General features: G+C 69.1%; 48 protein-coding genes and 1 tRNA gene. 11 read left to right on the top strand and 38 right to left on the bottom strand.

Annotated elements, in window-relative coordinates:
• Window positions 1–93 precede the first annotated feature (93 nt).
• From GZ997_RS01100 to GZ997_RS01085, 4 genes are all read right to left on the bottom strand, one after another.
• A complete protein-coding gene (locus GZ997_RS01100; RefSeq protein WP_203233859.1) occupies window positions 94–2,115 on the bottom strand; it encodes a sucrose-specific PTS transporter subunit IIBC in 2,022 nt (673 codons plus the stop codon).
• 228 nt (window positions 2,116–2,343) lie between these two features.
• Window positions 2,344–3,870 (bottom strand): glycoside hydrolase family 32 protein, encoded by a 1,527-nt coding sequence (locus tag GZ997_RS01095; RefSeq protein ID WP_162678515.1) that lies wholly within the window; start codon window positions 3,868–3,870, stop codon window positions 2,344–2,346.
• A gap of 110 nt (window positions 3,871–3,980) precedes the next feature.
• The gene (locus GZ997_RS01090; protein WP_161924025.1) at window positions 3,981–4,217 is read right to left on the bottom strand and encodes a hypothetical protein; all 237 of its coding nucleotides are present in this window, start codon (window positions 4,215–4,217) and stop codon (window positions 3,981–3,983) included.
• Entirely contained in the window at window positions 4,214–5,440 is a 1,227-nt protein-coding gene (locus GZ997_RS01085) for an inorganic phosphate transporter (protein WP_161924024.1), read from the bottom strand. The genes GZ997_RS01090 and GZ997_RS01085 overlap by 4 nt, the downstream gene beginning before the upstream one ends.
• A gap of 318 nt (window positions 5,441–5,758) precedes the next feature.
• Here GZ997_RS01085 and GZ997_RS01080 point away from each other — a divergent pair, with 318 nt between their 5' ends.
• On the top strand, window positions 5,759–7,366 hold the full coding sequence (locus tag GZ997_RS01080) for an Hsp70 family protein (RefSeq protein ID WP_162678514.1): 1,608 nt from the start codon (window positions 5,759–5,761) through the stop codon (window positions 7,364–7,366).
• 150 nt (window positions 7,367–7,516) lie between these two features.
• Here GZ997_RS01080 and GZ997_RS01075 read toward each other — a convergent pair whose 3' ends face one another.
• From GZ997_RS01075 to gndA, 6 genes are all read right to left on the bottom strand, one after another.
• Window positions 7,517–8,476, bottom strand: a complete 960-nt coding sequence (locus GZ997_RS01075) for an aldo/keto reductase (protein WP_161924023.1) — start codon at window positions 8,474–8,476, stop codon at window positions 7,517–7,519.
• Window positions 8,477–8,499: 23 nt separating this feature from the next.
• Window positions 8,500–9,018, bottom strand: a complete 519-nt coding sequence (locus GZ997_RS01070) for a MerR family transcriptional regulator (RefSeq protein ID WP_161925322.1) — start codon at window positions 9,016–9,018, stop codon at window positions 8,500–8,502.
• 331 nt (window positions 9,019–9,349) lie between these two features.
• Window positions 9,350–9,817: a DUF151 domain-containing protein gene (locus GZ997_RS01065; RefSeq protein ID WP_203233858.1), complete on the bottom strand. Its 468-nt coding sequence runs from the start codon at window positions 9,815–9,817 to the stop codon at window positions 9,350–9,352.
• Window positions 9,818–9,920: 103 nt separating this feature from the next.
• The gene (locus GZ997_RS01060; RefSeq protein WP_162678512.1) at window positions 9,921–10,568 is read right to left on the bottom strand and encodes a MerR family transcriptional regulator; all 648 of its coding nucleotides are present in this window, start codon (window positions 10,566–10,568) and stop codon (window positions 9,921–9,923) included.
• Between the two features lie 92 nt (window positions 10,569–10,660).
• Window positions 10,661–11,116, bottom strand: a complete 456-nt coding sequence (locus GZ997_RS01055) for an FHA domain-containing protein (RefSeq protein WP_161924020.1) — start codon at window positions 11,114–11,116, stop codon at window positions 10,661–10,663.
• Window positions 11,117–11,284: 168 nt separating this feature from the next.
• On the bottom strand, window positions 11,285–12,769 hold the full coding sequence (gndA, locus tag GZ997_RS01050) for an NADP-dependent phosphogluconate dehydrogenase (protein ID WP_162678511.1): 1,485 nt from the start codon (window positions 12,767–12,769) through the stop codon (window positions 11,285–11,287).
• 328 nt (window positions 12,770–13,097) lie between these two features.
• Between gndA and zwf the strand changes: the two genes are divergently transcribed.
• The 6 genes from zwf (at window position 13,098) to GZ997_RS01020 (ending at window position 19,059) form a co-directional block, all read left to right on the top strand.
• A complete protein-coding gene (zwf, locus tag GZ997_RS01045) occupies window positions 13,098–14,618 on the top strand; it encodes a glucose-6-phosphate dehydrogenase (protein ID WP_306823065.1) in 1,521 nt (506 codons plus the stop codon).
• Complete coding sequence (locus tag GZ997_RS01040) at window positions 14,615–15,607, top strand: glucose-6-phosphate dehydrogenase assembly protein OpcA (RefSeq protein WP_162678509.1); 993 nt, start codon at window positions 14,615–14,617, stop codon at window positions 15,605–15,607. The genes zwf and GZ997_RS01040 overlap by 4 nt, the downstream gene beginning before the upstream one ends.
• Entirely contained in the window at window positions 15,607–16,392 is a 786-nt protein-coding gene (pgl, locus tag GZ997_RS01035) for a 6-phosphogluconolactonase (protein WP_162678508.1), read from the top strand. The genes GZ997_RS01040 and pgl overlap by 1 nt, the downstream gene beginning before the upstream one ends.
• Before the next feature lie 129 nt (window positions 16,393–16,521).
• The gene (locus GZ997_RS01030; RefSeq protein ID WP_162678507.1) at window positions 16,522–17,445 is read left to right on the top strand and encodes an aldo/keto reductase; all 924 of its coding nucleotides are present in this window, start codon (window positions 16,522–16,524) and stop codon (window positions 17,443–17,445) included.
• Window positions 17,446–17,469: 24 nt separating this feature from the next.
• Window positions 17,470–18,513, top strand: a complete 1,044-nt coding sequence (locus GZ997_RS01025) for an HNH endonuclease family protein (RefSeq protein WP_162678506.1) — start codon at window positions 17,470–17,472, stop codon at window positions 18,511–18,513.
• Between the two features lie 159 nt (window positions 18,514–18,672).
• A complete protein-coding gene (locus GZ997_RS01020) occupies window positions 18,673–19,059 on the top strand; it encodes a S4 domain-containing protein (protein WP_237564378.1) in 387 nt (128 codons plus the stop codon).
• A 134-nt stretch (window positions 19,060–19,193) separates the two neighbouring features.
• Here the strand turns inward: GZ997_RS01020 and GZ997_RS01015 are convergent, their stop codons facing one another.
• The 7 genes from GZ997_RS01015 to GZ997_RS00990 form a co-directional block, all read right to left on the bottom strand.
• Complete coding sequence (locus tag GZ997_RS01015; RefSeq protein WP_308807256.1) at window positions 19,194–20,063, bottom strand: Cof-type HAD-IIB family hydrolase; 870 nt, start codon at window positions 20,061–20,063, stop codon at window positions 19,194–19,196.
• A gap of 62 nt (window positions 20,064–20,125) precedes the next feature.
• The gene (gene bsh / locus GZ997_RS01010; RefSeq protein WP_162678505.1) at window positions 20,126–21,127 is read right to left on the bottom strand and encodes a choloylglycine hydrolase; all 1,002 of its coding nucleotides are present in this window, start codon (window positions 21,125–21,127) and stop codon (window positions 20,126–20,128) included.
• Window positions 21,128–21,584: 457 nt separating this feature from the next.
• Window positions 21,585–25,004 (bottom strand): DUF499 domain-containing protein, encoded by a 3,420-nt coding sequence (locus GZ997_RS01005; RefSeq protein ID WP_162678504.1) that lies wholly within the window; start codon window positions 25,002–25,004, stop codon window positions 21,585–21,587.
• A 1-nt stretch (window position 25,005) separates the two neighbouring features.
• Window positions 25,006–27,318: a DUF1156 domain-containing protein gene (locus GZ997_RS01000; protein ID WP_203233857.1), complete on the bottom strand. Its 2,313-nt coding sequence runs from the start codon at window positions 27,316–27,318 to the stop codon at window positions 25,006–25,008.
• Between the two features lie 52 nt (window positions 27,319–27,370).
• Entirely contained in the window at window positions 27,371–27,784 is a 414-nt protein-coding gene (locus GZ997_RS12360; protein WP_203233856.1) for a DUF1156 domain-containing protein, read from the bottom strand.
• Between the two features lie 54 nt (window positions 27,785–27,838).
• Window positions 27,839–31,462 carry a helicase-related protein gene (locus tag GZ997_RS00995; protein ID WP_162678503.1) on the bottom strand — a complete coding sequence of 1,208 codons (3,624 nt, stop codon included), beginning with the start codon at window positions 31,460–31,462 and terminating at the stop codon, window positions 27,839–27,841.
• 62 nt (window positions 31,463–31,524) lie between these two features.
• Window positions 31,525–32,175: a TetR/AcrR family transcriptional regulator gene (locus GZ997_RS00990; RefSeq protein WP_343212235.1), complete on the bottom strand. Its 651-nt coding sequence runs from the start codon at window positions 32,173–32,175 to the stop codon at window positions 31,525–31,527.
• Between the two features lie 108 nt (window positions 32,176–32,283).
• Between GZ997_RS00990 and GZ997_RS00985 the strand changes: the two genes are divergently transcribed.
• Genes GZ997_RS00985 through GZ997_RS00975 form a run of 3 tightly spaced genes read left to right on the top strand, consistent with a single transcriptional unit; the run spans window position 32,284 to window position 33,733 of the window.
• Complete coding sequence (locus GZ997_RS00985; protein ID WP_161924008.1) at window positions 32,284–32,790, top strand: HXXEE domain-containing protein; 507 nt, start codon at window positions 32,284–32,286, stop codon at window positions 32,788–32,790.
• Window positions 32,787–33,002, top strand: coding sequence for a hypothetical protein (locus tag GZ997_RS00980; RefSeq protein ID WP_161924007.1), 216 nt, complete (start codon window positions 32,787–32,789; stop codon window positions 33,000–33,002). The genes GZ997_RS00985 and GZ997_RS00980 overlap by 4 nt, the downstream gene beginning before the upstream one ends.
• Window positions 32,999–33,733, top strand: coding sequence for an SDR family NAD(P)-dependent oxidoreductase (locus tag GZ997_RS00975; protein WP_162678502.1), 735 nt, complete (start codon window positions 32,999–33,001; stop codon window positions 33,731–33,733). The genes GZ997_RS00980 and GZ997_RS00975 overlap by 4 nt, the downstream gene beginning before the upstream one ends.
• On the opposite strand, the gene GZ997_RS00970 is transcribed toward GZ997_RS00975, so the two are convergent.
• From GZ997_RS00970 to pgi, 7 genes are all read right to left on the bottom strand, one after another.
• Complete coding sequence (locus tag GZ997_RS00970; RefSeq protein ID WP_238994157.1) at window positions 33,730–34,461, bottom strand: alpha/beta hydrolase; 732 nt, start codon at window positions 34,459–34,461, stop codon at window positions 33,730–33,732. The two genes, GZ997_RS00975 and GZ997_RS00970, sit on opposite strands and share 4 nt — an antisense overlap.
• An 83-nt stretch (window positions 34,462–34,544) precedes the next feature.
• Window positions 34,545–35,198, bottom strand: coding sequence for a DUF998 domain-containing protein (locus GZ997_RS00965; protein ID WP_162678500.1), 654 nt, complete (start codon window positions 35,196–35,198; stop codon window positions 34,545–34,547).
• Window positions 35,195–38,374 (bottom strand): bifunctional lysylphosphatidylglycerol synthetase/lysine--tRNA ligase LysX, encoded by a 3,180-nt coding sequence (gene lysX / locus GZ997_RS00960; protein WP_162678499.1) that lies wholly within the window; start codon window positions 38,372–38,374, stop codon window positions 35,195–35,197. The genes GZ997_RS00965 and lysX overlap by 4 nt, the downstream gene beginning before the upstream one ends.
• Window positions 38,375–38,561: 187 nt before the next feature.
• On the bottom strand, window positions 38,562–38,735 hold the full coding sequence (locus GZ997_RS00955; RefSeq protein ID WP_162678498.1) for a hypothetical protein: 174 nt from the start codon (window positions 38,733–38,735) through the stop codon (window positions 38,562–38,564).
• A gap of 193 nt (window positions 38,736–38,928) precedes the next feature.
• Window positions 38,929–39,005, bottom strand: a tRNA-Pro gene (locus GZ997_RS00950).
• A gap of 162 nt (window positions 39,006–39,167) precedes the next feature.
• Entirely contained in the window at window positions 39,168–40,370 is a 1,203-nt protein-coding gene (moeB, locus tag GZ997_RS00945) for a molybdopterin-synthase adenylyltransferase MoeB (RefSeq protein WP_162678497.1), read from the bottom strand.
• Between the two features lie 27 nt (window positions 40,371–40,397).
• Entirely contained in the window at window positions 40,398–42,062 is a 1,665-nt protein-coding gene (gene pgi / locus GZ997_RS00940; RefSeq protein WP_162678496.1) for a glucose-6-phosphate isomerase, read from the bottom strand.
• A 34-nt stretch (window positions 42,063–42,096) separates the two neighbouring features.
• Here pgi and GZ997_RS00935 point away from each other — a divergent pair, with 34 nt between their 5' ends.
• Entirely contained in the window at window positions 42,097–42,693 is a 597-nt protein-coding gene (locus tag GZ997_RS00935) for a DNA-3-methyladenine glycosylase I (RefSeq protein WP_162678495.1), read from the top strand.
• Window positions 42,694–42,866: 173 nt separating this feature from the next.
• On the opposite strand, the gene der is transcribed toward GZ997_RS00935, so the two are convergent.
• The 14 genes from der to rapZ all read right to left on the bottom strand — a co-directional run bounded on the left by der (window position 42,867) and on the right by rapZ (window position 57,606).
• Window positions 42,867–45,026 carry a bifunctional cytidylate kinase/GTPase Der gene (gene der / locus GZ997_RS00930; protein WP_162678494.1) on the bottom strand — a complete coding sequence of 720 codons (2,160 nt, stop codon included), beginning with the start codon at window positions 45,024–45,026 and terminating at the stop codon, window positions 42,867–42,869.
• Between the two features lie 143 nt (window positions 45,027–45,169).
• Complete coding sequence (locus GZ997_RS00925) at window positions 45,170–46,333, bottom strand: prephenate dehydrogenase (RefSeq protein ID WP_162678493.1); 1,164 nt, start codon at window positions 46,331–46,333, stop codon at window positions 45,170–45,172.
• Window positions 46,330–47,286 carry a pseudouridine synthase gene (locus GZ997_RS00920; protein WP_162678553.1) on the bottom strand — a complete coding sequence of 319 codons (957 nt, stop codon included), beginning with the start codon at window positions 47,284–47,286 and terminating at the stop codon, window positions 46,330–46,332. Before GZ997_RS00920 ends, GZ997_RS00925 begins: the two co-directional genes overlap by 4 nt.
• 2 nt (window positions 47,287–47,288) lie before the next feature.
• Window positions 47,289–47,921: an SMC-Scp complex subunit ScpB gene (scpB, locus tag GZ997_RS00915; protein WP_161923996.1), complete on the bottom strand. Its 633-nt coding sequence runs from the start codon at window positions 47,919–47,921 to the stop codon at window positions 47,289–47,291.
• The gene (locus GZ997_RS00910) at window positions 47,918–48,793 is read right to left on the bottom strand and encodes a ScpA family protein (RefSeq protein WP_162678492.1); all 876 of its coding nucleotides are present in this window, start codon (window positions 48,791–48,793) and stop codon (window positions 47,918–47,920) included. Before GZ997_RS00910 ends, scpB begins: the two co-directional genes overlap by 4 nt.
• Complete coding sequence (locus GZ997_RS00905) at window positions 48,783–49,670, bottom strand: ParA family protein (RefSeq protein WP_161923995.1); 888 nt, start codon at window positions 49,668–49,670, stop codon at window positions 48,783–48,785. Before GZ997_RS00905 ends, GZ997_RS00910 begins: the two co-directional genes overlap by 11 nt.
• A 55-nt stretch (window positions 49,671–49,725) precedes the next feature.
• Window positions 49,726–50,646, bottom strand: coding sequence for a site-specific tyrosine recombinase XerD (xerD, locus tag GZ997_RS00900; protein WP_202616322.1), 921 nt, complete (start codon window positions 50,644–50,646; stop codon window positions 49,726–49,728).
• Between the two features lie 107 nt (window positions 50,647–50,753).
• Window positions 50,754–50,996, bottom strand: coding sequence for a preprotein translocase subunit SecG (gene secG, locus GZ997_RS00895; protein WP_161925319.1), 243 nt, complete (start codon window positions 50,994–50,996; stop codon window positions 50,754–50,756).
• A 175-nt stretch (window positions 50,997–51,171) separates the two neighbouring features.
• Window positions 51,172–51,951 (bottom strand): triose-phosphate isomerase, encoded by a 780-nt coding sequence (gene tpiA, locus GZ997_RS00890; RefSeq protein ID WP_161923994.1) that lies wholly within the window; start codon window positions 51,949–51,951, stop codon window positions 51,172–51,174.
• Window positions 51,952–52,004: 53 nt separating this feature from the next.
• Window positions 52,005–53,198, bottom strand: a complete 1,194-nt coding sequence (locus tag GZ997_RS00885) for a phosphoglycerate kinase (protein ID WP_161923993.1) — start codon at window positions 53,196–53,198, stop codon at window positions 52,005–52,007.
• 178 nt (window positions 53,199–53,376) lie between these two features.
• Complete coding sequence (gap, locus tag GZ997_RS00880) at window positions 53,377–54,384, bottom strand: type I glyceraldehyde-3-phosphate dehydrogenase (RefSeq protein ID WP_161923992.1); 1,008 nt, start codon at window positions 54,382–54,384, stop codon at window positions 53,377–53,379.
• Window positions 54,385–54,555: 171 nt separating this feature from the next.
• The gene (gene whiA, locus GZ997_RS00875) at window positions 54,556–55,536 is read right to left on the bottom strand and encodes a DNA-binding protein WhiA (protein WP_161923991.1); all 981 of its coding nucleotides are present in this window, start codon (window positions 55,534–55,536) and stop codon (window positions 54,556–54,558) included.
• A gap of 50 nt (window positions 55,537–55,586) precedes the next feature.
• On the bottom strand, window positions 55,587–56,636 hold the full coding sequence (yvcK, locus tag GZ997_RS00870; protein ID WP_238994153.1) for a uridine diphosphate-N-acetylglucosamine-binding protein YvcK: 1,050 nt from the start codon (window positions 56,634–56,636) through the stop codon (window positions 55,587–55,589).
• Window positions 56,637–56,643: 7 nt separating this feature from the next.
• Window positions 56,644–57,606, bottom strand: a complete 963-nt coding sequence (gene rapZ / locus GZ997_RS00865; RefSeq protein WP_162678551.1) for an RNase adapter RapZ — start codon at window positions 57,604–57,606, stop codon at window positions 56,644–56,646.
• Window positions 57,607–57,668: the final 62 nt, after the last annotated feature.

Raw genomic sequence — 57,668 nt, 5'->3', positions numbered from 1 at the left:
GGTGGCCGACCCGAATAACGGGTCGGCCACCAGCCGCTCTAAGCGTTGCCGTCTAGCCTCAGTGCGGCCGGACTGTCGCTATCAGTGGCGCTGTCAGGCGCCGGCTCCCGGTGCTGCCGGCTCGGCGGCGGGGGCGACGGCGTACAGGGAGTCGCCGCGGGCCACCGCACCGGTGTGCTCGTCGGTAACCCCACCGAAGGCGGTTGCGTTGGACACGACGATCGGGGTGACCGTCTGGTATCCGGCGGCGGTCACGCCCGCCCAGTCCACCTCTACGAGCGGCTGGCCGCGCAGCACCTTGTCACCGGCTGAAACCTTGGGCGTGAAGTGCTTGCCGTTGAGCTCCACCGTGTCCATACCGACGTGGATCAGCAGCTCCACGCCACTGGCCGAGCGCAGGCCGTAGGCGTGGCCGGTCGGGAAGGCGACCAGCACCTCACCGTCGACCGGGGAGACGACAGGACCGGAGGCCGGTACCACCGCCATGCCCGGGCCAAGCATCCCGGAGGCGAAGGTCTGGTCCTGCACCTCGGTTAGCGGCACCGCCCGCCCCTGAATGGGCGAGGTGATGGTGAAGTCGGTAGCCGCTTCGGCGGGCAGCTCCACCGTGGCTGAGTGAACCTTGGTGGCCTCGGCCTCGAGGGCGGCCTCATCCACCTCGTCGTCAGCGGCGAAGGAGGCCTGCCCCTTGGGGGTACGTCCGTAGGCGAAGGCGGCTGCGAAGGCGATGACGAAGGTGACCGCCTCCAGGGCCAGGTAGACCGGAATCTTCTCGGTGATGATCGAGACGAAGCCGACGAATCCGGCCGCGCCCAGAGCGGCACCGCGCACGTTGAACAGGGCCACACCGGCGCCGCCGATAGCAGCCGCACCCATGCCAATGAAGAACGGCCAGCGCAGGCGCAGGTTCACACCGAAGATCGCGGGCTCAGTGATGCCGAAGACGGCGGAGACACCACCGGCACCGGCAAGACCCTTCATCTTGGCGTCCTTGGTGAGCGCGAAGACCGCCAGGGCCACAGCGCCCTGCGCAACGTTGGCCATGGAGGCGATCGGGAAGATGAAGTCACCGACACCGCCGTTGACGGGCAGCAGCGGGATCTCAACGGCGGGGAAGGACTGGTGCAGACCGGTCACCACGATCGGCGAGTAGACCAGGCCGAAGAGGAATCCGCCGACCGGGCCGAGCGTGTTGTAGGTCCAGTCGAGGCCCTCGGTGATCCAGATGGACAGCTGCCGGGTGATCGGGCCAACCAGCACGAATGTGAGGAAGCCGGTGACCAGCATGGTGATCAGCGGGGTCAGCAGGAAGTCCGCAGTTCCGGACAACCGCTTGTGCAGCCACTTCTCAATGGTGGACAGGATCCAGGCGACGCACAGCACTGGGATGACCATGGCCTGGTAGCCGATCTTGTCGACCGTCAGGCCGAACAGGCTCCAGGTGGGGTTGGCGCCCGTGTACTCCCAGAAGGACTGGGCGGCCGCTTCATCCGCCATGTTGTAGGCGGACAGCAGCGAGGTGGAGACCATCGCCGCGCCCATGGCGGCACCCAGGTAGACGTTGCCGCCGAAGCGCTTGGTGGCTGAGTAGCCGACCAGCACCGGCAGGAAGGCGAAGGCCGCCGAGGAGATCATATTGATCAGCTCGGCGTAATCGGCCAGCCAGCCGTAGCGCCCCACCAGCGAATCACCCTTGAAGAAGAGGTCGTTCGCGGTGAGCACGTTGTTGATCGCCATCATCAGACCGCCGGCGATCAGGGCGGGAAGGATCGGGACGAAGATGTCCGCGATCATCTTGATGAAGCGAGAGACGATATTGCCGCTCTTGGCCGCCTCCTGCTTCGCCTCGTCCTTGGACACTTCCTTGACGCCGCCGGTCTTGACCATCTCGTCGAAGACGATGTCGACGTCTCCGGGGCCGACGATGATCTGGAACATGCCGCCGGCCACGAAGGTGCCCTTCAGATCGGGATCCTTGTCAAGCGCCTTCTGGTCCACCTTGTCCATGTCGTTCAGGACAAGGCGCAGGCGCGTCGCGCAGTGAGCGGCTGCGTTGATGTTATCGGCGCCACCGACATACGTCAGGACGTCTCTCGCCACACGGGCGTGATCCATTGCCACCCGGGCTTCCTTTCTGTGGGAACTGGATACTCTGCATTGAGCTCGACGGAGGACTCCGGTGCGTTGGGTACGGTCACCGATCCCAACGCGTCGACCTATGTCAAACGATAGTCAGACTACCGGCACGCCCCCTGAAGACGCAAGCAATTCCCGATTCTGAAGCCCGAAACAGCGTGCTTCAGGTGCGTGTGCCAGGCCTGCCGGAATCGCAGTCGTTTGGTGTCAGTCGTAGGCCACGGCGCAGCCCTCTTCCAGCAGCGTGCGCTGATCGCCGATCAGGGCGGCACCGCCTGCGGTCGGCTCTACGAAACTGCGCAGCGTGAAGGCGATCTCGCCATCGCCGACGAAGACCTCGGTCACGGAACGGTCGTGCAGCACCTCCAGGCACGGGCGCGTTCCCCGAGGCACGGTAACGGTGCGCACCTGCCCGTGCTGCGTGTAGCGCGAGTGGGAGCGGTCCACAACCAGGCGCGCATCGCCGTCCCGGGACTCCATCGTGATGGTGACGTAGCAGCGCTCGTCACCGATGCGCAGGCCCCACCGGTGAGTGGCATCGGCCTGGACGCGCAGCCGCCAGGAGCGGTGCCCGTCAAGTTCGGGAATGGAGGTTGTTCCCCCCAGCCGCTCCCCCGCGGCGCTCAGCACGGCGGCATCGTCCGGCAGCGGGACTGCCGGACGCTGTAGCAGGCGGCCGCCTCGCAGGGTCAGCACGCGCGGCACGGTCAGGGCGTGCACCCAGCCGCCGGTGCCGATTGAGGGCTGATCATCCTCTGAGGCATTGCCGGCCCAACCGGTCAGCAGAACCGGGCCGGGCTCACTGGGACGACGAGCGAAGACCTGGGGCGCATAGAACTCGAAACCGCGGTCCACCTCGGCGAAGGTCCCGTCGCACTCGCGCAGCTCGGTCCCCTCCAGGCGGCCAACCGTGTAGACGCAGGGGAAGATGTTCTCGTACCCCTCCGCATCCGGCTCAATGCCCTGCGGGCACCAGATCAGCACGTCGCGCACCTGACCGGTCAGCTCGTCGGTCAGCCGCACCAGCCCGGGGCACTCCCACATGTAGCCGAAGCGGTCGAAGGCGCCGTCGGCGTCCGGGAAGCTTAGCTCTCCCTCCAGCCTCCAGGAGCGCAGGTCCTCCGAGCGGTACAGCAGCGCCGCGCCGGTCAGGTCCTCGCGCTGCACGCCCAGGAGCATGCGGAAGCTGCCCGGGACGTCGGGATCACGCCAAACCTGGGGATCACGGTAATGGGCGGTATAGCCGTCTGGGTGGTCCGGCAGCAGCGGGTTGTCCGGCCACTTGTCGAAGCGCTGCAGGTCGGTGCTGGTCACCAGGCACTGACTGGCGGTGCGCTCGTCGGTCACCGGGTCCTTGAGGTTGCCGGTGTAGAAGAACTGGTAGCCGACACCTGCTGGCGCACCCGCCAGCTCCTCCCCCTCCAGTACGACGGCGCCGCCGGAGTATGCCCCGGAGAGGTCGTAGTAGGAGTCGGGGATGATCGCCGGGTCGTGGTGCTTCCAGTGCAGCAGATCCCTGGATGAGGCATGCCCCCAGTACACCAGCTTGCGGTGCGGGTGGAACGGGCTGAACTGGTAGAAGGCGTGGTAGGTGCCGGAGTCCACCAGCAGGCCGTTGGGGTCATTGAGCCTACCGACCGGGGGCGCCAGGTGCACCACGGGGTAGTCGGGGTCGGCAGTTGCGTGCGAGCGGTCGGTCGCCTCCAGGGCGGCCGCCCTCAGATCCTCGGTCATGTGGCGACCCTAACAGTATGCGCGCTGACCCGGACGACGAACCTACCGACCGAAGTGTCGTGCCCGCGGGGCCGACAGGGGTCGGCAGGAGCCGCTACCGGAAGCTGCGACTAGTGGAAGTACGGGATCAGCAGCCACAGGCCGAACACCGCGATACCCACCACGCAGGCGATGAAGAATCCCGCGGCGACCTCGGCGAGGTGCAGGCCTTTGACCTGTCCGCTCTGCCGCTTGAGCCGAACCGCCGCGAGCATGCGCACAGCCGCGGAGGTGACGGCGAGGATGAAGGCGGCGCCGGCCACGGTCACCAGGGTGACCAGCCCGAGCGAGGACCAGTCGATGCTCATACCAGCGCTCCCGTTCCCCGGTCTGCGGGGTTGGCTCCCACCAGCTCCCGCTTCACCTGGTCCAGGGTCTTGGGGGCACGCCCAAGCTCAGGGTCGGTCTGCTTGGCCACAACCACCTTGTCGGCGTCGTTGACGTTGGAGAAGTCCACCTTGTTGTGGTTTGCCTGCCGGATGATGAGCAGAGCGCTGAGCAGCAGCAGCGCAATCACGACGACGGTGCCCGCGACCCCGCCCCGGACCGCTATGAAAGAGGTGATTGCGCCAACCACGGCGGCGCACGGCAGGGTGATCAGCCAGGCGGTCCCCATCTTGCCGAAGGTGCTCCAGGAGACCTTGGCGCCGCGGCCGATCCCCGTGCCGAGGATCGAGCCGGTGCAGATATGCGTGGTGGACAGGGCGAAGCCCAGGTGCGAGGAGGCCAGGATCGCCACGGTGGAGGTGGTTTCGGCGGCGAATCCCTGCGGCGGGTCGATATGAACCAGGCCCTTGCCCATGGTGCGCATGATGCGCCAGCCCCCGGAGTAGGTTCCCAGGCCGATCGCCGCACCGGCAGCCAGTACCACCCACCAGTAGGGGGCGGTGCCCGGCTCCTGGTAGCCGGCGGCGATGAGTACCAGGGTGATTACCCCCATGGTCTTCTGCCCGTCCGAGGTTCCGTGGGCCAGCGCCACCATTGAGGCGGAGATCCGCTGACCGTAGCGGAAGAGCTTGTCACTGACCTTGTCCGTCGGTCCGGTGATGCGGTAGCTGATCCAGGTTGCGACTGCGGAGGCCAGTGCAGCCACGGTCGGGGCGATGAAGGCCGGCAGCATGATCTTCGAGACCACCGTGCCCCAGTGCACCCCCTGGAAGCCGGCGGCCACGACTACCGCTCCGATCAGCCCGCCGAACAGCGCGTGTGAGGATGAGGAGGGCAGGCCCAGCAGCCAGGTAGCGAGGTTCCACAGGATCGCGCCGGCCAGGCCGGCGAACACCATTGCCGGCGCCGCCTGGATCAGCGCGTCGTCGAACATGCCGTGGGAGATGGTCTTTGCCACCTCAGTGGACAACGTGGCTCCCACCACGTTGAGGATGGCGGCAACCAGCACCGCGCGCCTAGGTGTGAAGGCGCCCGTGGCGACGGAGGTCGCCATGGCGTTGGAGGAGTCGTGGAAGCCGTTAGTGAAGTCGAAGATCAGCGCCGTAACGATGACCACGACGACGATGAATAGGGTTGTACTCATGCCATTCCCGGTCGGGTGTGCGGGCCGGTGGTACTGCCTGAGCCCTCCGCAGCTGCCTGCGGGTTCGCTCCGTGCGGTGCACCGGTCCGGGCCGCGGTAACGCGTCCTGCCGTCATTCTTACCCGGGGCGGACCGTCCGCTACAGCGCAGGCGGCTGGAATTCACCAACTGTTCACTCGCCGTGTGGCCCCGCCGACGCCGCCCGCCCGATCCGCCGAGCCGCGCGAGCCGGGTCGCGGGCATGAAGCGGCACACACCTCGGCGGCGCCCCGCCGAACCAACGGGCGATAGGCGCCAGGGAGCGATAGGGTCACGCCCATGGCAGCCCGAAGTGGTAGCAGAAGTGGTAGCAACAGTACGCGGCAAGTCCGCAAGCGTCGGCGCGTTCCCTCCGCGCCCCTGGACCTCGGCATCGATCTCGGCACGACGCGCACCGTCGTCAGCCGTGCGGACCGCGGCAATTACCCCGTTATCGGCTTCACCGACACCGAGGGGGACATCCATGAGTTCTTCCCCTCGCTGACCGCGCTGACCGCCGATGGGCTGGTTCACGGATTTGAGGCCCGCGCCGCCGCCCGCCGCGGCGCGCCACTGCTGCGCAGCCTCAAGCGGCTGCTGTCATCCCCCACTGTTACGGCGCAGACGCCAGTACAGCTCGGAGACGCCACTTTCACGATCGCCGAGATCCTCACCGACTACCTGATCACCCTGCGCAACCACCTGCTTGCCGCCGATGCCCTGGAGGGCGCGGACCCGGCCGACGAGGACGCGCATATCGCGGTTGCCGTGCCGGCGCATGCCTACGGGGCCCAGCGGCTGATCACGCTCGATGCCTTCCGCGCAGCCGGATTCCACGTGACCGCGATGCTCAACGAGCCCAGCGCAGCCGGATTCGAGTACACCCATCGCAAGTCCGCCACCGTGTCCTCCCGCCGGACCCGCGTTCTGGTCTATGACCTGGGCGGCGGCACCTTCGATACCTCTCTGGTGGACGTGCGGGGCCACTCGCACGAGGTGCTCGCCTCGCGCGGCGTCGGCGACCTGGGCGGGGATGACCTGGACCTGCTGCTGGCACAGCTGTCCCTCCAGAGGGCCGGGCTGGCGGAGGAGGAGCTGACCACCAGGGAGCTGGACGACCTGCTCGACCAGTGCCGTGACGTCAAGGAGGCGATGGCACCCCAGACCCGGCGTCTGGTCATCATCCTGCGCGGCAAGGACGTGGTACTGCCTGCGGCCGACTTCTACTCGGCCGCAACCCCGCTGATCGAGCGCAGCTTGGACACCATGGCCCCGTTGATTGGCCGCCTGGACGACGGCGGGCCGGATCTGGCGGAGATCGCCGGCATCTACCTGGTTGGCGGCGCCTCCTCCTTCCCGCTGGTCCCCCGCCTGCTACGTGAGCGCTTCGGACGCAGAGTCCACCGCTCGCCCTACCCCGGCGCCTCGACCGCGATCGGCCTAGCCATTGCCGCGGACCGTACCGCCGCGGTCGCTCTGACCGACCGCTTGTCCCGCGGGTTCGGCGTGTTCCGGGAGGCCGACGGCGGCGCCCGCACCGTGTTCGACGCACTCCTCACCGAGGAATCGGTGCAGGAGCGTGCCGATGGTGCGCACGGGACGGTCATCACTCGCAGCTACCCCGCAGTCCACAACATCGGCCGCTTCCGGTACGTGGAGTGCGCCGGGGTGGATGATGCGGGAGAGCCACGCGGTCAGCTCGCGCCGTACGAGGATGTCCTGTTCCCCTTCGACCGCTCCCTGCGGGACGTGGAAGACCTCATGCACACGCCGGTGCACCGCCTAGGCAGTGGTCCGGTAATCGAGGAGCGCTACGACATTGACGGCGCCGGGCTCATTCGCGTGACGCTGACAGACCTGTCCGACGGCTACTCCCGCACCTACGTCCTGGGGCGCCGCACCGCTTAGGCGATGCTTCACGCGGGCGTCCGGCAGGATGCCAAAAGCGGATGCCTAAAGCGCGTTCGTTCTAGCGCCGGAGCCGCCTGTGTGGACAAGCGCCTGTCAGCAAGGCCGGGCCCGAGCGTGCCGCTTTAGGCGTGCCGCTGGCTCCGGAGCCTATGGCCGAGCCAGGTCCGAGGCAGCTGTCAGGGCTGCTGTCTCCCCCGGGGCGAGCTCGAGCGTCAGCGCATCCGCAATCGGGCCCAGTTGCGCAGCCGTGCGCGCGGACGCGAGCGGCGCCACGACGCCGGGCCGCTCGCGCAACCAGGCCAGGGCGACCGCAGCAGGTGCGACGCCGTGCCCTACCGCCACTTCCCGCAGTACGTCCAGCACGGCGAAGCACTCCGGCCTCAGGTAGTCCTTCACCCAGCCGCCGCGTACCGAGTCGGCCGCGCTGCCAGGGTGATACTTGCCGGTCAGGAATCCCGACGCCAAAGAGAAATAGGGCACCAGGCCCAGGTTGTAAGTCGCAGCCACCTCGCCGCGATTTCCAGGACCCTCAACGTCTTGGCGGTGCAGGAGGTTGTAGTGGGGCTGCAGGGCCACGGGGGCTGCGAAGTCGTTGGCAGCGGCGATGGCGCACCACTCCTCCACCCGATCCGGCGTGTAATTGGAAAGTCCCACATAGCGCGCCTTGCCGGCCGCACGCACTTCCTCGAATGCGGCGACAGTCTCCTCCAGCGGCGTGTCCGCGTCATCGAAGTGGGCGTAGTAAAGGTCTACGTAGTCGGTTTGCAGGCGCGTGAGGGACTCGTCGATAGCCGCGTGGATATTGCCGACCGCGAGCCCCTTGCGATCCGGCTTGGTGGATACCTTGGTAGCGATGATGACGTCATCGCGCCGGCGTCGTGCGTGGAGCCAGGATCCGATCACCGCCTCGGACTCACCGCCGGCATGGCCATCGGCCCAGTGTGAGTAGCCGTCGGCCGTGTCAATGAAATTACCGCCTGCGTCGAGGTAGGCGTCCATGATTCGATGGGAGGCCGACTCATCCGCAGTCCAGCCGAACACGTTACCGCCCAGGCCTATCGGGCTGACCGCCAGGGCTGAGCTGCCGAGCGTCCTAGTCGGGGTCATCGTCTGCCTCCTGCATGATCGTTCTACACGGCCTGCTGGCGCGCGGCCCTGCGCTTGGCCAGCTCGTCCTCCACTACCGGGCCGTCGGCGGCGTGCTCCACCGGCAGCTCGGCCAGCGAGCCCTCGATCTCATGCCACACGCGGCCCACGGCGATGCCGAAGACGCCCTGTCCGCCCTGAACCAGGTCGACGACCTCATCCGCGCTGGTGCACTCGTAGACGGAGGCGCCGTCGCTCATCAGCGTGATGGAGGTCAGGTCCTCAACACCGCGCTCGTGCAGCGCATTGATCGCCACCCGGATCTGCTGCAGCGACACCCCCGTATCCAGCAGCCGCTTGACGATCTTCAGCAGCAGAATGTCGCGAAAGGCATATAGGCGCTGTGATCCTGAGCCCTTGGCGGACCGGATGGAGGGCTCGACCAGCCCGGTGCGGGCCCAGTAGTCGAGCTGGCGGTAGGTGATTCCGGCGGCACGGCATGCCACCGGGCCGCGGTAACCGGTGTTCAGGTCCAGCTGCGGCAGCGGGTCACCGAAGAGCATCCCCTGCGTGTGCTGGGGTGCGGTTGCGCGGAGGCTCGCTTCGTTGGCGCTCACTTGCCGGCTCCTGTCAACATCGGGGCGCGCGCGGGGGACGCGCGCACGGGCCGGTCCTCCCGGCCATGGGCCCACGATAGAACCCCACGTCGGTTCACTCAATGACAGGCACGCCGCCTAAATGAGTTCGAGTTCAGCTTGAGGTTGAGGCGGGCCGCCCGGGCCTGCGACGCACAGGGCGAGATCATGCGGATTCCGGGTACTGGCCTCCGTCTACGCTGTGACTCTTTACACATCAATTTTCACACTAGTCACAGACGCACCGCGTGTCGCGAGATCAGAGGGGAGCCGTGTCTCCCGGAACCACATCATCCAGCGCCTGGCGCCACTGCCGCAGGCGACACTGGAGCGCCTCCTCCCCCAGGTCGATGCCGCGCAGGCGCAGTAGCGCTCCGGTGGCAAAGATCGGCACCGAGAGCGCGCGGGCCAGCACCAAGGCGTCACTGGGGGCGCATGCCACCGCCGTCGACGAGGAGGGGGTGTCCGCTTCCAGCACGGCAACGGCGCAGATCCCCCCATCGGCGTCTACGTCTAGCACCACCCGCAGGACGGCCGACCCGAAGGCGTCCACGCATGCGGACAAGAACGGGGCCCAGCTGGGGCCGCGCGACCACTCCGGAGCACTGAGCAGCAGGCCGTCGCGTGCGCCGACGGGGATGGCAAGCATGCCCGGTCCCCCGTTCTCCACGAGAACGGCGACCAGCCCGGTGTCTGGGACCGTCGAACGGACTCCCATCAGCGTCATGGCCCGCACGCCCTCTAATCTATGCGGCAGGCGCCGGTACTGTCCCGGAAACAGCGCTGCAAGTGCGTTTTGCGATCTGAGTCGCACACGCCTAACCAGGCACTCAGCGCAGTGTCGCGACGGCGTTGCGCAGCAGGCTGGCGTGCAGGTCCGCGACCACCCCGGCCAGCTCGGCGGCCGCGTCCTCCCCCGCCGTGGTCGACCGGTTGCGCTTGTGCTGGGTGGCCAGCTCGATGGCGTCGGCCTCACGCTCAGCGGCGCTACGCACGGCGCGCAGATTGCGCAACGGGATGCCCAGCCGACTGGCTTTCAGCGCGAGTGCGATGATGGTCAAAGCGCGCGAGTCGAAATGACCATGCGCATCCGGCGTGATCACTCCAATGGCTACGAGCTCCTCCACCTGCTCTAGCGAGGCGCCGGAGTGGTGAACCAGGTCGGCGGCGTCAAAAGCGCCACCAACAGCGTGCCCTCCCGAAGCGACCACCCTGGCCACCGGGGCCGGCGGGGGCGCCTGCTCGCTGCTGTCCAGTTCCGCCAGGCGCTCACGGATCACCGAAAGCGGCAGGTACTCGTCGCGCTGAGCAGTCAGGGTGTAGCGCAGCCGCTCCACGTCGGCGGTTGAATAGCGCCGGTAGCCGTTGCCTACCCGGTGCGGGTGGATGAGCCCCTCCGCCTCCAGGTAGCGGACCTTGGACACCGATAAGGCGGGGAACTCGCCGCGCAGATGCGCGACAACCTCACCGATCTTCATCACAGGTTCCCGGGACACTCCCCGAGGCCAGGGGTCGGGCTGCTGACCGCCCGCGGTGTTTTCCGCGGCTGCGCGGCGGGCGGCGGCGCCGGTCACTGTGCAGCCCGCTGGGGTGCGGGGTGATAAGTCATTCTGTACTTACCGATCTGGACCTCGTCACCCGCGCGCAGTGCGGCATGCTCCACCCGCTGCCTATTGACGTAGGTGCCGTTGAGAGAGCCCTGGTCACGCACTGCGAAGCCCCCGGAGGGCAGGGCGGTGAACACCGCGTGCTTGCGGGAGACGGTGACGTCGTCGAGGAAGATGTCGGCGCGAGGGTGCCGACCCACCGTCGTCTCGGCAGTCTCGGCCGAGTCGAGCAGGAAGCGGGCTCCCGTGGTCGGACCCTGCTGCACCAGCAGCAAAGCGGTACCGGGTGGCAGGGCCGCGATGGCGGCGCGATCCTGCGGTGAGACGGCCACGGCGGGCAGCTCGGGCTCCAGCGGGGCGCCGACGGCCCCGAAGGCCTGGGTCGAGGTGGGATCCGGTTCCATCGGCGTACTCGACATCTGTTCCCCTCCGGTCGGGCGGTGCCGTATGCACCGCTGTGGCTACACCATACCGTTGCACCATTGCCCGGTCGCAATGCGTGGCGCATGAACGCGCGGGCGCCTGCACCCGGCCCGTGGGCTCCGTAGGGGCGCAGGGGGTCCAGGATCCGCCCGCGCCCCTACGCGTCAGTTCCACTTCTGCTCGGCGCGGCCGGGTTCCGCCCACAGTACGTGGTAGACCCCCTCGGGATCATCAACCCTGTGGTACGTGTGAGAGCCGAAGAAGTCGCGCTGCCCCTGAATGAGCGCTGCGGGCAGGCGCTCGGACCGCAACTGGTCCACATATGCCAGTGAGGCCGCGAAGGCCGGTGCGGGTACCCCCGCCAGGGCGGCAGCGGAGACCACCTGACGCCAGGCCGGCAGGGCGCCGCGCAGCGCGTCCGCGAAGGTGGGCGCGGTCAGCAGACTGGGCAGTTGCGGCTCAGCCTCGTAGGCGCGGGTGATGTCATCCAGGAAGCGGGCGCGGATGATGCAGCCGCCCCGCCAGATGCGCGCCATGGCACCCAGGTCCACATTCCAATCGTGCTGGGCGGAGGCGGTGGCGATTTCGTCGAAGCCCTGGGCGTAGGCGGCGATCTTGGAGCCGTACAGGGCCTGCCGCACGGCGTCGACGAAGGCATCTCGCTCGGGCCCCGCGGCCAGACCCGGCGCGTTGGTTCCCGCATTCAGCCCGGCGGCCTGCACGACCGCCCGCTGCGCGGACGCTGAGGAGGCGGCCCGCGCGAAGGTTGCCTCGGCGATGGCGGGCACGGCCACACCCAGCTCCAGCGCCGTCTGGGTGGTCCACGCACCGGTGCCCTTCTGCCCGGCGGCGTCCACGATCACGTCGACGAAGGGCGCACCGGTGGCCGGGTCGACCCGGTCCAGGACCTCCGCCGTGATGTCGATCAGATAGGAGTCCAGCTCGGAACGCTTCCAGGCGCGGAACACCTCCGCGATCTCGGGCACGCTCATGCCGGCCACGCGGCGCAGCAGATCGTAGGCCTCGGCGATCAGCTGCATGTCCGCATACTCAATGCCGTTGTGGACCATCTTTACGAAGTGGCCGGCACCGCCGGGGCCCACGTGGGTGCAGCAGGGCACGCCGTCGACCTGGGCGGCGATGGACTCCAGCAGCGGGCCGAGCCGCTCGTAGGAGGCGGCAGTTCCACCAGGCATGATCGAGGGGCCTAGCAGAGCTCCTTCCTCCCCGCCGGACACGCCCATGCCCACGAAGTGAATGCCCTGTTCGCGCAGGGAGGCCTCGCGGCGCTCAGTGTCGCGGAAGAAGGTGTTGCCGGCGTCCACGATGATGTCTCCCGGCTCCAGCAGCTCGCGCAGCTGTTCGATGACGGCCTCGGTTCCGGCGCCGGCCTGCACCATGATGATGACCGCGCGCGGACGGCGCAGGGAGGCGACGAATGCGGCCGGGTCGGCCGCGGGCACGAAGTCCCCCTCGCCCCCGTGGGAGTCGATGAGGCGCTCGGTACGCGCCGCCGTGCGGTTGTACACGGCCACAGAGTGCCCGTGGCGGGCGAGGTTGCGCGCGAGGTTGGCACCCATCACCCCCAACCCGTACACACCGATGTCGGCGGATGCTGGCTGCGGGGCGAACTGGCTGGCTGAGGTCATCTATGGCCCTTCCCGCCCGGCACGAGGACGGGCTGGCTGTTGCTGCGGGTGGCGTCGGGACGGCGTGCGGCAGCGCACCGTTGATGGCGCCGACACTACCGCCACTGGCGGCCGCCTGCGGACACTGCGCGGGTCAACCGCCTAGAGTGGGACGGCGATGCCGCACCATCCACCTGGCCCGGGGCCCGCTCCGGCACCGGCACCGCCCCACGACGGACGACAGGAAGGTCCTCATACAACCGTGGATGCCTCCGACAACCCGACCCTCAACCCGCTCGGGGCGAGTTCGCCCCTGGCGGCCGGCGCGGCCGGACCGCAGGACAACCCGCTGCTGGATCCACGCGACCTGCGCCTACCGCGCATCGCCGACCCGTGCGTGCTGGTCATGTTCGGCATTACCGGCGATCTGGCCCGCCGCAAGCTACTGCCGGCCATCTACGACCTGGCCAACCGCGGCCTGCTGTCCCCCAGCTTCTCGCTGGTGGGACTGGGACGGCGCAGCTGGTCCGCCGACGACATGCGCGCCTACGTCGCCGACGCGGTCCGAGCCGGCGCCCGCACCCCCTGGCGGCAGGCGATCTGGGATCAGCTGGCGGCAGGCATGCGCTTCGTCGAGCTGGCCTCCTTCGATGACGCCGCAGCCTACGACCGTCTCACCCGCACCGTTGCCGACCTGGACGCGACCCGGGGCACCGGCGGCAACCGCGCCTTCTACCTCTCGGTTCCCCCGGCCTGGTTCTCCGCGGTCACCGAGCGCGTGGCCGCCTCCGGGCTGGTGGACGAGGTACCGGGCTCCTGGCGGCGAGTCATCATCGAGAAGCCCTTCGGTCACAACCGCGCCAGCGCACAGGAGCTGGACGCCGTCGTGTCCCGGATCGTGCGCCCCGACGACGTCTTCCGCGTCGACCACTACCTGGGCAAGGAGACGGTGCAGAACATCCTGGCACTGCGCTTCGCCAACACCATGTTCGAGCCGCTGTGGAACCAGCGGTACGTGGACCACGTACAGATCACCATGGCGGAGGACATCGGCATCGGTACCCGCGCCGGCTACTACGACACGATCGGCTCGGCACGCGACGTCATCCAGAACCACCTGCTGCAGCTGCTGGCCCTGACCGCCATGGAGGAGCCCATCAGCATGCGCGCACCCGCCATCCGCTCCGAGAAGGAGAAGGTGCTGGCCGCCGTGAGGCTGGAGCGGGCCGGCGTCCTCGACCTGGACGCAACCACGGCTCGCGGACGCTATGAAGCCGGCTTCCAGGGCGGCGTACCCGTGCGCGGGTACCTGGAGGAGGACGGCGTCACCGACGACTCCCGCACCGAGACCTTCGCCGCGGTGCGGCTGGAGATCGCCAACCGGCGCTGGGCGGGCGTGCCCTTCTACCTGCGCACCGGAAAGCGCCTGGCCCGCCGGGTGACGGAGGTGGCGGTGGTTTTCAAGCGGCCTCCCTTCCTGCCCTTCACCGACGCGGCCACGGCCGGGCTGGGCGCCAACACGATCGTGCTGCGCATCCAGCCCGACGAGGGCATCACCATGCGCATGGCCTCGAAGGTTCCCGGCACCCAGATGGAGCTGCGCGACGTAACCATGAACTTCGGCTACGGCGCCTCCTTCAACGAGGAGTCACCCGAGGCCTACGAGCGGCTCATTCTGGATGCGCTGCTCGGCGACGCCCCGCTGTTCCCGCAGCAGCGCGAGGTGGACCTGTCCTGGCGGATCCTGGACCCGGTGATCGAGCACTGGGCCGGGAATGGGGAGCCGGAGGGCTACCGTCCCGGCTCCTGGGGGCCGCCCTCGGCCCATGACCTGCTCGCCCGCGACGGCCGCGCTTGGAGGCGCTCATGATCATCAACCTCACCGAGACCACAACCGACGAGATCGTCTCCACGCTCCTGTCCGAGGGCGTAAGCAGCGGCTCACGCGTCCTGACACTGGTGATCGACACCGACCGCGACGGTCTGGAGGAGGCCCTGGTGGCCGCCCACGGGGCCAGCCTGGACCATCCCTGCCGCGTGGTCGCGGTCGTGTCCCCGCAGTCCGGTGGCCGTGACGACGCCGATGAGGCCCGGCGCCACAATGGGCGCGGTCCCGGCGGCGCGGTCGGCCATCTGGACGCCGAGATCCGGCTCGGGCACGACGCCGGCGCCGGCGAGACGCTGGTGCTGTATCCGGAGGGTGAGGCGGCACGCCACGCCGACACCCTGGTGGTGCCCTTCCTCCTGCCCGACGTCCCCGTGGTGACCTGGTGGCCGGATACGCCGCCTGTGCGCCCGGCCACGAGCCCGCTCGGGGCGCTGGCCACCACCCGCATTACCAATACCCCCTCCCAGCCGGACCCGTCTGCGGCGCTCGCAGCCCTGGCCCCGGAGTACACGCGCGGCGACATTGACCTGGCCTGGACACGTATCACCCTGTGGCGCGGCATGGTCGCCTCGACCCTGGACTCGGTGCTGTGCGCCGGGTCGGTCCGGGGAGTCGTCGTGGCCGGGGAGCCGCGCAACTCCTCGGTCTCCCTCATGATCCGCTGGCTGCGGCTGCGCCTGGGGGTCGAGGTGGAGCGGGTCGATGCCCCGGAGATCCCCGGCATCGCCACCATCACGGTACGCACGGACTCCGGCGAGCTGGTGATCACCCGCAAGGACTACGAGCGCGTGGTGATCACGCGCCCCGGTGCCCAGCGCCCACAGGTCGTGACCATGGCCCGCCGCGAGCCGGTGGCCACCATGAGCGAGGAGCTGCGCCGCCTGAGCCCCGACCTGGTATACGAGGAGGTCCTGGCGACCTTCGCGGAGGACCACGCCGCAATCACCACCACGCACGAAGGAAGCCGCTGATGACCACCATCGATGCCGCCGCCGTCAATGCGGCCGCGGACGCCCGCCCCCGCCCGTCCGTCGTCGTCCACGACTCCATGGCTAAGGCGGCTGCTGCCGCCGCCGCGCAGACCGCGCAGCTGCTTTCCGACGCCGTAGCCGAACGGGGCGTCGGCCACCTGGTCCTGACCGGCGGGTCGGGCGGTGAGGCGCTCGCCGCCGCGCTGCCCGCCGCGCTGGCAGCCGCCGGCCTCACACCCGCGCACGGCCTGGATCGCCTGCACCTGTGGGAGGGCGACGAGCGCTTCGTGCCGGCCGGCCACCCGGACCGCAACGACCTGCAGGTGACGGCGCTGGTGGCCGCCGGAATCCCGGAGGCGAATGTGCACCGGCTGCCTGGCCCCGAGCAGGTGGACTGCGTCGACGCAGCGGCAGAGGCGCTGGCCGAGGCACTGCGGGAGCACGGCCCTGCCGGCGGGCGCTTCGACGTCGTCCACGTGGGGCTGGGGCCGGATGCGCACGTGTGCTCACTGTTCCCGGGGCACCCAGACGCGCCCACCACCGGCACGGACGTGATCGCGGTGCATGACTCCCCCAAGCCGCCGCCCGAGCGCGTGTCCTTCACCTTCGACGTACTGCACCGGGCGCGCCAGGTAATGGTGGTCGCCGGAGGAGCAGGCAAAGTGGAGGCAGTCACCAAGGGCCTGGCCCGCCCCGACGTCGTCGCCGCCCCGGCCTCCTGCGCCCGCGGCGAGGGCACGGTCTGGCACCTGGATCGCGCGGCCGCCGCCGGTGTCCCCGCCTGATCCGCGGATCGTGCGCATGGACGCCCACCGGCAACCACAGGCCAGGTCCGCGGCGTATCCCAGCGTCCGGCTGGGGACAGGGATGGTCCTCCCCTGGTCACCGGCACAGTCGTCAAGTACCGTGTTTGTATGAGAATTCAACCAATTGGCTCGTCCGACCTGACCGCCTCCAATATCATCCTCGGCCTGATGCGCATCAAGGATCTCAGCGACGCCGAGATCCGCACCCTGGTGGGAACGGCCCGCGACGCCGGTATCACCATGTTCGACCACGCCAATATCTACGGCCGCGACCACGCCTGCGAGGAGCGCTTCGGCTCGGCCCTGAACTGGTCGGCCGCCGAGCGCGAGCAGGTGGTGCTGCAGACCAAGTGTGGTATCCGCTGGGGCTGGTTCGACTTCTCCACCGAGCACATCCTCCAGTCCGTTGACGCCTCCCTCAAGGCGCTGCACACCGACTACCTGGACGTGCTGCTGCTGCACCGTCCCGATGCGCTGGTCGAGCCCGAGGAGGTCGCCGCCGCCTTCGACTCGCTCGCCGCCTCCGGGAAGGTGCGGCACTTCGGCGTCTCCAACCACACGCGCGGCCAGCTGGAGCTGCTGCGCGCCACGGTGGACCAGCCGCTGCTCGTCAACCAGCTGCAGCTGTCCCTGACGCACGCGGACATGATTGCCGAGGGTGTGGCCCTGAACATGCGCCACGACCAGTCGGTGGTGCGCACCGACGGCATCCTCGACTACTGCCGCCTTACCAGCACCACCGTTCAGGCCTGGTCCCCCTTCCAGTCCGGTGACGGCTCCGGCCCGTTCCTGGGCAACCGGGAGCGCTACGCCGAGCTCAACGACGTCGTGGACCGCCTGGCTGCCGAGTACGGCGTGGCCCCGGAGGCGATTGCCACCGCCTGGATCACCCGCCACCCTGCCCGTATTCAGGTGGTGCTGGGCACCACCCGGCCGGACCGGGTCCAGGCCGCGGCCGCCGGCTCCGAGCTGGAGCTGACACGCGAGCAGTGGTACGAGGTCTTCCGCTCGGCCGGGTACATCGTTCCCTGAGCCGCCACCCGGGCGCGAACACGCATGTTGACGCCGTCCCGCCTGGCTGCTGGAGCACTGGCCGCCGCCCTCGCCCTGGCACCGTGCGGGGCTGCGTCGGCCGCGGATACGGCCGATGCGCCCGGCCCGGCCGGCACGGCCGAGGTGCTCTGGGACGAGCGGGATATGTTGGTGCTCTCCGCGGCCTCTGCACTGGCGGCCCTGGAGGAGCTGCCGGAGGACGCACCCGCCACTGTCTCCTGGGGTGAGGGCGGCTCGCGCACCGGCTGGTTCGGCCGCGCCTGGACCGACGTCGACGGGGACGGCTGCGACACCCGCAATGAGATCCTGGCCCGGGACCTGGACGACGTGGACTTCTCCCGCCAAGAAGGCGTCCAGGGCCGCGATGCCGGACGCGGACAGGGCGCCGCGGTCTGCCCGGATGCGACTGTCTGGTCCGGCACCCTGCGCGACCCCTACACCGGTTCCGTGATTGCCTTTCAGCGCGGCCAGGACACTTCCGATGCGGTGCAGATCGACCACGTGATCCCGCTGAACTACCTGTACGCGCACGGGGCCTGGCAGTGGGACGAGCGCAAGCGCCTGCTGGTTGCCAACGACCCGCTGAACCTGCTGGCGGTGGACGGTGCCGCAAATCAGGACAAGTCCAATTGCGGGCCGGCCACCTGCCCGGCCGGCTCCACCGAGACGGGCACCTGGAGCACCGCCACCGAGCCCGGCTGGTGGCCGCCGGATACCACGTATCGCTGCGAGTACGCCCAGCGCTTCGTAAGCGTGGCCGCCGTTTACGGGCTCGGCCTGCCCGACGCCGATGCCCAGGCGCTGCGCCAGACCCTCACGGACTGCGCGGCCGGCGGAGACGGCGTCGTCTCGGTGCCCGAGCGCGTTCGCGGTGTTGGTGCCCGGGTGGGGCAAACGGTGCTGTCCGACCGCGTCTACGCGCTGGTGTGCGCCGTCGGCGCACTGCTTATTGGGCTCGGGCTGGTGGCCCGCGGCCGGGCCGCCCTGCACGTCGTGGGTGACCGCCGTCCGCGCCGGCACCGCCCCCATTCTCACCGAGGTCGGTAGACGTTACGTGCCGAGGTCGGTATAAGTGGCACCGGGGTTCGCCACCTGAACTGATCATCTAGGATCAGTCACGTGGCGAATACGCAAGCGGGCCGAGCGGCAGGAAGCGAGGACCGGAGCGCTCCAGACGCCAACGCTCCGGCGTCGGCGCGCGTTGACGTGTGGCTGTGGAGCGTGCGGCAGGTCAAGTCCCGCTCCGCCGCGACCGCGGCATGCCGCGCCGGCCACGTACGCATCAACGGCGAGACCGCCAAGCCCTCCCAGCACGTGAAGGTGGGCGACGAGATCCGCTACCGGGTGCAGGGATTCGACCGGCTGTTGCGCGTGCAGCGCATCCTGGTCAAGCGGGTGGGCGCTCCGGTCGCCCGCACCGCCTACACCGACTTCTCTCCCCCGCGGCCCACACCCCTGGACGCCCCGGCTGCGATTGTGCGGGACCGCGGCGCCGGTCGGCCTACCAAGAAGGAGCGCCGCCAGCTGGAGGCGCTGCGCGCCACACGGAACTCCGCAGTCGACATTGAGCATCTGCTTGATCAGGACAGATGAAGGCCACCCGCCCACGCTCCGCCCGCGCCGCCCTGGGCGCAGCTGCCATGCGGGACTTGCGCGGCGAGGTGGTCGCCGCATTGGGTGACGCGCCGGCTGCGAGCGGCCCGACACCCGCAGTCCGGCAGCCGCCCTCAGCCCAGGCGCTCGAGCAGGGCGTCGACGGTGCGTAGCACGCCACCCTCCGTATTTGCCGGGGCGGTCCAGTGCGCGACGGCCTGAATACCGGGATGGGCGTTGGCCATGGCGAAGGACAGCTCGGCATGTTCGTACATGTCCAGGTCGTTGAGATAGTCGCCGAAGACCGCCGTCTGCGCCGGCGTGATGCCCAGGCGCGTCTGCAGGGCTGCCAGGGCCCGGCCCTTGGAGGCGGTAGGCGGCATGAGGTCGGTCCAGTGCACCCCGGAGACGACGGCCTGCACATCCGGCACGGCCGCCTTCAGTGCCTGCGAGCTGCCGGCCTCGACGTCGCCGAAGTCGTAGACGGCCACCTTCAGCGTCCGGTTAAGCGGCACCGCGAGTAGGTCGTCGACGACCTCCAGCTCCCGGTAGTAGCGGGAGACCTCCTCCACGAAGGGCGGGTCCTGCCGGTCGATGTAGGCGCATTCCACTCCTGCCATGACGGCGCCTACGTTGTAGCCGTCGATGCCCAGATCGCGGGTAGTGGAGATGGCGGCGACCGTGTCATTCACGGATATCGTCTCGCAGTGGATGACCTCGTCGTCCTGGACCACCAGGGTGCCGTTCTCGGCGATGATCGGCGAGTGCGCGATCGGCTCGCCCAGCACTGTGCGCAGATTGGCGAGCTGGCGCCCGGAGGCGGGGGTGAACAGGACTCCCTGTGCGCGCAGCCGTGCCACCGTATCGGCGAATCCCGCCGGTAGCAGGCCGTCGCCGTCGAGCAGGGTGCCGTCCATATCAGAGACGACCAGTCTCAAGTCGACGGGGGCGGGCGGCAGCGGGGACGGTCCGGCGGCGTAGCCGGGTGCGTTAGTTGGCTTCACGGTGCCGATTGTTACAGACCGACGGACTTTGTTGAACTTGCGAGGGCAGACGAACCGGGCGCCTAGGCATGCTCGGCGGGCTCACGCTCCAGACCGGGGTGCCACGGTGCGGGCACGGGCTCCAGCAGGCCGGCTGCCGCCGCGTCGGTGAAGTCGGCCAGGCTCACGCTCCGCAGCGCCGGGTCCTCGTAAGTCGAGTAGTAGTAGGTGCCTGTGCGCGCGGAGAAGCAGCCGGTGTACAGCGTGCGCTCGTAGGCGCCGTCGGCCATGAGCGCGGCCCCGTCCACCATGGAGACGTTACCCAGGGTGTGGAACATCCGGGAGACATTTTCCGCCTCATTGTCCTTGACCGGGTAATGTGCGTTCAGGAATGCCGCCTTGGCGAACCTCGACGGCGAGTAATAGTCACCGGGAATGCCGCGCATGCCGGCGCCGGACCCGAAGGGCACGAGCTCGGCGTCGCGCCAGTGGGCGGCGTTGGGCAGGGAACCGTCGGCTGTGATGAAGGTGCGCAGGTTTTCCAAGTGCCAGTCGAAAGCGGGCTGGTTGGCCAGGGTGTCGACCGGGTTGTGGTGAATGTGCATGCCGTCCTTCATGTATTCCACCACGATGCTGCGCGTGCCGTCCCCGATTATCCAGTGCAGCAGGGAGACGCCGAGGCCATCACCGACCGGCTTGGCCACGAGCGCGGTATTTGTCAGCGCCGCCTCCGCTTCGTCGACGCTGGTGAAGTTAGCGGCGATCCACAGCGGGAACTCGTAGGCGGCCACATTGGTCTTGCCGACAACCGGTCCGTCCTGGTAGCAGGCGTAGCCGGGGAAGTTCAGCCCGGCGACGGCCAGGCCGGCTTCGTTGCCGCAGTCGAAGTACAGCGGATAGCCCTCAAGGACGATGCCCATACCGATCACTGCGTGCGCGGCCGGAGCGCCATCACCGAACGCCGAGCGGATCATAAGGCCCCGCGGCACGACGACGATGCGCTCGCCGAAGGACGTGCTCCAGTCCAGATTGCGCCCGAAGTACATATTGCCTTCGCTGTCCGTGAACCTGATCGCCGTACACATAGCAGCCTCTTTCCGTGTGCGAGCGTTGACAAAGTATTGACTGAACGGCGTCGGCCGGGCGCCTGGAAAAAATATAGTACGCCGCTCTAGTAAATGTGCGAGATGTCGCCAACTCGATACGGCAGGCACCTTGTCTGGGAAAATAATGAAATTGGGCTGCGGTTTTCCGGGGTACAGTTACAGTTAAACAACTACGCCTTGCGCTGCTGTCAGATCGCTGCTTACCAGGTACGCCGGGAACACGCTTGAGCACGGAGCGTGGCCCACGAGCAGATTGATGCGGCGTTGAACGATTCGGCCTACACCGGCCTACGCTACTGTATTCACTGCGGTTCGACCTGAGTTCGGCCTCCAATTCAGCGATCCGTGCGCGAACCAGTCAGCCGGCCGCGATGACCGCCGCCGACTGACTGGTCAGGCTACCTAGGTTGCCGCCCGCGTCGTTCCCGTCGTCTTGTCACTCAGCCTCGAAACCCTGGGAGTCGAACTTCAGGGTGCGGGCGTTCTCGCTGATGGTGCGCACGTCGGACTCATGGAATCCACCGGGCTTGGTGGCCTCAATGTCGATGGTGATCTTCAGTTGCGCACCTGTTCCGGCGAGACGGTCGATCACCTCGCGGGTGACCGTGCCGATGTCACGGCCATACCGCTCCGGATCGACGGTGACGTATCCGAAGAACCGGGTTGGCCCCGTCTCCGTGTCCGGCTCACCGGTGCCGGACGAGCCGCCGGCCTTCCCGCCGCCTATGCGGTGGCGTGAGTCAGACGTGTCGCCGCGGTCGGCTCGACTCTGCCCTGATTCGGTAGAGGTCGGCTTCGAATCCGGCCTAGTTGTTGCCGACGACGCAACTGCGGCCCGGTCGGCGTCGAGCTGTAGCTGCGCCTTGGCCGCATCAACCAGCAGCGTGGAGTCGGTGACCTCAATGCGGGCATCGGCCTGGGGCGGGATGATCAGCCCCCGGTACCTTCCGTTCTCCGCGTCCTTGCCGGAGGCGACGGCAAAGCGCTCGTCCCCGACGAGGACGGCGTCGACACAGCGGCGGATGCAGTCGTCCAGCACGCTGCGGCGGACCAGCCGCGGCAGGTACGGGTAGCGGGTCAGGTAGCCCCACAGTTCCCCCACGCTCAGTTCGCCATCCCGCTCCCACACTTCCTTTAGTTCGCTGTGGAGCATGACTCCGAGGAAGGACGCACCGAGTTCGGTGACGAGCTGCTCCTCCCGGCGGAGCTTCAGGCCGACGCGCTCGGCCAGCGAGCCACTGCCGGAATCGGGAATCCTGGTGACCTCGACTTCGAAGGGGGCGGTGGCGACGGGCTGGTAGGGATAGAGCGCCCACTGGTAGGTTCCGCGCAGACGGTCCTCAACGGTCTGATTCAGCCGCGTCAGCTCCTCGCTGACCTGCTGGTTCTGCTGGGCCGAAAGGTTCAGTGACTCGGTGTTCGCCTGCACCTGCCTCCAGCCCAGGTAGCTGCGGGTGGCGGCCTCCAGGGAGGCGAGCTCAGCGGCGTCGGCCAGCAGGAACACCAGGGCGTTTCGGTGCGTGCGCTGGGCAGCGCCCCTGGCCTCGATGGCCTCATGCACCCAGCGGTGCGACGGCGAGTCGGGGCCGTCCTGCTTGCTGCGGGCGTGGCGTGGGTGAACGACGACGAGCCGGGTCTCCTCCAAGTCGGGGATCTCCGCGCTGGAGGCGGGTGCCAGGTGCACCCGGTCGAAGACGCCGCGGGCACGGTCCTGGCCGGCCAGGCGCCGGACGATCTCGTTCCACACTAGTTCCTCGTCCTCGCGCAGCCGCTCGGCGTAGTCGTTGGCGGTCTTGGTCAAGGACGGGCTGGTGTCGAACCAGTAGTGCCCCTGATCCTGGTAGAAGTAGGTGGAGCGCTGGGCCAGCGCCTCCACGGCGCTGCCGAAATTGCCCAGCACGTCTCCGGGCACGGCTGTGCCTAGCCATACGTACGGCTTGTCGATCCCCTTGTGGGCCGAGCCGGTCCGCGGTGCCGCCCCGAGGAACACGGTGCGGGCGACGCGCCGAGTGATGAAGCGCGAGCCCAGGCTCGTGCGCTCATTGTCGATCGCCTGGGCGGTGGAGGCCGGGCCGTCAATGTCCGAGTCGATCACCGGCTTCCAACGATCCTCCAGATACTGGGTGAGGTCGGTGTTGACGGTGGTCGCACTCAGGGGCACGTTGCCGGGCAGGATCAGTGGCGAGGCGTCCTGCGAGGCCCACAGTTCATGAACCACGGAGGAGACGAGTTTGAGCACGCCGCGGGTGCGCTGGAAGCGCTCCAGGGTGGACCAGTCCTCATACAGACGGTCCAGTAGTTCGGGGTGCAGCGGGTAAGAGGCGCGGATGCGCTTGTCGTAGTCGTCGTCTGGTCCGGACGCCTCCCGAGGAAACAGGGCGGGCGCACTGCGGTAGACGTTCACGAACGCACGGGCCGTGGTCCGGATGGCCTGGTGGCCCTCGGCGTCGGGCTCCTGGAACAGGCGGCGCCGCACGATCTCGAAGGACTCGTCCCGGCTGGAGGGGCGCCACTGGTCGGCCACCCGACGGATCACGTTCTGCAGCCGTTGCAGGGCGAGGTGCCCGTTCTCGCCACCGATCTCAATGTCGCTGCCGCGCCCGTCCGGGCCGGAGTCCGACGCCGGGATGGAGACCACCAGCATGGTGCCCGGTATGGAGCGCACCACCTCGGTCAGTGACTGGGCGAAGGTGAACTGGGTGTCGAAGGCGCCCGCCGGGAGCTCTTTGTCGGTGAGCAACTGGCGGGCGTAGGCCACCCACTCGTCGATGAGTATCAGCGCGGGCGTGTAGCGGCGCAGGAGTGTCGCCAGGGAGTCGCCGGGGTTGGTGCCGGTGCGGTCGGCGTCGGCGATGATGTCGTAGGCCTCGCGGCCACCGAGCTGCCAGGCGAGCTCGCCCCACAGGGTGCGCACCTGCGTGCCGTCGTCCTTTACCTGCGGGGAGCCCGCCTGCAGGTAGGTGCCCACCAGGGCGACGCGGTGAACCTTGAGCCCAGCCGGATCGGGGTTGCCCGCGTCCGCCAGCAGGTCCTGCAGGTCCTGTGGGAGCTTCTGGGCGCTGGTATCGCCGAACAGGTGGTAGAGGGCGAGCATGGAGTGGGTCTTGCCGCCGCCGAAGTTCGTCTGCAGGTTGATGACGGGGCTGGCGCCGGCGTCGCCGCCGAGCCGGCGCACCGCCCGGGTCAGCAGATCGCGCAGGCCCTCGGTGAGGTAGGTGCGGGAGAAGAACTCCACCGGGTCCGCGTACTCGCTGCCGACGGCCTGCCCGGTGGCCACCTGGTGCAGGTCGGCGGCGAACTCGGAGGCGGTGAACTTGCCGCTGGCTACGTCCGGGTGGGGGCGGATGACCTCGCGCCAGGGCCGCAGGCCGTTGCCGCTCACCGTGGTCTTGGTGACGCGCTTGACCTGCTGGCGGGTCTGGGCCTCGTACACGGTGCGCTGCAGGGTGGCGTGCATCTTGTGGACGTCGGCGGCGGAGTCGACGGCGTCCACGGCCCGCAGCAGCCGCTCGGTGGTGTCCAGTGCGCGCAGGGTGTCCTCGGAGCTGAACTTCTCGCCGTGCGCCCACTGGTTGCGGGTCTCGCGCAGTTCGGAGGCGAAGCTCTGCTGGGCGCGGGAGAGCGCATTCCTGAACTCGTAGCCGTGCTCGTTGATGGCGCGCAGCAGCACCATCGGGTCGTCCTTGGAGATGGTGCGGGCAGGCCGCCCGTGTTTGGCTGCGTCACGGGCCGCCCAGGCGGTGGGCCAGTCGGCGGTGCCGAAGACCTGGGCCATGACCGGATCGACCGTGTCGATGAGTCCCTCGGCGAGCAGTTCGAAGGCGCGGCCAACGTATTCCCGGTTGCTGAGTGCCATGTCAGTCCTCTCCGTTCATGTTGAAGCCGTCCTGTATAGCGGCGGGGGCGCTGGCGAGGCGGCGGGCCTTGCCGGTGATGTCTGCCCAGGCGGTTACCAGGCCGTTGAACAGGAGGGCGTCCTCGGTGTGATGCTGTTTCTCGGCCTCGTGGAAGAGGAGGAAGCCGAGTTCCTTGATGGAGTCCGGGCTGATGCGCCGCTGCGCCTGCGCGAGCAGCTGGGCGGTCCGTTCCACGCCTTCCTGGTTCATGACTGCGGCCAGGCGCACGGTGGCCTCCCAGATGCTGATGCGGTCGTCGGCCTCGGGGCTCCACTGCCCGTCCAGCTCTGAGGGCGTCAGCAGGCGGGCCTTGCCTCCGCGCGCCTGGAAGATGCCACCGCGTTCAAGGGCACCCAGGGAGGTATCGCAGCTGCGGGCCAGCTGGTCGGCCAGGCCTGCGCTGCCCTGCTCCCACCCGTACTGGCGGTACCAGCGGGTGGCGAAGCGCGTGTCCGGGTCGGTATCCGCCTCCTGCTCGCCGAGTACCTCGTCGAGGGTGGCGTTGATGAGGGTGAGGGCGTCGCCGACGGTCATATTCGTGCCGTCGGCCTCGCGCACGCGGGTGTAGCGGGAGAACACGGAGATGCCGGGGCCGATGGCGCCCTGGGCCAGGTCCACCGGGGCGACGGCGCCCTGCATGAGGGTGCGCAGGGCGCCCGGCAGTTCCGTCTTGAGCTGGGCCGTCAGGGCGCGGCGGGTGGTGGCCGGGGCGTCCGCGGGGCGGGGTCGGCAGGCCAGCACAATGGAGGAGGCCAGGGCATTGGTGCCCTGTGACAGCATCCGATTGTCCATCTCACTGCGCATGGGCCAGGTGGCGGTGATCTCCCAGCCCGCGTCGATGAGGCCCGCCAGCAGCGTGTGCCAGCCGGTGGAGGTGGTGCCACCCGCGGCGACGTCCTGCTGCTTGTAGGCGTAGTAGACGGTCATGGGTACGGCCGGGTTGGCGCCCTGGCGGATGCGGGCGAAGACCGCATTGAAGCCCTCGACGAAGAACTTGGCGGCGCCCTCCTTGCCGTCGTGCCGGTAGGGGTTGGCCACCAGCTCCTCGGCCTTGGGGGTGAGCATGGTACCGACCACCTCGGGGTGGATGTCGTGCAGGCAGCGGCGCAGCCAGACGTAGAAGAAGTCGGACAGGTCGGAGTAGCCGATATTGTCGTAATAGGGCGGATCGGTGGAGACGACCATGCCGTTGTAGGCGCGTCCCGTGGCGCTGATCTGCTTTGCCTCGCCGACGGCGGATGCTGGAGCGTGGATGAGGGCCTTCGCCACCCACGTGAGCTGGCCGAGAAAGTTACCTGAGGAACGTGAGAAGATGTTCGTCTCCGTGTAATCCCAAGTCATCGGAATCGCCTGACGGGTGAACAGGTGAGTTATCGTGTCACGAGTGGTGTGCCAGGTGCACAGCGCATTGCAGTAATCCGCCGTGCGACTGACGCCCAGCGCCAGGTAGGTGGCCACCGCATCGGCGTAGGCCTGCGCGCCGGTGCCGCCGTCCCTGAGTCGCTCCCCCGGAGGCATTCCTGCCGAAAGGGCGTCGGCGAGCACGCGCTCGCGCGCCTCCCCCACCAGGTCACTCAGTGTGGTCAGTGCCACCAACTGCCGGTTCGTGAACAGGTTAGAGAACTTGGTCAGTCCGTATGCCGGCGGTGAGAACCATCTTGGGTTCGTCGCAATATCGCCATCAGCATCAAGGACTGGCCTGGTCACATCAGATGCGGCTATCTGCTCATCGGACGGGGACAGGTACAGTCTCCCGCGTTCCCCTGCTGCTACCACCGCGATCAGGTGTGAACCGATTCTGCCCTCGCGGCCCTCTTGGCGAATGTAGTCGTAGTTGAAGGGTGTTCCGTCACCGACAGCCTTCGCACCCTTGCCGTGCTTGATGGTCCACGCCTGATCCCCCCGCGGCCCATTGGCGTTATGTATGACCTCGTAGTGGACTTGCCCGTCGCGGACGGTGGCCTTGATCCAGGCCTCGTGGCCCTTCTTCTTGCTCAGCCACCAGGAGTTGACCAGTGGTGTTTCGATGGGGTTGGCGGGGTTGGGGCTGCGTACCGTGCGCGCCCACTTCCAGGCGATCACGGTGTATTCCTTGCCGTCGGGTCCGGTCACCTTGGGGTAGAGGCGGCCGATGCGGCGCTGCGCCTCATCGCGCAGCCACTGCCCGTAGTGGCGGACGTCCTCGGCCAGGCCCTCGGCCCGCTGGTAGAAGTTCTGCTCGGCCCCGCCCGGGTGTGCCGGCTCCCGGCCGGAAAAGCGCGGTGGGATCTCCACCAGCGCCTTGTTTATAATTACGGAGAGCGGATTAAGATCGCTCGCATGCGCTTCAAGGCCGAGACGCTGAGCCTCTAAAGGAATAGACCCCCCCCGCGAATGGGTCGACCACGGCGGGAAGCTCACCATTGTTGCTCTTGCGAATCTCGGCCCGGGCCTGGCGCAGCAGCGTCTCATCGTTGCTGTTCTCCCACACCACCAGTCGGCGCATAAGCTCGTGCAGGCGGGTGCGCTCGGCGTCCTGCTCGGCTAGGGTGGGGAACTGCTCCGGGTGGGAGGCGGGATCGTCCACCAGCTGGGCGAAGAGTACTGCACGCGCCGTGGCCAGCGGCTTGCGTGACCAGTACAGGTGCAGGGTGGAGGGATGCCCGTGGCGGATCGACTTCTCACGCACCGAGGCCTCGTTTATGGCCTCCAGGGGCAGGGAGGTCTCGATGAGCTTCTTGGCGGGCTGAGGAACGGTCACTTCATGGCTTTCTTGCTAGATATCGTGGAATGGCGGGAACGAGGTGCACGCGCTTCAGCGGGGCGGACCTCCCCGGCTCCAGTGATCGTTCCAGCCCTCATTATAGGAATGGGTGGTGGCCGAGGGCTCCAGGTGGGAGAAGGCGCCCAAGACGTAACGTACCCGATCGTATGCCGGCCCCCGCGGATCTACCGCCACCAAAGCCAGGCGGTGACGATCTGCCTGCGTGCGGGCGAAGGCGACCTCGTTCACGGTGATGGTGAAGGTGTCGGCCCCCGCTACGCGCCCCTTGACCTCCAGGTAGTACACGGCGCCGGTGGGATCGGTGGTGCGGATGTCATAGCCGGGGTTGTTGTGCGGCATCTCCTCCGGTGTGCGTCCCAGAGCCCGCTCGGCGGCCAGCACGGCGTCCACGGCCCGACGCTCAACCTCCTGGGTGTGGCGCGCGAAGCGGGCCTGCGCCTCCGCAACCGCTTCCGCATGAGCCAGCAGGCCGGTCAGCACCCGGCTCGGAACCACCAGCGCCATACCTCGTATAACCGCCGGGGCGGGCACCAGCTGAGTGGCGTCGTCGAGTTCGCGCATGCGGCGCTCCAGGCGCGCCTCCAGGCTCTCGACACGCTCCAAGGCGGTCTGCGCCCGCAACCGTCCGAAATTGCCCTGACGTTCCTGGGCCTCCAACTGGTTGTACTGGTTGTCCCAGTAGTTGATCTCGACCAGGAGGCGCTGACGCACCTGGGCGCGGGTACGGTCGGTCTCCGCGCCTATCCGGGCCTTGATCTCCTCCAGGCGTGGCAAAAGGCCCTCCCGGTACGCCCAGGCGCGCACATCCCGCTCATGCGAGTGGCGCAGCCAGTCGGCGTCAAGCAGGTGGGCAATGGCCTCATGCTCCTCGGGGCGGGGCCGGTCGTAATCGAGGTAGGCGGGGGTTGGTGTAACCGTGAAGGTGCCGTCCTCCCCGAGTGCGGGGTAGTCGAAGTGGTGCGAGACGGTACGCCCGTCTACGCCGGTAATGCGCTGCTCCACCGTGTGCAGCAGCGCCGAGGCGTCTGCCTGCTTATCGCGCCGGTCGATGAATACCGTACCGCGTCGCAGACACGGCCCCAGGTCGGCGATGGTCGCCTCGATCACGGCGCTGAGCAGTGGATGCCCGGGAGCGAGCAGTGCAGCCGGAGGCAGGCCCTCGGGGTGCAGGCGCTCTAGCTCAAAAGTGACACGCTCATAGGCGCCCGGAAGCGGCACCAGCCGGTTGGCGCGACGGGCAAGACCCAGCAGGCGCGGCGGTACGCGGCCGATCTCGTACCGGCCGGACTCCCGGCGGCTCATGCGCCCGCCCAAGCGCTGGAAGGCGGGAATGAAGAATGCGGCGATGTAGCCGGGCTGGAGGCGGCGCTCACGCGCCCGCTCCATACGGCGGCGCACAGCCTCCAGGTCCAGGGCGGAGAACATATCCGGGTGCAGAGCGCGCTCCTGCAGTACCTCATCGAGCCCGGCGGATACACCGGTATCGATCACCCGGTCCAGTTCCGCCTTGACCTCCGGCCGGTCCCCATAGCGGATGGCCTCGATGAGCAACTCGCGCAGGGACCGCTCCTCGAAGGCGCCGGAGTCGCCTAGCACATTGAACAGGTTGCCGTTGTAGGCACGCGACATCTGGCCGATCTTCTCCAGCAGCCGGGTGAATACCTCGCCCTCGCGGGTGCCGAAGGCCACCATGTTCCACAGGTGGCAGACCTCCCGCTGACCGATGCGGTGGATCCGACCGAAGCGCTGCTCGATCCGGTTCGGGTTCCATGGCAGGTCGTAGTTGACCATGAGATGCGCGCGCTGCAGGTTGAGGCCCTCCCCCGCCGCATCGGTGGCCAGCAGCACCACGGCGTCGGGATTGTGCGTGAACTCCTCGCGGGCGGCCTTGCGGTCCTCCCGGCTGGTGCCGCCGTGGATGGTGACGACGGCGTCGGCCCGTCCGAGTTGAGCGGCGATCCGGCGCTCAAGGTAGCCGAGGGTGTCCCGGTGCTCGGTGAAGATGATCAGCTTGCGTGGCGGTCCAGCGCGGTTGGCGAGCAGCTGCTCGTCGAGAATGGTGCGCAGCTGCGCCCACTTGCGATCCTCGTCGGACTCGCGCACTCGCCTGGCCACCGCGATGAGGTCCTCCAGGATGGTGATCTCGGCGCGCAGCTCGCTGACCGTTTGGGCCGCCGTCGCCAGGTCTGCGACCTCGTCCACCTGCGCCTCGAAGCGGGCGCGCTCAAGCCAGGGAACCTCCTCGTCGAGTTCATCGAAGGACTCCAGATCGAAACCGACCGGCAAATCGAGGTCGAACGGTAGTTCCCGGTCTGCGGCCTCCCAGGCGGGCGGCGCGCCGTCGCCAGTAGCAGCGGAGAACCGCCCGCGCTGCACCTCCAACAGGCGGCGCTCCAGGCGGTCGCGGCGCCGCTCAAGGGAACGCACAATCGCCTCGGGGCTGGAGGCCAGGCGCCGCTGCAGTACCGTGAGCGCGAAGCCGACGTTGTTTCCTCGCCGCCCCTGGCCGGCCTGTATCAGCCGCTCGGCCCGTCCCATCTCGGTGCGTACGTATTCGGTCACCTGCTCGTACAGGTCCTGCTCGGCGGGGCTGAGCCGGTAGGTGACGGTGTATGCGTGCCGCTCCGGGAACAGTGGCCTGCCGTCGAAGGTGAGCAGGTCCTCCTTGACCATGCGGCGCATGAGTCCGTGGGTGTCGGTGCGGTGCACGCCGCTGCGGAACTGCCCCTCGAAGCGGTCACGGTCCAGCAGCGACATGAACAGCTGGAAGTCCTCCTCCTTGCCGGCGTGCGGGGTGGCCGTCATCAGCAGCAGGTTGTGCGCCCTTTCCGAGAGCACCCGTCCCAGGCGAAAGCGACGGGTCTCGGTCACGTCGCCCGACCAGTTGGAGTAGTGGGCGCTCATGCGGTGGGCCTCGTCTACCACCGCAACGTCCCAGCCCACCTCACCGATCTGCTCCATGAGGTCGTCGTCACGGGAGATCTGGTCCATGCGCACGATCAGGTAGGGGTGCTCGGCGAAGACGTTGCGCCCCTGGGCGTCATCACACATCTGGCGAGTGAAGACCTTGAATTGAAGATCGAATTTGCTGGAGAGTTCGTCGTGCCACTGCTCCACCAGTCCCCCGGGTGCGACGACGATCGCCCTCTCGCAGTCGGAACGCAGGATAAGTTCCTTCAGGTACAGGCCCGCCATGATGGTCTTGCCCGCTCCGGGATCATCGGCGAGCAGGAAGCGCAGGGGCACACGCGGCAGCATCTCCTCGTACACGGCCCGAATCTGGTGGGGCAGCGGGTCCACGTCGGAACCGTTGACGGCCGCCATCGGGTCATACAGGGCGGCGTACTTAATGCGCAGCGCCTCCGCGGCCAGGCGGAACTCATCCGGATCGGCATCGAAGGGCGGGGTGGTATCCGCATCACCAACTAGCTCGAATACGGCCACGTCGGCCTCGGTGACCATGCGGGCACCGCTACTACCCGCGTCGTCATGGTAGAACAGCTCGGACATCCCGGTGTCGATCGGGTCCACGGCCACCAGCCTCACCGTACGGCCGGGCAACAGCCCGCGCAGCCGCTGGCCGGGGCGCAAGTCAGCCAGGGTGACCGTCGGCCTGGTCGGCTCCTGCGCTGCATTCTTGACTGTCCGCTCCACGGCAGGTCCTTTCGTGTTCGACGGTGGCGGGCCAGCATACGTCCCGCCTCCGACACGTAGGCTCAAGCCGCATCGGGCCTGGGCAGCTCCCGCCCGGCGACCAGCTCCGCCACGCGGAAAACCTCCTCCAGGTCCGGGACTTCGCCGAGGTAGGTCAGCCGGTAGAGGAAGGTGCCGACCAGCATGTCCACGCTGGTAACCGGGTCCGGTCCGTTCCACAGCCCGGCATCCGCGGCGCGGGCGACGGCGTCGATCGCCCCGTCTCGCAGGGGTGCGATCACGCGCTCCCGGTAGGCGGCCGCTGCCCGGGGATGCCCGGCGAGTTCCACACCCAGGCCGGGCAGCGCCGTCGTCAGGGGCGGGCGCATGAGTAGTCGCCAGGTGTGGACGATGAGGCGCGAGAAGTCCTCCAGCGGGTCGTCCCCCGCCGGGAACTCGCGGGGTCCCAGGGCGGCATCGACGGCGTCGACGGCCAACTCGGGCAGGGATCGCCAGCGCCGGTAGATCGTGGATTTGGGGACACCGGCGCGTGTGGCCACCTGGTCGATGCGCAGGCCGTGCAGGCCCACCTCGGCCAACAGGGTGAAGGTCTCTTGCAGGATGCGTTCGTCCAGCGCGGTGTCACGTGGCCGTCCGCCGCGGCCCGCGTCTGTACGCCGGGCGGTGCCGGCCCGCAGGCCCGTCTCATCCGTGCCGTCTGGTCTGTCCGCCACGGCCTCCTCCTCATCCTGTCGCCGGATCACACGTGATTCTTCCATCGGGCATCCAATTCCGCTACCGTAGGTTGCGCAACTGTCAGTTGCGCAATGTTGGAAGGACTCATGGACAAGGTGAACCTGGCGACCTCAGCACTGTTCTTCTCCTGGCTCGCCCATGACCTGGAGGAGTACGCGACCATGCCCGGCCGCGCCCATCCCTTCATGCGCTCGCTGCCGTTCCTGCCCGAGGAGGTGCGCCTGCGCGGACTCTCCCGCGACCAGGTGCAGGTGGCACTGAGCCTGATGGGGGCACTGATGGCGGCCGCCTCCGTGGACGGCTTCCGCACCCGGGGACGTTCGGCCTTCTATCAGGCAATGCTCTACGGCTACGGCATGCACGCCTTCATGCACCTGGGCTCGGCGGCGCTCGCACGCGGTTACACACCGGGGTGCGCAACGGCGCTGCCCGTGGTGCTGCCGTTCTGGCGCTTCGCCAAGGCCGCGCTGCGGGCCGACGGCGTGGAGCCGAAGGCCGCCCGGTGGACGCTCCCCGCGTTCCCCGTCGTGGGCGTCGTGCTGCACGGCGCGGGCTATCTGGCCGCCCGGCGCTGGCGGAGGCTGGCGGCATGAGGCGGCCGAGCGCGGTGGACGCGGCCACGTTGGGACTGGCCGTCTGCTATCTGCTTAACGACGGCGAGGAACTGGCAACCTACCGCGCCTCCTCCGCCTGGCTGCTGCGACGGGCACCGCGCTGGGTCCCGCTTGCGGAGCAGGTGCGGCGCGACGGTAACGTTACCGTGAAGCCCCGAGTCGACCGAGGAGAACGGAGACAATCACAGTGACACGTGTACTGGTTACCGGAACGAGCACCGGACTGGGGCTGGGAGCCCTGAGCGACCTGCGCAAGCACGGGGCGCAGGTGGTGGCGCATGTACGCCGTTCCGAGCAGCTCGACGCCGTCGGCCGCGCCCTGGGAGAACAGGTTCCCGGCGTCGTCGGGGACCTGGCTGACCGGGCGCAGGTGCGGGAGGTGGCCGAGCAGGTGGCCGCCCTGGGTGGTGTGGACGCCGTCATCCACAACGCCGGCACCATGGACGAGCGCCTGGTGCTATCCGTAAATGTGGTGGCCCCGTATCTGATGACGGCGCTTGTGCCCGCGCGGCGGCACGTGTACCTCTCCTCCAGCATGCACCGCGGAGCGCGGCTCAATACCACACGACTTGCGGGCATGGACTGGACGGGTACGCGGCCGACGGCGTCGTACTCGGACTCCAAGCTGCTGGTGACGGCGCTGGCGGCCGCAGTGGGCCGCCTCCACCCGGGCACGTGGGCGAACGCCGTCGACCCGGGCTGGGTGCCCACCCGCATGGGTGGCGCTGGCGCCCCGGACGACCTGGACGCCGGGCACCACACCCAGGCCTGGCTCGCGCTGGGCGAGGACCCACGCACCCACACCAGCGCCTACTGGCACCACCTGCGCACCCAGCAGCCCGACCGGCGCGTGAATGACATCGAGTTCCAGGACCGGCTGCTGGCCGCACTAAACCAGGCCACCGGCACGCGCCTGGACTAGGACAGGCGCTCGATCTCCTCCACGATTACACGCGGCTCATCCAGCATCATCAGGTGTCGGGAGCCGGGCACGCGTCGTATGCGCGAAGCGCGGAATGCCGTGAGCAGGCTCGTCACCGCCGCCGCGCCGTTGAATGGCGGCGCCTCCAGGACGACTGCCGGCACCGGCGCGGGTATCGCCTGCCGTCTGCGCAGCGCCAGCAGTTGCGCCGCCTGCCCACGGAACGCCAGCCATTCCGCCGCCGCAGCCGCCAGTGCCCGCTCACTGCCCCACAGGGGTCGCCATCCGGCCGAGTCAATCGCCTCCGGCCTGGTCGTCTGCGACCTCATGCCCGCCCGCAGCATCCGTCCGGCGGCCACGCGCACCGCCGCGAGACGCAGGCAGCGTGTCGCAATCCGGTCCAGTGCGCCGGCCGCGGCCGACGCGCGGGCATGCGGCGGCGTCGCCGACGGGTCCACCAGCATTACCCCGGTCACCCGCCCGGGTCGTAGCCGGGCGATCGCCTCCGCCTGGAAGGCGGCCATGGAGTGCGCCACTACCACCACCTGCCCCGGCTCCGCGTCCAGCAGCTCCACCAAGAACCTGGCCTCCCCGGCCAGTGACGGCGGCCCCGCGTGCCGGGTGCCGTGGTGTCCGGGACGGTCCACGGTGATCACCCGACGACCGGGCAAACAGGCGACCACCTCGTCCCACCCGGCGGCGGACAGCCCACAACCGTTCAGGAGCATCACCCCCGGCCCGCGTCCGTCCCGCACCCGGACCGTATGACCGCTCGGAAAGCGCCCCGCGGTGATCCGCCCCGGGTCAGTCATTACTCACCTGCCGATTGTTCTTCCAGTTCGTCCTCGAGCCGCCACGCCAGCAGCGCCATCCAAGCCGAGCACGCCAGCACCTGGACGGCCTGTACGGGGCCCTGAGTTCCGGGGGCGAGCCTGGGCGCCACCGCGGTGAACAGCAGCAGCGCGGCGATCACGACGCCGAAGGCCACCACCGCCCAGAACCGCGCCGTGCGGCCGTTGCGCTCGGCCATGCCCAGCGCAACCAGGGCGATCAGGGTGACCAGCGTGACCGATACGAGTACGGATGCGGCCTCGTGCAGGTGCCTGGCCAGGCTGGGTGTGGCTGCGCACACCGCGTCCCGGCTCTCCGCGCACGGCAGGTTGAACAGGCTGTCCAGCACCGTCCCGGCCGCAACCAGCCCCAGGGCCACCGACGCGTGCTGGGCGCGAACGCCGAGCCATCGGCTCCAGCCGCGCCGTCCGAGCACGGCGATGACGGCGAATACGGTTGCGGCCGTCAGGTCCCCCAGGCGGAAGAACCACTGGTAGGGCTGGTCCTGCGCGGCCAGCTCGGACAGATAACCGAACAGTGCGCGCGGGTCGCCGTTCAGCCGCCACGCCAGCCAACTGTTGTAAGTGACGACGGCGAGCAGCGCGAGGACAACCCGTGCCCGGCGGGCGGTCATTGCTCCGGCCTCACCAGCGGGAAGGCGATCGTCTCGCGGATGGACGCGCCGGTGAGCATCATGACCAGCCGGTCCAGGCCCACGCCCAACCCACCCGAAGGCGGCATGCCCTGCTCCAGCGCCGCCAAGAACGCCTCGTCCAGCTCCATGGCCTCGGGGTCGCCTCCGGCCGCCGCCAGGGACTGGGCGGTCAGGCGTTGACGCTGAATCACGGGATCGACCAGCTCGGAGTAGGCGGTCCCCACCTCGGCACCGAACACAATCAGGTCCCACCGCTCGGCCAGCCGGGCATCCTGGCGGTGGGGCCGGGTCAGTGGCGAGGTCTCCGCCGGGAAGTCGGTGAAGAAGGTCGGGGCGACGGTAGTGGACTCCGCCAGGTGCTCGTACAGCTCCTGCATCAGGGTTCCCCACCCCCAACGCGGGTCGTAGGGCATGGCGATCCTGTCAGCGGCGGCGCGCAGCGCCTCCATGGGGGTCTCCGGCCCCACCTCCTCCCCCAGCCCCTCGCTGACGGCTTCGCACACGCTGACCGTCCGCCACGGGGCCGCCAGGTCGATCTCCTGCTCGGTGCCGCCGACCCGGCCGCGAATCACGGTGGTCCCGAGAGCGCCCTGGGCGGCGGAGATGATGAGGTCGCGTGCCACGTCCTTCATGACCTCGTAGTCGGCGTGGGCCTGGTAGGCCTCCAGCATGGTGAACTCGGGGTTGTGCGTGGCATCGGCGCCCTCGTTGCGGAAGTTGCGGCCGATCTCGAAGACTCGCTCCATGCCGCCGACCATGAGGCGCTTGAGGTACAGCTCCGGGGCGATGCGCAAGTACAGGTCCAGGTCGTAGGCGTTGATGTGCGTCTTGAACGGGCGCGCGTTCGCGCCGCCGTGCACGGGCTGGAGTATGGGCGTCTCCACCTCCAGGTAGTCACGTCCCAGCAGTTCCCGGCGGACCGCCTGGATGGCGTGGGAGCGTGCCGCGACCATCCTGCGCTCCCCGGGGTCGACGATCAGCGCCAGGTGACGCTGACGCACGCGGGTCTCGGGGTCGCGGATGCCCCGCCGCTTGTCCGGCAGGGGCCGCAGCGCCTTGGAGGTCATGCTCCAGGTGGACACCAGCAGGCTGCGCGTACCGGTGCGCGAAGTGCCCACCGTGCCGGAGGCGACCACCTGGTCGCCCGCTCGCACCAGCCGTCGGAAGCGTGTCATATCGTCGACGCCGGTTGTGGAGCGTTCCAGAAGAATCTGCAGGTCGCCGCTGCGGTCACGCAGATCCGCGAAGAGCACCCCGCCGTGGTCGCGTACCGACATGACTCTGCCGGCCACGGAGCACGCCCCCGAGGCATCGGCGCATGACGCCGTGACGTTGACCGACGGCGGGTAGGGCTCCATGCCGGCGGCGACCATGGCCTCCCGTGAGGCCAGGCGAGAGGCGAACTGCTTGGCTGGCCGCCTGGAGGGCGCCGTCCTGGATGCTCCCATGCTGATGGCGCTCAGACGCGCCGAGTCCTCGTCGTCGCGGCGGGGCTGGTTTATGTCGGTCGTGGGTGACAGCCATCCGGGCGGTGACACGAACCCCTCCGCGACTCCCATGGCAAAGGCCACACGAGCCAGGTCCCCGCCGTCGGGGTAACAGATCATCCGTGGAGACCAGACGGGGTTGTACTTCGCATTGGAGCGGTAGAGGGACTCCAGCTGCCACCAGCGGGAGGCCAACAGCATCAGGCGTCTCCACAGGCGACGCACGGGTCCGGCGCCGATCCTCTCCCCCTCAACGAACGCCGAGCGGAAGACTGCGAAGTTGAGCGATGCCCGGGTGAGGCCGAGTTCTACGCCGTCGGACATCAGGGCGGACACCATCAGCTCGGTCACGCCGTTATCGGCGCCCGGGTGTCGTCTCATCACGTCGAGGCTCAAGCCGTCCGCCCCCCAGGGGGCGAAGGACAGCAGGGCGGCGATCTCCCCGCGCTCGTCACCGGGTGGGTAGAGCGCCTCCACCATCACGCACTCGCCGTCGGAGGGGTCGCCCAGGCGGCCCAGTGCCATCGAGAATCCCCGTTCCGCCTCTCCGCCTAGCCATTCATGGGCAAGACCCGTCAGGGCGCTGAGTTCATCGGTCGGGATCTCGCGGTGTCGGCGGATCCGCACCGTGTACCCCCGCTCCTTGAGTCGGCGAACCGGCCGACGCACCTCGGGCATGTCGTCGATCCGCGTGCGTGAGAAGTCCAGTACAGCCTCGTCACCAATGTGCAGCGCCCGCAGCCCGGCATCGGCGTAGGCCCGGGCGCCCGCCTCGGAAACCCCGATGACGGCGGGGGTCCAGCCGAATTCCGCGGCGCGGCGGACGAATGCCCGCGCCGCAGCCGACCAGGTGGACGGTTCTCCCAAGGGGTCACCTGAGGCCAGCGCTACACCATTGGCGACTCGGTACACGACGGCGGCGTCATCAGTCAGCAGCGCGGACTTGTCCCGGCGGGTGGCGAAGTATCCTAGAGAGTCCGCGGGATACTCAGCCAGCAGGGTACGTACACGGCTCTCCTCCTTCACGGACATCTGCGCGATCTCCTGCTGGGAGCGCAGCAGCATCCCGAAGGCAACGAGGAAGGTGATCGCCCAGCCGAAGCCGAGCAGACTGGCCAGCCACTGGGGACTGCCCCCTACAAGCAGCTCTCCGAACTGCCGTGCGCCCACGCCGGAGACTGCGAATTTCACGAGGGCCGCGGCAAGCGTGACAGAACCGGCAGAGGCCACAAAGACCGTCAGAGCGCGGCGGCTGTTACCCGGCTGCGACCGCACCGTGTAATGCCTGCGGTATGCGGTTAATAGCCCCAGGAAGACCAGCAGCGTGGCGGTGTTCACCGTCAGGTAGGGGCGCACGTCCGCCAGCTCTTCGTCTTGGAACGCCACCGCCAGAATGAGTACGTACAGCAGGGTCACCAGTGCCGTTACCAGGGTAAGCGCGGTCCACGCCGCTCGCTTGCGCTTAGTCATGCCTGCTGCGAGCAGGAGGAGGACGATTCCGCTTAGCCAGTCGATTGACGGCAGCGGCACGATCCACAAGAAGATGAACTCCAGGACCTGACCGATACCGGGCGTGGAATTCAGTACGGTGTCAGTCAGCGCGAGTACCGCGATTAGGTACAGGACCCTAGGCAGAATGTGAGGGAAAAGGGGTTTGTGTGCCTGCATCGTCGGTGCGCGCTCCTTCCTGTCCGTGTCGGTGCTCCACGACACGAGGAAAGATTGTCAGTACCGCTCGCGGGACCTGAATCATGCGGAGGCATGATACGGCTCCGTAAGCACTCACCCTGGAAGACGATGTACCTCCTACCCTCGGGCTGCGTCTACGCGGCCGAAACCGAGGTACCGCAGATGGTCAGCTATTCGACTGCCGCTCGCGTGCCCTACGCTCGATCAGGTCACGCAGTTGTGCCCGCCCCATTCCGGTGGCAGTGACCAGCATCCGTGCCAGCTCGGCATCATCGGGCTCGGCCGGCGTATGCGCCTGCTCGGACTCGGGGCCTGACGCCCCGGTGCAGTCTGCGGTCAAGATCGAACCTCCTGATCAGCCATTGCCGGCCTGATGATCCATAAGGCAGTGATGAGCATGCTTGCCTGGCGCTAGCCGATGTGATCGACGGCTATTATCGCGCAGTCTCGCCCGACGAGGGGCCGCAGTGATCGCAATTTCTACCCATTCTGGAGCCGTGCCCGACCGAGGGGCATGCCACCCCTAATAGCTCTGGTCGGGCTGGCGGGATTTGAACCCACGACCCCTTGACCCCCAGTCAAGTGCGCTACCAAGCTGCGCCACAGCCCGTGCCCGCGCGGCTCACGCCGCTCGGAACAAGGAAGACGATAGCCCATCTGTGTCCCGACGTCGAAATCCGCGGGCGGTGACACCGCTCACCGTTCCCGGATGGCCTTGGCAGCACTGACCGGCCTCGGCGGTTATATCTACCGATCTCGGCGGGTTGGCGGGTCAGGCGGAGGCGTTCCAGGCCTTGATGCCGCCCTCAAGGTTGGTCATGGGGCCGTCGTATCCGGCGTCCTCCAGAGCCGCAATGGCGCGGGCGGAGCGCACGCCCCCGGCGCAGTAGACGATCAGCTCCCGGCTCGGATCCAACTCCCCGCGGCGCTCGACCACCTGGGCGAGCGGAATGTGCGCCGCCCCGTCGATCGTCTCAAGCTCAACCTCGTGCGGCTCGCGCACGTCCAGCAGCGTGTACTCCTGCCCGGGCAACTCACCCGCGGCGATGCGCTCGCGCAGCTCAGTGGCGGTGATCGTGTTCATGGTGCTCTCCTGTACTTCAGTGTCCTGCTCCTGCCGCGACCGGGAGCCGCACAGGGCCTCATAATCCACCAGGCGGGTGATTGTTGGCTGGGAACCGCACACGGGGCAGTCGGGGTTCTTGCCGATCGGCAGCTCCGTCCCGCGTCCCTCCCAGGCGTTGACCAGCAGCATGCGGCCGATCAGCGGTTGCGCTCCTCCGACCACCAGTTTGAGTGCCTCGGCAGCCTGCATGGCGCCAACAATTCCGGGTAGCACGCCCAGTACCCCGGCCTCGGCGCAGGACGGTACCGCGCCCGGGTCGGGCGGGCTCGGGTGCACGCAGCGGTAGCAGGGGCCGCGTTCGGCGTCGAAGACGGTGACCTGGCCGTCGAAGCGCAGCACCGCCCCGTGCACGAGGGGGATGCCCAGCAGCACGCAGGCGTCCCCCAGCAGGTAGCGGGTGGGAAAGTTGTCGGTGCCGTCGATCACCACGTCCCAGCCGCGCAGCAGCTCCATGGCGTTGGCGCTGGTCAGGGCCTCCCGGCGGGTGACGATCTCCACGTCCGGGTTCAGGGCGGCCACGGCCTCCCGCGCGGAGTCGACCTTGGGGCGGCCCGCGGCGGCGGTGGTGTGCAGCACCTGGCGCTGCAGGTTGGAGACGGCGACGTCGTCGTCGTCAATGATGCCGAGCGTGCCCACGCCGGCGGCGGCCAGGTACAGGACGGCGGGCGAGCCCAGGGCACCCGCGCCCACCACCAGGATGCGGGCGGCGCGGATGCGCTGCTGCCCGCGCCCGCCAACCTCCGGCACAAGCGCGTTGCGCGAGTAGCGCACGCGCTCGGCGGCGGTGAGTGGGCGCAGGCGGGCGTCGTCGATCAGCGAGGGGAACCCGTCCCCCGCCCCCGGCGTCATGGCTCTACCAGAACCGCTGCGCGGTGGTCAGTGGCGCAGACCGCGGTAGCGGTCGATGAGCTGCCGGGTGGAGGCGTCCTGGGAGGCGTAGGCGGCCTCGTCGCCCCGCACGGCGGGGGCAATCTCCAGGGCGAGCTTCTTGCCGAGCTCCACGCCCCACTGGTCGAAGGAGTCGATGCCCCACACAATGCCCTCGGTGAAGGTGATGTGCTCGTACAGGGCGATCAGCTGCCCGACCACGGCGGGGGTGAGGGCCGGGGCGAGGATCGACGTCGTCGGCCGGTTGCCGGTGAACACGCGGGCCGGCACGATGGCCTCCGGGGTGCCCTCGGCGCGCACCTCCTCGGCGGTCTTGCCGAAGGCTAGGGCGGCGGTCTGGGCCAGGAAGTTGGACAGCAGCAGCTCGTGCACGTCCGCGTCGCCGTCCTTGACCGGGTGGGCCGGGTTGGCCACGGTGATGAAGTCGGCGGGGATCAGCCGGGTGCCCTGGTGGAGCAGCTGGAAGAAGGCGTGCTGGCCGTTGGTGCCCGGCTCACCCCAGAAGATCTCCCCGGTATCGGCCACCACGGGGCTGCCGTCCCAGCGCACGGACTTGCCGTTGGACTCCATGGTCAGCTGCTGCAGGTAGGCCGGGAAGCGGTGCAGGTACTGGGCGTAGGGCAGCACGGCGTGGGAGGCGGCCTGGAAGAAGTTCACGTACCAGACGTTGAGCAGGCCCATGAGCATGGGCACGTTCTCCGCCGGGGCCTTGGTGGCGAAGTGCTCGTCTACGGCGTGGAAGCCGGACAGGAAATCCGCGAAGTTCTCCGGACCAACGGTCACGGCCAGCACGGTGCCGACGGCGGAGTCCACCGAGTAGCGCCCGCCCACCCAGTTCCAGAAGCCGAAGGCGTTGGCCGGGTCGATGCCGAAGGCCTCCACCTTGTCCAAGGCGGTGGATACGGCCACGAAGTGCTTGGCGACGGCGCCGTCGGTGCTGATGCCGCGCGCGGCCAGCGCCTCCAGCAGCCAGGTGCGGGCCATGCGGGCGTTGGTGAGCGTCTCCAGGGTGGTGAAGGTCTTGGAGGCGATGATGAACAGGGTGGTCTCCGGGTCCAGGTCGGAGACCTTCTCGGCGCAGTCGTTGGGGTCGATGTTGGAGATGAAGCGGGCCTCCAGCCCCTTTTGCACGTAGGGGCGCAGGGCCTCGTAGACCATGACCGGGCCCAGGTCGCTGCCGCCGATGCCGATGTTGACGACCGTCTCGATGCGCTTGCCGGTCACGCCGGTCCACTCCCCCGAGCGCACGCGGCGGGCGAAGGCGTAGATCTTCTCCAGGGTGGCGTGCACGTCGGCGACTACGTCCTGACCGTCCACGGTGAGGGTGTCGGTGGCGGGGCGGCGCAGGGCGGTGTGCAGGACGGCGCGGTCCTCGGTGACGTTGATGTGCTCGCCGGCGAACATGGCGTCGCGGCGGCCGGGAACGTCCACGGCCTCGGCCAGCTCCACCAGGGCGTCGCGGACCTCGTCGGTCAGGAAGTTCTTGGACAGGTCGACGAACAGGTCGCCCATCTCGTATGAGTAGCGTTCGGCGCGCTGCGGGTCCTGGGCGAACCAGGCGCGCAGGTCGGGCTCCATGGACTGGTGCAGCTCAGTGAGCCGCTTCCAGGCGGACGTGGTGGTGGGGTCAACCGGTGTGCGTGTTGTCGACATGTCGCCAGTCTAGGCCGTCCGCTACCGTTACCGCATGGGAGACCTGGTGATCGGCGAGGACGGTCTGGCGCGGCCCGTGTGGGCGGCCGCCGACCCGCTGCTGCGCGACTACTACGACACCGAGTGGGGCATGCCCGTGCGCGACGAGCGCGGCGTGTTCGAGCGGCTCAGCCTGGAGGCCTTCCAGTCGGGCCTGTCCTGGCGCACCATCCTGGTCAAGCGGCCCGCCTTCCGGGAGGCCTTCGCCGACTTCCACCCTGAGGCCGTGGCCGGCTTCGGGAACGAGGATGTGGCCCGGCTGCTGGCCGACGCCCGGATCGTGCGCAACCGGGCCAAGATTCTGGCCACCATCAATAACGCCCGTGCCACCGTGGCCCTGCGGGACGCCGACGTCGACGGCCTGGCGGGCCTGGTCTGGTCCTTCCGGCCGGCGGTCACACCCGCCCCGCGCACGCTGGCGGAGGCTCCCACGCGCTCGCCGGAGTCGGAGGCACTGGCCCGCCGGCTCAAGCACCTGGGCTTCCGGTTCGTCGGCCCGACGACGGCATTCGCGCTGATGGAGGCCATCGGCATCGTGGACACCCACCTGGTGGGCTCCTGGCGGCGCGGCTCGTCCGGGGTGTGGGGCTAGCGAGCGGAGGTCACGTGCTCGCTGTCAAAATCGATGACAAACGAAGTACGCGGCGCTCAAGGCGCTTCAAAAAACGTTGGAACCATGCGGGTGCCGAGTAGCGTAGAAGAGCGCTTCCCCGGCGTTTGTCATCGATTTTGACACCGCCGGTCCGTTGGCATGCCGAGCCGCCCTCAGCGCCGCTGACGGCGCTCGCGCACGCGCACGCCGATCTGGATCGGGGTGCCGGCGAAGCCGAACTCCTCGCGCAGCCGGTTCTCGATGAAGCGCCGGTAGCCGGCGTCCAGGAATCCGGTGGTGAAGATGACGATGCGCGGCGGGGCGGTCTGCACCTGGGTGGCGAACAGGATGCGTGGCTGCTTCCCGCCCCGCACCGGGTGCGGCGTGGCCGCCTGCAGCTCCCCCAGGAAGGCGTTGAGCCGCCCCGTGGGCACGCGCGTGCTCCATCCTGCCAGGGCCGTGTCCAGGGCGCGCGCCAAGCGGTTGGTGTGCCAGCCGGTGCGGGCGGAGAGGTTGATGCGTGGCGCCCAGCCCACATGCGCGAGCTCGTGCTCCGCCTCCCACTCCAGCTGCTTGCGGCGGTCCTCATCCACCAGGTCCCACTTGTTGTTGACGATCACCAGGGCACGCCCAGCGTCAACCACCTGCTGGATCACGCGGATGTCCTGCTCGGTGACGGCCTCGGACGCATCCAGTAGCACCACGCCCACCTCGGCCTTCTCCACCGCCCCCTGGGTACGCAGCACCGCGTAGTAGTCGGCGCCGCGTGCCTGCCGGATGCGGCGGCGGATACCGGCGGTGTCCACCAGCACCCACTGGCGGCCGTCGAACTCCACCACCTCGTCTACCGGGTCGCGGGTGGTGCCGGCCAGCTCGTTAACGACCACCCGCTCATTTCCGGCGAGCTGGTTCAGCAGGGAGGACTTGCCGACGTTGGGCCGCCCCACCAGGGCGATGCGGTGCAGGTCATCGCTGCGCTCCGGCCCGGCCACCGCGGAGACCTCAGGCAGGACGGCGACGACGGCGTCCAGCAGCTCGCCGCTGCCGCGCCCGTGCAGGGCGGAAACGGCGTAGGGCTCGCCCAGTCCCAGGGCCCACAGGGAGGCGGCATCGCCCTCCTGCACGGGCGAGTCGACCTTGTTGGCCGCCAGCACCACTGGCTTGCCGGAGCGGCGCAGCATCTTCACGATCCGGTCGTCGGCCTCGGTGACGCCCACGCGGGCGTCCACCACCAGCAGCACCGCGTCGGCCAGGTCCACGGCCGCCTCGGCCTGTGCGGCGACGGCGGCGTCCAGCCCGGCCACGTCGATCTCCCAGCCGCCGGTGTCAACGATGGTGAAGCGCTTGCCCGCCCACTCCGCCGGGTAGGAGACGCGGTCTCGGGTCACCCCGGGCACGTCCTGCACTACGGCCGCCCTGCGGCCCAGGACCCGGTTGACGAGAGTGGACTTGCCGACGTTCGGCCGGCCGACGACGGCAAGGACGGGCAGGCCCGCCTCCAGGCCGGCTTCGGCAGCGGGTATCTCCTCCCCCGCGAGCAGGGCACGGTCCTCCTCGTCGAGCTCGTAGTCGTCCAGTCCGGTACGCAGTGCGTCAGCACGTGCGTCCTCCAGCCGCTCACGCTCGGCGCTCTCGGCGCGCGACCGCTCGACCAGCGCGGTGACGCGGGTGATGGTCTCCTCCAGCGTCAGGTTCGAGGTATCCACCGCGGTGACGCCCTCGGGGGCGGTGAGGAACTGGGAGACGGTGGCGTCGTCGCGGTCGCGGCGCACCACCTGGTCGCGCAGGGCGGCGGCATCCACGGCCTTTCCGGCGGCGTCCAGGTCGGCGGCGCGGCGGGCCAGCCGGGCCTGCTCGCTGGCGGTCAGCAGCAGGCGCACGTCGGCGTCGGGGGCGACGACGGTGGTGATGTCTCGCCCCTCGGCGATGATGCCTGCGCCGCGGGAGAAGGAGCCGGCCAGAGCACCGGCCTCGGCGCGGATGATTTCACGCTGGAGCCGCGCCATCTCGGCGCGCACATCCAGGTTGGTGGCGACCTTGGAGACCACTGTGGACACGTGCGGGTCGCGGATGGCCTCGGCGATGTCCACCCCGTCGCAGGTGACACCGGGCGCCTCGGGATCAAGACCCATCACCAGCGGCATGGCCTGCACGGCGTGGGTGACGGCCTCGGCGTCGTCCAGGTCGATGCCGGTGCGCTCGCACCACCAGGCGGCTGCCCGGTACATGGCGCCGGTGTCCAGGTAGGCCAGCCCCAGCGCGGCCGCAACCCGCTTGGACACCGTGGACTTGCCGGACCCGGACGGCCCGTCGATGGCGACGACGATTCCCATGTGTTCCTCCAACGTTCGACCCCGCAGGCTCCGGCGAGCCGGTCGGTCTCAAGGGGTAAGCGTCCCACAATCACGCGCCGCCGCACGGATCGGCGGCAGATGAGTCCGCCCACAGCCGCGCCGCGGCAAGTGCTCCGCCCTCCTTAGGACACGACCACGCGCCAGCCGCGGGCGTCCAGGGCCTCCTCCAGCCCCTGGGCGGCGGCCGGCATGACCGAGAGCATGGCCAGGCCGGCGCTCTGCCCGGGCGAGTGCTCCATGGCGAAGTCCTCGATATTGACGCCCGCCTCGCCGACGTCGGAGAACAGACGGCCCAGCGAGCCGGCCGAGTCGGGCACCAGCACCTGCACCTGCGCGTAGCGGCGCGGCGCCCCGCCGTGCTTGCCCGGTATGCGGGCCTGCCCGGCATTGCCGCGGGTCATCAGGTCGGTGATGGCGCCGACGGCGCCGGGGGCGATGGTAGCGGCGTCCCCGGCGGCGGTGTAGGCCGGGTCGCCGGGGTCGACGGCGGCAGGCGCGATCCCGTTGATCAGTGTGTCCAGGTCCCCGCGCAGCTGGCGCAGCATGTCCACCACCGGCCCGGCGTTGCCGACCACGATCGCCGACCACAGCCGCGGGTCGGAGGCGGCGATGCGGGTGGTGTCGCGCAGCCCCTGCCCGGCCAGGCCGAGCGCGTTCTCGGGGGTGGACTCCAGGCGGGCGGCCAGCAGGGAGCTGACCAGTTGGGGGACGTGGCTGACGGCGGCGACGGCGGCATCGTGCTCGGCGGCATTCATGCGCACCGGGGTGGCGCCGACGTCGACGGCCAGGTTGCGCACCGCCAATTCGGCCTCCGGGGCGGACCCGTCGGCGACGACCACCCAGGGGTGGCCGGCGAACAGGTCGGAGTCGGCGGCGGCGGCTCCGGACCGCTCCCGCCCGGCCATGGGGTGGGAGCCGACGTAGCGGCGCGCCTCCCGCCCGCCGTGGCGGCGCACCTCGGCGGCAATGCGCGCCTTGACGCTCGCGACGTCCGTGACCACCGCGTCTGGGTGGGCGGCCAGCTCGCGCAGCACCACGCCGGCGGCCACGTCCGGTGGGGTCGCGACCACGATCAGGGCGGGTTCGGCGCTGTGCTCGTCACGCACCTGCCCGGCGCCCATGTCGCGCGCCAGTGCCAGGGAGGTGGGTGAGGTGTCGGCTAACTGCACCGGGACGCCGGCTGAGGTCAGGGCCAGCGCCAGGGACGTGCCCAGCAGCCCGGTGCCGACCACCAGCACCGGCCCCCGGGTGGCGAGCGGGGCGGAGGGGTTTCCGGCGGCGCTCACAGGCCCACCTCCTTTTGCAGTGCGCTTACCTCCGCACCCGTGAGCGGGCGCATCTCCCCCGGGCGCAGACCGCCGAGCGACAGCGTTCCGATCCGGGTGCGGGACAGACGAGTTACGGGGTGCCCGACGGCTGCCAGCATGCGGCGCACGATCCGGTTGCGGCCCGAGTGCAGGGTGACCTCAAGGATCGAGGCGTCCGGGGCGGAGTCCTTGACCACTACGCGGTCCGCGGCAATCGGCCCGTCCTCCAGCTCGATGCCGCGCTTGAGCCGACTCGGCAGCCCGCTGCTGACGTGCCCCCGCACCACCGCCACGTAGGTCTTGGCGACCTCATAGCTGGGGTGGGTGAGCCGGTGGGTGAGCTCGCCGTCGTTGGACAGCAGCAGCAGCCCCTCGGTGTCGGCGTCCAACCGGCCCACGTGCACCAGCCGCAGCGCGGAAGCCTTCTCCGGCCCGCCCAGCTGCTCGGCGTGCTCGGCCAGGTACTGCTCGGTGTACTCGGCGACCGTGGGGCGGCCCTGCGGGTCCTCCATGGTGGTGACCACGCCGACGGGCTTGTGCAGCATGACCGTGATGACATCGGGGTCGGTGAGCACCCGCGAGCCGTCCACACGGATCTCCTGGGTGGCGGGGTCAACGCGCACTCCGGGCTCGGTGACTCGCACCCCGTCGACGCTGACTCTCCCGGTGGCGATCAGCTGCTCGCATACGCGCCGGGACCCCACCCCGGCGTGGGCCAGCACCTTCTGCAGCCGCTGCCCGCCGACGACGTAGGGGTCGTCTGGGCGTGCCCGCCCTCCCCGGGGGGCGTCGGCGGCCGCGGCGGGCGCCGTGGAGGAGGCCTCGTCCTCGTAGTCGATTTCTTCGAGGTCGTCGGCGTCGTAGAACTCCTCGGCGCCGAGATCCAGTGCGTCCGGGACGTTCTGGGCGCCTCCGTCGGTATTGTTGCGCATGCTCACGGCAGCATCCTCCCGGTGATCTCATCTTCTATGTCCCCCAGGGCGGAGGAATCGGGCAGGTAGGGAGCCAGGGGCGGTAGGTCGGCAAGCGAGTCCAGGCCCAGGTACTCCAGGAACTCCCCGGTGGTGCGGTACAGGATCGCACCGGAGGGCTCCGTGCCGGCCTCCTCGATCAGGCCGCGGGCGTGCAGGGTGCGCACCACGCCGTCTACGTTCACGCCCCGCACCGCAGCTATCCGGCCGCGAGTGACGGGCTGCCGGTAGGCGATGACGGCCAGCGTCTCCAGTGCGGCCTGCGACAGGCGGGCGGTGGCCCCGCCAATGACGAAGCGCTCCACCAGCTCGCTGAACCGGGGGGCGGAGGCCAGCCGCCAGCCGCCCGCAGCCCGTCGCAGGACGAAGCCGCGCGCCCGCGTGCCGCCGTCGGGGCCGGGCTTCTCGCCGGCGTACTCGGCGGCCAGTGACTCCAGCACCGCCTCGATGAGCTGCTCGTCCCGGTCGAGGGCCTGGGCCAAGGCGACCACCGTGACCGGCTCGTCCGCTACTGCCAGGACGGCTTCCACCGCGGCACGTAGTTCCTCCTCCGGCACGGGTACCGGCAAAGCCGCCGCCGACTCCACGGCGCTCATGCGAATTCCTCCTCCAGCTCCAGGGAGTCCGCGGCCACTGCGCTCGGATCCTCAAGCGACTCGTCCCGCCAGCTAACCGTGATCTCCCCCATGGGCGATTCCTGTGCCAGGTCGACGCCTCCCTGGCGGTACAGGATCAGCAGCGCCAGGAAGCGGGCGACGACGACCGCGGTACGCCCCGCGTCAGCAGTCAGCTCAGTGAACGTAAGGGTGCCGGCGCGGCGCAGCCGGCTGGCGAGCAGGCGCAGCTGCTCCCCCACGGGGACGCGCTCGTGCAGGTGCACGGTCTGCACGCCCGGATCCCGGCGGCGGGTCAGTACGTCGGCCGCGATGCGGGCCAGGTCCTCGGCGTCGCTGGTGGCCACGAGCCGAGGCAGCAGGGCCGCCAGCTCGGGGGGCAGGGACACCACGCGCGGGTGCGTGCGGGAAGCCGCCTCGGCGTGGGAGCGGATGACCTTGGCCGCCTCCTTGAAGGCCCGGTACTGCAGCAGCCGGGCGAAGAGCACGTCGCGGGCCTCGAGCAGCTCCATGTCCTCGTCCATCTCCTCGGGATCGTGCGGGAGGAGCCGGTGGGCCTTGAGCGCCAGCAGAGTGGAGGCAACCACCAGGAACTCGCTGGCGCGCCCGAGGTCCCAGTCCGCGCGCATGTGGGCGATGAACTCGTCGGTAACCTCCGCCAGGGCCAGTTCAGTGATGTCCAGCCGCTTACGGGCGATCAGGGTGAGCAGCAGGTCGAAGGGCCCCTCGAACTGCGGCAGGTTGACCTGGAATCCGGGCACCTGCCCAGGCCCTGCCGGAACCAGCCCCGGTGAGGTCTCCAGCTGCGGCTGGGAGCCGTTCGGAAGCGTCTCAATAACCGGTTCAGGCAACATTGCCGCGCGCGATGACCTCACGGGCCAGGCGCCGGTACGCCTCGGCACCGGGATGCCCGGAGGCGTAGCTGGTGATGGGTTCGGCTGCTACGGATGCGTCCGGGAACTTGATCGTGCGACGGATCTGCGTGTCGAAGAGCTTGTCGCCGAAGGCCTCCGTCAGGCGCTCGAGCACCTCCCGGGAGTGGAGCGTCCGCGGGTCCACCATGGTGGCGAGGATGCCGTCGATCTGCAGCCGCGGGTTGATGCGGTCCCGCACCCGGTCCACGGTCTCCACCAGCAGGGCTACGCCGCGCAGAGCGAAGAACTCCGTCTCCAGCGGGATGATGACGCCGTGCGCGGCGGTGAGGGCGTTGACCGTCAGCAGGCCCAGGGAGGGCTGGCAGTCGACGATGATCGCGTCATAGTCGTCCAGCACGGGACGCAGCACGCGGGCGAGAGCCTGCTCGCGGGCGACCTCCCCGACCAGCTGTACCTCTGCCGCGGACAGGTCGATATTCGCGGGCACCAAGTCCAGGCCCTCCACGGAGGTGGAGTGGATGATGGGCCGCACATCGGGGCGGGCGGCGACCAGCATGTCGTAGACGGTCTGGTCCAGCTCGTGGGCGTTGATGCCCAGGCCGGCGCTCGCCGCGCCCTGCGGGTCGAAGTCCACGATCAGTACGCGGCGTCCGTACTCGGCCAGCGCGGCGCCCAGGTTGATGGTGGTGGTGGTCTTTCCCACGCCGCCCTTCTGGTTGCACATGGCGATCACACGGGCGGGCCCGTGCGATTCAAGTGGCGCCGGCACAGGGAAAACCTTCTCCTGTTCTTCCAGCTTGCCGTCGTCAGAGTTCTCGGGCGGGTCGATCAGGCCGGGCTGCTTGGCGTCACTCACACGGGCAGCCTAGTCGAAGTGGGACAGCGGGACGCGGAGAAGACTCCTTCGCAGGCTAGCCGCGGGCCCGCGGGTGACTGGTGGCGTAAACCTCCCGCAGGTGGTCGACGGTGACCTTGGTGTAGATCTGGGTGGTGGTGACCGAGGCGTGCCCCAGCATCTCCTGGACCACGCGCACATCCGCACCTCCGGCCAGCAGGTGGGTGGCGAAGGAGTGCCGCAGCGTGTGCGGGGAGATGCGTCGCTCCGCCCCTCCGCCGGAACCGGAGCCCCCGGCCAGTCCGGCCCGCTGCGCCGCGTGCTGCAGCACCGCCCAGGCCGACTGCCGTGACAGTGGCCGGCCCAGGGTGTTCAGGAACACTTCCGGCACTCCCCGCCCCTTCGCCGCCAGGGCGGGACGTCCACGCACCAGGTAGGCCTCCAGCGCGTCCCAGGCGAACTGGCCCATCGGTACGATCCGCTCCTTGCGTCCCTTGCCGAACACCCGCAGGCAGCCGGATGCGGCATCCAAGTCGTCCACTACCAGCCCAACTGCCTCCGAGATACGCGCACCGGTTGCGTACAGCAGTTCCAGCAGGGCGCGGTCGCGCAGGGACACCGGCGAGTCGTCGTTTCCAGCGGATTCCAGCAGGCGTCGCACCTCGTCCACGGTGAGCGCCTTGGGCAGGCGCCGTCCCACCTGCGGTGGACGTACCGCCGCCGATGGATCGGCATCGGTGCTTCCCTCGGCATGGAGGAACCTGTGCCAGCCGCGCACGGCAGTGACTGTGCGGGACGCTGAGGACGCGGCCAGCGGGCGACCGCCGTCGGCGCCGGTACGCAGCGCCTCCAGGAATGCGGCCACATCCGCCTCGGTCACCGAGTCGGGCGCGTGAATCGAGCGCCCGCGCAGGAAATCGGCGTAGCGACCCAGGTCCCGCTCGTAGGCCGCCAGCGTATTGGGACTCAGCCCGCGCTCTACACGCAGGTGTGCCAGGTAACCGGACCGGGCCCGCTCAAGCGCATCCCCGCGAGGATCGTGGGTGCGCCGCCCGGTCGCCCCGGTGTCCGCAGCTGCTCGGGTAATGATGCTGTCCGGCGTGCTCAGGCGAATCGGGCAACCAGCCCGAGACCGATAATGGTTGCCGTCCAGACCAGGGCCACCCCGATGGTGATCCGGTTCAGGTTTCGTTCGGCGACGCCGGAGGAGCCGGCTGAGGAGGTGATGCCGCCCCCGAACATGTCGGACAGGCCACCGCCCCTGCCCTTGTGCATCAGGATCGTCATGATCAGGAAGAAGCTTGAGAGGACCAGCAGTACCTGCAGGATTATGGTCAGCACGCCCACGCCGCATTCCCTTCGTCGTCGTTCCGGCCGGTTCGGCCTGTCACAGTGAGGCGACCGCCGCCTCCTCACTCGGCGACTCTACCCGATCCGCGCACTTGCACGCGTGTGCGCCCGGCCCCACGGGGACCGGGCGCACACGCTGAACACAGACGTGCTAGCAGCTCAGGCTAGGGGATCAGGCGTAGAAGCCGGCCATCTGCGCGAAGGAGTCCGCCTTCAGCGAGGCGCCGCCGACGAGCGCGCCGTCGATGTCGGCCTGTGCCATCAGCTCCTTGATGTTGGCCGGCTTGGCGGAGCCGCCGTACAGGATGCGGGTGGCGTCCGCGGTGGCGTCGCCGTAATCAGCGCGCAGGGCCTCACGGATCGCGCCGCAGACCTCCTGGGCGTCCTCTGCGGTGGCGGTCTCGCCGGTGCCGATGGCCCAGATGGGCTCGTAGGCGATGACGATCTTGGCCACGTCCTCGGCGGACCAGCCGGCCAGGGCGGCACGGATCTGGCCGAGCACGAAGTCCACGTGGGTGCCGGCCTTGCGGATCTCCAGGGCCTCGCCGCAGCACAGGATCGGAGTCATGCCGGCATCCAGGACCTTGCGGGCCTTGGCGCCGACCAGCTCGTCGGACTCACCGTGGTACTCGCGGCGCTCGGAGTGGCCCATAACCACGTAGCTGCAGCCGAGCTTGGTCAGCATGTCGGTGGAGATCTCACCGGTGTAGGCGCCGTTGTCGTGGATGGACACGTCCTGGGCGCCGTACTTGATGCCGAGGGAGTCGGCCTCGACGATCGTCTGGACGCTGCGAATGTCCGTGAACGGCGGGATGACCAGTACCTCACACTTGGAGTAGTCGTGCCCGGCGTCGCTCAGCGCCATGGCCAGACCTTGCACCAGGTGATTGGCCTCAAGGTGGTCCAGGTTCATCTTCCAGTTGCCCGCCATCAGCGGGGTGCGGTTGCTCATTATCCGTATTCCTTTTCCGAATGTGATGGGATTGAAGTGCCTGTGGGCGCGGCTCAGTCGTCGAGGACCGCGATACCGGGCAGCGTCTTGCCCTCCAGCAGCTCCAGGGAGGCGCCGCCGCCGGTGGAGATGTGGGAGAAGGTGGACTCGTCGAAGCCGAGCGTGCGCACGGCCGCGGCGGAGTCACCGCCACCGATCACCGAGAAGGCGTCGGAGGAGGAGATCGCCTGGGCGACGGCCTTGGTGCCCTCGGCGAAGGCCGCGAACTCGAACACGCCCATGGGACCGTTCCACACGACGGTCTTGGAGGACGCAATCGCCTGGGCAAAGAGCTCACGCGTCTCGGGACCGATGTCCAGACCCATCTGGTCGGCGGGGATGGCGCTGGAGGGAACCACGGTAGCCGGGGCGTCCGGCTTGAACTCCGGTGCGACTACGGTGTCGACGGGAAGGAGCAGCTCCACGCCGTTGGCCTTGGCGGTCTCGAGGTAGCCCTTGACCGTCTCGATCTGGTCCTTCTCCAGCAGGGAGGTCCCAACCTCGTAGCCCTGCGCAGCGAGGAAGGTGTAGGCCATGCCGCCGCCGATCAGCAGGCGGTCGGCCTTGCCCAGCAGGTTGGCGATCACGCCGAGCTTGTCGGAGACCTTCGAGCCGCCCAGCACCACGGTGTAGGGGCGCTCGGGGTCGTTGACGGCCTTGCCGAGGGACTCGATCTCCTTGGCAACCAAGAGCCCGGAGGCGGCGGGGAGGATGCGGGCGACGTCGTAGACGGAGGCCTGCTTGCGGTGCACTACGCCGAACCCGTCCGAGACGAATACGTCCGCCAGATCCGCGAGCTGCGCGGCGAAGGCGGCGCGCTCGGCGTCGTCCTTGGAGGTCTCGGCGGCGTTGAAGCGCACATTCTCCAGCAGAACGATGTTCCCGGGCTCCAGTGCGGCGACGGCGGCCTTGGCCCCATCTCCGACGGTGTCCTCGGCCAGGGTGACGTCGACGCCCGCCAGCTCCGCCAGGCGCTCGGCGACCGGAGCCAGCGAGAAGTCGGGGTTGACCTTGCCCTTGGGACGACCCAGGTGGGCGGCGACGATCACCTTGGCGCCGGCGTCGAGCAGCTTCTTGAGGGTGGGCAGGGCGGCGCGGATACGGCCGTCGTCGGTGATGTGCTTGTCGTCGTCGAGCGGAACGTTGAAGTCGGAGCGGACCAGGACGCGCTTGCCCTGCAGGTCGCCCAGGGACTCGATGGTCTTCATGAAACCTCGCAGTGTTGAGTGTGTATTGAGTGTGTATTGAGTGTGTACTGAGTGTGACGTTGATTTACAGACGGGTGGGGTTCTACGCGCGGACGCCCGCGCACGCTGTTGGCGTGCGCGGGCGTCCGTCAGGTGCTCACTGTGTGAGTGCCGTGTCTGCTCGGGGGTCTACCCGGGCTCAGGCCAGCTTCTCGCAGACCAGGGCGGTGAGCTGGGCGAGGCGGTTGGAGTAGCCCCACTCGTTGTCGTACCAGGAGACGACCTTGACCTGGTCGCCCTGTACCTTGGTCAGCTTGGAGTCGAAGATGGAGGAGTGGGGGTCACCAACGATGTCGGTGGAGACCAGGTCCTCCTCGGAGTAGGCCAGGACGCCCTTGAGCGGGCCCTCGGCGGCAGCCTTGACGGCGGCGTTGATCTCCTCGACCGTGGCCGGCTTGGAGGGCTTGAAGGTCAGGTCCGTAACCGAGCCGGTCGGGACCGGCACGCGCATGGCGTAGCCGTCCAGCTTGCCCTTGAGCTGCGGGAGAACGAGCGCGACGGCGCGGGCGGCACCGGTGGAGGTGGGAACGATGTTGAGAGCGGCGGCACGAGCACGACGCAGGTCCTTGTGCGGGGCGTCGTGCAGGCGCTGGTCACCGGTGTAGGCGTGCACCGTGACCATCAGGCCGTTCTCGATGCCGAAGGCCTCGTCCAGCACCTTCGCCACGGGGGCGAGGCAGTTGGTGGTGCAAGAGGCGTTCGAGATGATGTTGTGCTTGGTGGTGTCGTAGTCCTGCTCGTTAACACCGATCACGAAGGTGCCGTCCTCGTTCTTCGCCGGGGCGGAGATGACGACCTTCTTGGCGCCGGCGTCGATGTGCGCCTGGGCCTTGGTGGCGTCGGTGAAGAAGCCGGTGGACTCTACGACGACGTCGACACCCAGGTCCGCCCAGGGCAGGTTGCCGGGCTCGCGCTCGGCCAGCACGCGGATCGGCTTGCCGTCGACGATGATGTTCTCCTCGTCGTAGGTGACCTCGGCGGCGAGGCGGCCCAGAATAGAGTCGAACTTCAGGAGGTGGGCGAGGGTCTTGATGTCGGTCAGGTCATTGACGGCCACGACCTCGAAGTCGGCGCCCTGCTCGAGGGCGGCGCGGTAGAAGTTGCGGCCGATGCGGCCGAAGCCGTTGATACCAACGCGGGTGGTCACTTTGTGTCCTCCTAGTGCGCCATGGGACGCACGTACTCGTACTTGCTGCACACAGTGTGTGCCCCGGCCTTCGTGGGGAGCTCCCCGTCTGATCCGGCAAGCCGAGTCTAGCGTTACGAACCCACCGCCGTGCGGGTTCGGACACGCCACGGGCGAACACGCTGAAACATCTCACATGTCGAGCATGTCTTGGGTGAGCGCAGACTCTGTATCCGGGATTCCCAGCTCGTGGGCGCGCTTGTCAGCCATGGCCAGGAGCCGGCGAATGCGCCCGGCAACGGCGTCCTTGGTCAGCTGCGGATCGGCCATACGGCCCAGCTCCTCCAGGCTCGCCTGCTTGTTCTGAATGCGCAGCCTGCCCGCCTGCACCAGGTGCTCGGGCACGTCCTCGCCGAGGATTTCAAAAGCGCGTTCCACCCGGGCACCGGAGGTAACCGCTGCCCGCACGGAGCGGCGCAGGTTGGCGTCGTCGAAGTTGGCCAGTCGATTGGCGGTGCCGCGGGTCTCGCGCCGGGAGCGGCGCTCCACCCAGAGCGCATTGGCCTCCACCGCGCCCATCCGCTGCAGCAGCACGCTGATGGCGTCGCCGTCACGCACAACCACGCGGTCCGCGCCGCGCACCTCCCGGGCCTTGGCAGTCACCTCGAAGCGACGTGCGGCACCGACCAGGGCCAGCGCCGCCTCACTGCCGGGGCAGGTAACCTCCAGCGCGGAGGAGCGGCCCGGCTCGGTAAGCGAGCCCCGGGCCAGGAAGGCACCCCGCCAGGCCGCGGCCGAGGCGTTGCGGCCACCCTGAACCACGGCTACGGGCATACCGCGCACCGGGCGCCCGTGGGCATCAACGAGCCCGGTCAGGCGGGCAAGGTCCCGCCCGCGGTCGGCCACGCGCAGCACGTAGCGGCTTCCGCGGTGCAGTGATCCGGCCTGAACCACCAGTACCTCAGGAGTCATGCCGAACAGCTCCCGCAGGTCCCGGTGCAGCCTGCGCACGGCGCCGCCGTGGTCCAGCTCGGCTTCGACGACTATGCGGCCGGACACCAGGTGCAGGCCGCCGGCGAAGCGCAGCATGGAGGCCACCTCAGCGCGCCTCTGGGCGGCGTTGTCGGTGGTCACGCGGGCGAGCTCGTCCTTGACGGTTACCGTCAGCGACATCGATGGTGCTCCTGCTCCTGTGGCGGTTGGGTTGGAAGGGTCTGGGCGGTTCAGGCGCCGCGCGGCGGCGAGGCGATGTCACCCATGACGCCGTCGAAGGCGTCCCGGAAGACGGCCGCCAGCCGCAACGGGTCATGGTGGCACAGTGCGTCACCGGTGCGCACCTGCCGCAGCACCAGCACCGCACCCATGGAAGCGGCAACGGACTCTAGATCAGCCAGGTCCTCGATCACAGTGGGATCGGCCACGACCACGTCCAGGCGCAGCTCGGGAGCGTACTCGGCCAGGACCCGCAGGTGGTCCGCCACCGTCATGTTGTCGGTCTCGCCGCTTTGCGCCGAAAGGTTAAGTACTACCAGCTTGCGGGCGCTGGTGCTGACCAGTGCCTGCCGCATGGAGGGCAGGATCAGGTGCGGGAGCACGGAGGTGTACCAGGAGCCAGGCCCCAGGATCACCCAGTCCGCGGCGTCGATTGCGCGGATGGCCTCAGGATGGGCATCGGCGTCCTCCGGGACGACGCGCACATTCTCCATGCGCCCCCGCGTGGTGGCCACGGCCACCTGTCCGGAAACGCGCTGGCGGTCCGCCCCGTTGACGATATCCGCCTCGATGACCAGCGGGGAGGCGCTCATGGGGATGACGCGGCCGTGGATGCCCAGCAGCCGCCCCACCCAGTCCAGTCCTTCCACCTCGTCACCCAGCAGCTGCCACAGCGCCAGGATCAGCAAGTTGCCCAGGGCGTGGTTGTCCAGCTCTCCCTCGGCGGAGAAGCGGTGCTGCAGCACGTCGCGCCAGGTCAGTCCCCACTCGGTCTCATCGGTCAGTGCCGCCAGCGCCATGCGCAGGTCACCCGGGGGCAGGCAGTCGAACTCGCGGCGCAGCCGCCCCGAGGAGCCGCCGTCGTCGGCGACCGTGACCACGGCGGTGAGCCGGTGGGTGACATGCCGCAGGGCGCGCAGCGTGGCGGACAGCCCGTGCCCGCCCCCCAGGGCGACCACGGCAGGCCCCTCCTCGCCGCGGCGGCTCCACCCGGCGGAATCGATGGTGGCCCGCGCCGGACGCATGGCGGAACCGGCCGCTTGACTCAGGGTGTCGCTCATTGTCGTCTCATTCCCTACCCAGGTCCCGGTGCTGCACGGAGACTTTGAACCCTGCTGCCCGCAGGCTGGCGGTGATCCGCTCCGCGGTCGCAACCGAACGGTGCTTGCCCCCGGTGCATCCCACCGCGATCGTGACATTGGGCTTGAGCTCGTCCACGTAGCGCGGCAGCGCCGGAACCAGCAGGTCTACGTAGCCGTCCACAAAAGCGGCCGCGCCGTCCTGCTGGAACACGTATTCGGCCACGGGCGTGTCCCTGCCGGTCAGGTGCCGCAGCTCCGTGACCCAGTAGGGATTCGGGATGAAGCGCACGTCCAGGACGTGGTCGGCGTCCATGGGCAGCCCGTACTTGAAGCCGAAGGACATCACCGTCACCTGCAGGCCCAGGTCGGACTCGTGCGCCACCAGTTCGCGAATGCGCCGCGCCAGGTCATGTACCGAGTAGTCGGTGGTGTTGATGACCTCATCGGCGGTGCCCTTGAGCCCCGCCAGAAGTGTGCGCTCGTGCTCGATGCCGTCCAGGATCGAGCCGGTCCCCTGCAGCGGGTGGGGGCGGCGGGAGGACTCGAAGCGGCGAATCAGCACCGCGTCGGAGGCGTCCAGGAAGATCAGGCGGACGTTGACGCCGCCGTCGCGCAGCTGCCCCAGGTACTGCATGAAGGAGGCGAAGAACTCGCGACTGCGCACGTCGACGACGGCGGCCAGCCGGTGTACGCCCGCGCCGACCGTGGTCATCATGCCGGCCAAGGCCGGCAACAGCTGCGGAGGAAGATTGTCCACCACGTACCAGTCGAGGTCCTCCAGCGCATTGGCCGCCCGGGACCGGCCCGCGCCGGACATGCCGGTGACAATGATCATCTCCGGCCGCTTTGCGGGCGGCACCGGGGCCGCGGCCTCGTCGATCGCCGGGATGCCGCGGGGCACCGTGTCCTTGACCGGGTCGCGAACCGCGTCCGCCTCACCTGCCGCCACAGCGCCGTGCCGCAGCGGCCGGCGCGGGGGCACGCCCGCGGGTCGCGGGCCGTCCGACCGGG

The organism is Actinomyces sp. 565 (assembly GCF_010365615.1).
Taxonomy (GTDB): Bacteria; Actinomycetota; Actinomycetes; order Actinomycetales; family Actinomycetaceae; genus Actinomyces.
Note: the sequence above shows the minus strand (reverse complement) of the source record. Positions and strands in the feature narration are given on the sequence as shown.

Coding starts and splice junctions, on each gene's coding strand:
- GZ997_RS00910 (WP_162678492.1), bottom strand. CDS start 48,793: ATGTTGCCTGAACCGGTTATTGAGACGCTTCCGAACGGCTCCCAGCCG.
- GZ997_RS01090 (WP_161924025.1), bottom strand. CDS start 4,217: ATGAGCATCGACTGGTCCTCGCTCGGGCTGGTCACCCTGGTGACCGTG.
- GZ997_RS01075 (WP_161924023.1), bottom strand. CDS start 8,476: ATGACCCCGACTAGGACGCTCGGCAGCTCAGCCCTGGCGGTCAGCCCG.
- whiA (WP_161923991.1), bottom strand. CDS start 55,536: ATGTCGCTGACGGTAACCGTCAAGGACGAGCTCGCCCGCGTGACCACC.
- GZ997_RS00965 (WP_162678500.1), bottom strand. CDS start 35,198: ATGACCGCCCGCCGGGCACGGGTTGTCCTCGCGCTGCTCGCCGTCGTC.
- der (WP_162678494.1), bottom strand. CDS start 45,026: ATGGGAATCGTCGTCGCCATCGACGGGCCGTCCGGGTCCGGCAAGTCC.
- GZ997_RS01070 (WP_161925322.1), bottom strand. CDS start 9,018: ATGCTCTTCGGTGACCCGCTGCCGCAGCTGGACCTGAACACCGGTTAC.
- GZ997_RS01095 (WP_162678515.1), bottom strand. CDS start 3,870: ATGACCGAGGATCTGAGGGCGGCCGCCCTGGAGGCGACCGACCGCTCG.
- gndA (WP_162678511.1), bottom strand. CDS start 12,769: ATGACCTCAGCCAGCCAGTTCGCCCCGCAGCCAGCATCCGCCGACATC.
- GZ997_RS00920 (WP_162678553.1), bottom strand. CDS start 47,286: ATGCGCAACAATACCGACGGAGGCGCCCAGAACGTCCCGGACGCACTG.
- bsh (WP_162678505.1), bottom strand. CDS start 21,127: ATGTGTACGGCGATCAGGTTCACGGACAGCGAAGGCAATATGTACTTC.
- lysX (WP_162678499.1), bottom strand. CDS start 38,374: ATGCAGGCACACAAACCCCTTTTCCCTCACATTCTGCCTAGGGTCCTG.
- pgi (WP_162678496.1), bottom strand. CDS start 42,062: ATGTCGACAACACGCACACCGGTTGACCCCACCACCACGTCCGCCTGG.
- GZ997_RS00970 (WP_238994157.1), bottom strand. CDS start 34,461: ATGCTCCTGAACGGTTGTGGGCTGTCCGCCGCCGGGTGGGACGAGGTG.
- GZ997_RS01065 (WP_203233858.1), bottom strand. CDS start 9,817: ATGACGCTGATGGGAGTCCGTTCGACGGTCCCAGACACCGGGCTGGTC.
- GZ997_RS01060 (WP_162678512.1), bottom strand. CDS start 10,568: ATGAAGATCGGTGAGGTTGTCGCGCATCTGCGCGGCGAGTTCCCCGCC.
- tpiA (WP_161923994.1), bottom strand. CDS start 51,951: ATGAGCAACCGCACCCCGCTGATGGCGGGCAACTGGAAGATGAACCTG.
- GZ997_RS00980 (WP_161924007.1), top strand. CDS start 32,787: ATGAGGCGGCCGAGCGCGGTGGACGCGGCCACGTTGGGACTGGCCGTC.
- GZ997_RS01040 (WP_162678509.1), top strand. CDS start 14,615: ATGATCATCAACCTCACCGAGACCACAACCGACGAGATCGTCTCCACG.
- yvcK (WP_238994153.1), bottom strand. CDS start 56,636: ATGAGCGACACCCTGAGTCAAGCGGCCGGTTCCGCCATGCGTCCGGCG.
- GZ997_RS01055 (WP_161924020.1), bottom strand. CDS start 11,116: ATGTCGAGTACGCCGATGGAACCGGATCCCACCTCGACCCAGGCCTTC.
- GZ997_RS01100 (WP_203233859.1), bottom strand. CDS start 2,115: ATGGATCACGCCCGTGTGGCGAGAGACGTCCTGACGTATGTCGGTGGC.
- GZ997_RS00935 (WP_162678495.1), top strand. CDS start 42,097: ATGGGAGACCTGGTGATCGGCGAGGACGGTCTGGCGCGGCCCGTGTGG.
- GZ997_RS01025 (WP_162678506.1), top strand. CDS start 17,470: ATGTTGACGCCGTCCCGCCTGGCTGCTGGAGCACTGGCCGCCGCCCTC.
- GZ997_RS01030 (WP_162678507.1), top strand. CDS start 16,522: ATGAGAATTCAACCAATTGGCTCGTCCGACCTGACCGCCTCCAATATC.
- GZ997_RS00885 (WP_161923993.1), bottom strand. CDS start 53,198: ATGAAGACCATCGAGTCCCTGGGCGACCTGCAGGGCAAGCGCGTCCTG.
- scpB (WP_161923996.1), bottom strand. CDS start 47,921: ATGAGCGCCGTGGAGTCGGCGGCGGCTTTGCCGGTACCCGTGCCGGAG.
- GZ997_RS01085 (WP_161924024.1), bottom strand. CDS start 5,440: ATGAGTACAACCCTATTCATCGTCGTCGTGGTCATCGTTACGGCGCTG.
- GZ997_RS01080 (WP_162678514.1), top strand. CDS start 5,759: ATGGCAGCCCGAAGTGGTAGCAGAAGTGGTAGCAACAGTACGCGGCAA.
- pgl (WP_162678508.1), top strand. CDS start 15,607: ATGACCACCATCGATGCCGCCGCCGTCAATGCGGCCGCGGACGCCCGC.
- GZ997_RS01005 (WP_162678504.1), bottom strand. CDS start 25,004: ATGGCACTCAGCAACCGGGAATACGTTGGCCGCGCCTTCGAACTGCTC.
- GZ997_RS00985 (WP_161924008.1), top strand. CDS start 32,284: ATGGACAAGGTGAACCTGGCGACCTCAGCACTGTTCTTCTCCTGGCTC.
- moeB (WP_162678497.1), bottom strand. CDS start 40,370: ATGACGCCGGGGGCGGGGGACGGGTTCCCCTCGCTGATCGACGACGCC.